Below are 49590 nucleotides of genomic sequence, written 5' to 3' on the forward strand. Positions count from 1 at the left end.
GAAGCACTCATCGCCCTGGCCATGCTCGCCCTCGGCGGCCAGCCCCCAACCCTCCCCGGACGCGCCTGAACACCCACGGACCAGTCACAAGAGCCCATTTTTGGGAGGATTTTGGGAGGATCGGTTTCGCGGGTGCGAAATGGGGTCGCGCAGTGGGAGGCGCCGCTGTTCACCCGCGCGGGTAGTTTCGGTGTGCCGTGCGCTTGGTGTTGATCGCGCCAGCCCAGGTCGTTGTCTGCTGCTAGCGCCACTCCGGCTGGGCAGGTGGTGAGGCTGACCGGTGCTCGCGGGCATCATCAACCCGTTGATGCAGAAACCCGTCGACTGGTTCCTCCGGACAGTTTTGGTGCGACGATCGGCAGCGTCGAGAGGCCGGGTAGAGATGGCGGACTCAAAACTGGACGGATGTTGAACATTGCTGCGGGGAGGCGTGCTGAACCGCACCTGACCAGGACGTTCTCTTCACCAGGGTTGGGTACGCGATGGTTGACCCGCAGGGGCTCGGGGTCATAAAGCATGGGTTTCGCATGGGCCCGACGCCCGGTTCGACGTCGGCTTCGAGGCTGACGAGCGTGGCGCTCTCTACGCAGACCTGGACCCTAATCGCGTATGGACCCAGAAGCTCCTTGACGAGCACCCAGGTCTTGCTCGTGGTCACGCTCTTACTGGGAGAAGTCGTAACTTTTGGGTGGCCCTGGATGTTCATCAGAATGGCTCGCGATGGCTCTTCTCGAACACCAGAGCTAGCCTCGCCCCGTTGGCCAGGCGTGTGCCAGAGCCTCACCCGGGCCTGCGTGTCATGACCGTAGGGATGCGACTTCGGTCCCCGGCGAACCAGGACTTGTTCTCCTTGATGGACGCGTAGGCCAGGCTTCATTACGTGCGTGCTCACCTGACTCGGTGGTTCGAGACCCGTGGGAGCCACCATCGGCAGTTGGTAGCCGGTGGAGTTCCGGCGGTCCGCCGCGGCAGACGCTGGCGGTGCTCAGCGTCATGCGCCACGTCGACTGCAACTTCGCGCGCTCGGCGGGCTCGGCCTGGACCCCAACGGCTACGTCGGCGGCATCGCCGCGATCAACGCTTTCGAGGTCGAAGCCGAGCAGGACACCGGGATCAGCGGCGCAGCAGCGGCTGGCGTGGGACCAGCCGCTGCTGCGCGAGGTCTTCGAGTCCGGCCGTCTCCTCGCCCTGATGGCTGCCCTGGGACGCGATGCGGGGCCGATCGATCTGGACGAGATGTCGAGTTCGGCCTGCAGCGCCACCTCGACGGCCTGGCCGCCCTGCTGCCTCCGTCCACTATGAACTAGAAGGGCCGATAGTCGGTGTCGTAACCGAAATACCTCGGACCGGCCAGCTCCAGGCCGGCAGGACTGGTCCACCTTGGGTCGCACGGCGTGGCCAGCACGCTGACGCGCAGTCCGTACCGCATGCCTTCGGTGGTGACCGGTTCACCGGTCTCGGTGTCCAGTACGCAGATCAGGTCGGGCGTGGTCGCCACGACAGCACCATCCATTGTGGCCATCAGGTGTTCGTTCTGGAAGTCCAGCTCTAGCACTTGGCCCGCCCCTTCCAGGACGGCTCTGCCCCGGGCGAAGCCGCCTTCGGTGCGGCGCTGGACGTCGACAACCTTGCCCGCCAGCAGGTGCCTGCCGCCGAGCAGTTCGCGCGCCGCGTCGACCGGGTCGGCGTGGCCCGCCCGAGCCCGGCGGACCTCCTCGCCGAGCCGCTGGGCCAGCGTCAGCGTGGCCGGCACCAGTCCAGCGGCGAGCTGGTCGCCGCGCATCACCGTGTCCGCGCAACTGATCTGGCAGCCCAGTTGCACGCAGACGGTGCGGGCGATGCGTTCGGCGGTGTGGTTGTCGACCGCGCGGACGACCATCGTGTTGCCCTTGTCGTCGGCGATGGCCATCGGCGTGTTGGCGACCCCGATCAGGCCCGGCAGCACCATCTGGGCCTCGGGGAACGCGCGGCCCATCGCGTCGCCGTCGACCACCGGCAGCCCGGCTTCGGCCGCGGCGGCCAGCGGGAGCATCGAGTTCACTCCGCCGATCTCGATCGGCACGATGTGGGTCGCGCGGCGGCCGAGCACCTCCTCCAGCGCCCGCAGCGCGATGATCTCCTCGCTGCCGTTGGGCAGCTTCTCCAGCAGCACCGTCGGTGCGCCGAGCCCGGATATCGGCACCACGGTGGCGTCGGCGGGGACCTCGTCGATGTCGACGACGGTCACCGGACCGTTGCGGCGGATCGCTTCCCGGGCCAGCAGCTTGCCGACGTAGGGATCACCGCCGCCACCGGTGCCGAGGATGCCCGCGCCGCGGGCGATGTCGTCGAGGTCGTCGATACCGATCTCACGCATTCGCGGTCTCCTTCGCGCCGATCCGGGACAGGTCCAGGTCGCCGACGGCTCTGACCCGGATGCGGGTGGCGCCGCCGGGCCGGTAGGCCAGCGGTACTTCCTCGATGTCGGCGACGCGGACCGTGCCGGCCCGGGCGCCCGCGTCCTCGGCGCGCGCCACGGCCTCCGCCCTGGCCTGGTCGAGCACCGCCGTCCGCTTCCCGTCCGGTATCCGGAAAACGCGGTCGACTTCGCCGCCGACCTGGGCGATGGCCGCGCCCACCGCGTTGGCCACGTCGAAGTGATCGGGGCGGTGCACGTCCGGGAATCCGGGCAGCTGTCCGGGGACCAGGACGCTGCCGCCGCCGACTGCCACCACCGGCAGCGGTGCCGCCGAGGTCCGGATGCGGTCGACCGCGTCGGCCAGCCGTTCGGCCACCCTCCGCAGTGCAGCGGTCGCGAACGGCCGGTCCAGGTGCGCGACCAGCGCCGGGTCGCCGATCTCGGCGAGGCCGCAGGCGACCGCCAGGTCGGTGGCAGTCAGCGTCGAGCCGCCGAACACCAGCGCCTCGTCGGTGAGCCGGTAGCCGACGCTGCGCGGACCGACCTCGCCGTCGTCGCCGACCAGCGATCCGCCGCCGATGCCCAGCGACAGCACGTCGGGGATCCGGAAGTTGGTGCGCACCCCGGCGGCCTCGCTCTCCCCCGCCGCCTCGCGGGGGAATCCGCCGGTGAGGATGCCGATGTCGGAGGTCGTGCCGCCGACGTCGACCACCGCGCAGTCGGCGAGCCCGGACAGGAATGCCGCGCCGCGCATGGAGTTCGTGGGCCCGGATGCGAAGGTCGCCACCGGGTAACGGCGGGCGAAGTCCAAGTCCATCAGCGTGCCGTCGTTCTGCGACAGCAGGAACGGCGCGGTGACGCCGACGTCGGCCAGCGCGGCGCCGAAGGAGTCCACGATGGTCACCGCGAGTTCGCGCAGGGCGGCGTTGATGATCGTGGCGTTCTCCCGCGCCAGCAGCCCGACCCGGCCGATCTCGTGCGACAGCGACAGGTGCACGTCGCCGAGTTCGGCGGCGAGGATCTCCGCGGCACGCTGCTCGTCCTCGGCCGCCGCGGGTGAGAACACCGACGACACCGCCACCGAGCGCACCCCGTGCGCGGCGATGTCGGCCGCCACCCGGCGGAGTTCGGCAGGGTCCAGCGCCGACAGCGGGCGGCCGTCGAACTCGCGGCCGCCGTGGCAGAGGTAGGTGTGCCCGCCGACGGCGGTGCGCAGCCGCTCCGGCCAGTCGACCATCGGCGGCAGCGCCGCGGTAGCGGGCAGGCCCAGCCGCACCGCCGCCACCGGCGCCAGCCGCGCTCCTTCGACCAGTGCGTTGAGGAAGTGCGTGGTGCCGATCATGACCGCGCTGATCTGGCCGGTGTCGCCGCCTCCCAGCATCCGGCGGACGGCGTCGGCGACACCCGTGGTGACGTCGGCGGTGGTGGGAGACTTGGCGGTGGCCAGCACCCGGTCGTCGTCGCCCAGCAGCGCCGCGTCGGTGTTGGTGCCGCCGACGTCGATTCCGATTCGCATTGAGAGACCTCTCAGTGGGTGGTTTCCAGTGCTGCGGCGGGTCGCGCCGGTTGCTCGACGGGGATCTCGCCGCGTCCCCGGACCAGGCCGAGCGCGCCTGCGGCGAGGTAGCCGAGCCCGGCCAGCAGCAGCGAGTTGAGGGCGGGGATGCCCCACCACTGGTAGTGGTCGGAGAGCCAGCCGACGACGGAGGCGGCCAGCCACAGCACGATCGTCGCGGGCACCCAGGCCGGTTCGGTCTCTGGCAGCCTGCCGAGCGCGCGGGAGGCGTCCAGCTGCGGGCGCCAGCGCCGGACCCCGAAGTACTCGGCGACCACGATCCCGGCGATCGGCGGGGTGAGCACGCCGAGGAGGGTCAGGAAACCCTCGAAGGCGTCGAGGATTCCGGCCGCCGCGGCGAGGCTGCCCAGCACGCCGACCACGATGGTCACCCGCACCCGGCTCAGCCGGATCCCGGTCAGCGACTCGACCGCGTTGATCAGGCCCAGCGTGGCCGAGTACAGGTTCCAGTTGTTGATCTTGACGGTGGCCGAGACCAGGATGATCACCCCGGCGACGCCGGAGGACGCGGTGATGATCGCGATCACGTCGGAGGTCTTCACCGCGTAGGCCAGCAGCACCCCGGCCAGCCCCAGCACGTACTCGCCGAGCGAGATGCCCACCACGGTCTGCTTGACCACGTCCGCGGCGTTGCGGTTGAACCGCGTCATGTCCGGGGTGGTCACCGCGCCGACGATGTAGGAACCGGCGACGATCGTCGCGCCGGTGGCGATCGACATCCCGGTGCCGAAGGGCGGCGAGGCGACCAGGTCGCCGATGCTGTGCCGGGAGATTTCCACCGACATCGCCCAGCCCGCAAGGCCCAGGAACGCCGGCACGGTGACGAACGCGGTCCAGCCCATCGCCCGGAATCCGCGCAGCACCAGGGCCGTTACCGCCAGCCCGGTGATCAGGCACCAGCCCCACAGCGGGATCGCGCCGACCAAGGAGTGCAGGCCACTGGCGAATACCGCGGTCTGCACGCCGAACCAGCCGAACAAGCTCACAGCGATCACCAGACCGATCAGCACCGAGCCGTAGCGGCCGAACCCGGCCCAGCGGGTCAGCACCGACGTCGACAGGCCCTCGCGCATCCCGGCGATGCCGACGAAGATGCAGACGATCTCCAGGATCACCGATCCCAGTGTGAACGCCCAGAACGCGCCCCAGAACGACAGTCCGGCGCCGAGCGTCGCGCCGAGCAGGAACTGGGTGAGGTCGGAGAGCTGGCCGAAGCGCTGCACGGCCACGTTGAACCAGGAGTAGCGGGCGGATCTGGGCACCCGCTCCAGCGGGTAGTCCGCATCGGACTGCGACATGGGAGATCCTCACGTCTCGGGGGTCATCGGTGGCCCGGCGGCGCGAGCGCGCAGCCGGATCACCGTGCCTTGCAGGTAGGGCACTGCCGTGCGCTCGACGCCGATGACGCGCACGTGGCGCGGATCGGCCCCGGCGCGCACTGCGCTGGCGCGGGCGCCCTCGCGGATGTCGTCGACGGCGGCGTCGATGTGCGGGTCGAGCCGGACGATCCGCTCGAACCGGCCGCCCACCGGGCTGGCGGCGGCGCCGATGGCCCCGGCGACGGCGCCGTGCTCGGGTCGCACGGTCTCCATGTCGCCGGGCAGCTCGGCCTCGGAGCCGACGACCACGATCGGCAGTCGTCCGGCGGCCGGTCGCATCCGGTCGATTGCCTCCGCCCACCGGCGCGGGGCGGTGCCGTCGACCTGGACCAGATCGGGCGTGCGGAAGCAGACCGGCACCCCGCCGATCCGCTCGCCGTGCCCGGATTCCTGCGGGTAGCCCGCGGTGAGCGCGCCGATGCGGCCGTTGCCGACGTCGGCGACGATCGCGTCGCTGAACCCGGTCAGCACGCCCGCGCCGCGCAGGGCGCTCGCCGGACCGCTGCCGAGGCTCAGCCCGGGGTGGGCGCGCAGGTACTCCAGGCTCATCAGGGTGCCGTCGCCCCTGGTCACCAGCACGGTGGTGGGGTGCAGCCCCAGTCCGGCGAGCGCGTGTTCGAGCCGGTCGGCCAGATCGGTGGTCAACCGGCTGAGTGCGGCGTCGAGCACGGCGGTGTTCTCCCGCTCGATGAGCCCGAACGGCCCGATCTCCCCGGACAGCGCGATGTGTGGCGTGTCGCCGACCTCGCGGCGCAGCAGCTCGGCGACCTCGAGCTCCTGCTCGCCGTGTGCGGGCGAGAACACGCCGCAGACCGCGAACGCCTCGGCTTCGCCCGCCATCCGGGCGGCGAACCGCGCCACTGCGTCGCGGTCCAGCGGCGTCTCGTCCTCCCGGACGAGCCCGGAGCCGCCACCGACGACCGCGACTCCCGCGCACACCGCGGCGTGCAGGTCGGACGGCCAGCCGAACAGCGGCCGCACCGCATCGGATCTCGCGCCGATGCGGACGACGCCCACGCGGGCGAGACCTTCGCGTCGCACCACGGCGCGTTCGGCGACGGGGAAACCGATCACGACCTGGTGCGCGTCGGTGCATGGGGACGGCAGTGCGCGCACCGCGGTCACGACGCTGACGACCGCGTCGTCGACCGACTGCACGCTGGTCGAGACGACCGTGCCTTCGGTGAGCAGCACTGCGTCGGTCCGGTCGGGGCCCACGTCCACGCCGATGATCACGACAGGCCCTCCAGTCCGAACGCGGCCGGTCCGCCCAACCGCAGCCCCTCCGGGGTGCGCCACACGGGTGCGCAGTCGAGCACCAGGACGCTGACCCGCAGCCCGTAGCGGAGACCGTCGACCGGGATCGACTCACCCGTGCGGGTATCGATCACGGCGATCAACTCGGGCACGACGGCCGCCGGCAGGCCGTCCTCGAACACCGCGAGGTACTCGGTGCGCGCCTCGATCCGCAACAGCCGCCCGTCGTCGTCGCCGAGCCCTTCCAGCAGCACCTCGGTGGCCGCGTCGCTCGGGTGCCGGACCTCCCGCACCTTCGTCCGCGCCAGCACCCGGGCCTGTTCCAGCCCGGAGCCGGGCACGCCATCGGCCAGCGCGGCGCCGAGGGCGAGGGCGCGGCCGACCGATCCGGCGACCGCATGCGCCGCTGCCTCTCCCGCGGTCAGCGGGTGGTCGCTGACCGTGACATGTCCGCCGAAGGCGTCGAGGACCGAGCGCACGAACCGTTCCAGCCACGGCGCGTCGACGTCGTCGATCACCACGGTCCGGCCGTGCTCGTCGGCCAGCACTGCGGGCACCGGCGGCAGACCGGCCAGGTGCAGCACGTTCTGGTCCAGCCGGGGGAAGGCGCGGCCCAGCGCGTCGGCGTCGAGCAGCGGGACGCCGAGCCGGGCGGCGTGGGTCAGCGCGACCAGGCCGTTCATGCCGCCGATCTCGGTGGCCAGCACCGCCGCCACCGGTCGGCCGTGGATTCGTTCGACCCGGTCGCGCAGGTGCGCGGGTTCGCGGGTGCTGCCGACGCGTTCGGCGCTGACCGCCGATGTCCCGAACGTGCTGACCGGCATGACCAGCGCGTCCGCGGCCAGCTCACCGGACGCGAGGACCGGCACCGGGCCGTGCTCCTCGATCGCCTGCGCCGCCGCGAGGCTGGGCACTTCGGTCTCACCACCGCCGCCGGAGCCCAGGACGGCGCAGCCGCGTGCGAAGTCCGGGATCAGACCGGCGTCGATTTCCATGCGCCCACCCTAGGGACCGAAGTCACCGCGGAAGGGTGCCCGAAGCACCTCGTTCGGCATCAGGCGGTGCTGGTGGCACACTTCCGGGATGACATCGGTCGAGGACGTGCTCGCCGCCCCAGGTCTGGACGACGTCCGGGTGCTCTGCGGCCCGGTCACCGCAGGCCCGGTCACTGGCGTGCGTCTGGAGCGCCGCCTCGACGGGTTGGCGGCGCTGCCTGCGGGCTGCGTGGCCGTGCTGCTCGCACCGGTGTCCGGCTACCGGCTGGACGTCGCGGTGCGGGACGCGGCGGCTGCAGGCGTCGCGGCGTTGGTGCTGACCGACGGCGTGGACGAGGCGCCACCGACCGTTGAGGCGTTGGCCCGCAAACGGCACCTCTGCGTCCTGCGGGCGACCGGCGATCTCGCCGCCCTCGTCGTCGCCGTGGCGCGCGCGATCGACGGCGACGCCGCTGACGCGCTCGCCCGGGTCGACTCCGCTGCACGGGAACTGCCGACCGCGGCCGGTGATCCGCGGCGGGCGGCGGCGCTGGCCGGGCAGGTGCTGGGCGTCGACGTGGAGGCGCGTGCGGCCGTCGCGGGCGAGGACGGCGCGGTGGCGGTCGGAACCGACGGTGAGGTCCGGCTGTCGGCCCCGCGGCGCGGCGGGCACTTGGGCGTGGCGGTGCGGTCGGTGCTGACTATGGCGGCGCTGGTCTCGGCGGGCGGGAACACGGCCGACATCCCGGGGCGCTCCCGCGGTCAGCTCCTGGCCGAGCTGCTGGTGGTGCCGGAGGACACCGCGTTGCAGCTCGCCCCGCGCGGGCGGGCGCTGGGCCTGCCCGTCGACGCCTGGCACGTGGTGCTGCGAGCCGAACCCACCGCGCTGACCGGGACCGAACGGTACCGCGTGCTGGAAGCCGCTACCTCGGAAGCTCTGCGCGTGCTGCGTGAAACCGTGACCGCGCGGTGGAACACCGCCCGGGTCGACGAATCCCTGATCCTGTTGCGGTCGCAGCCCACCGACCCGCGCCGCGACGGCATGCGAACCGTGCTCGCCGAAGCCGGGCAACTGCTCGAAGCGTTGCGCGCACGTTTTCCCGCAGCGGAAATGCGTTGCGGCGTGGGAACTCCGCACCGAGGCCCGCTGGGCGCGCGTATCTCGGCGCGCGAGGCGCGCAGCGCCCTGCTCCGCCGCCACGACCCGAAATCGCCCGCGGCCTTCGACGCCGCCGGGCTAGACCGGATGCTGCTGGAGTGGTACTCCTCCGACGCCGCACGCGAAGCAGTGGACGAACTGCTCCACCCGGTGCTGTCCCTGGGAAAGCGCCGCGCCGAGCCGCTGCTGCGCACTCTTCAGTCCTACTTGGACCACCAGGGCTCACCGGCCCGTGCGGCCGAGGAACTGCACGTGCACCGCAACGTCGTCGGACGACGGGTGCGCCGGGCGAGCGAGCTGATGGGCGTCGACCTCGACGACCCGCAGCAGCGGCTCAAAGTCCAGCTCGCCTGCCGCGCCCACCTGATCTGACGGCCGCGCTACCCGCGCACGCGTCGGAGAGCGAAGCATGGCCGAGGCCTGGGTGCGCAGGAACTGCCGCCAGGTCGTGTCGGTGTTTCGGCACGGCGCCGGCGGTATCTGCCGTCGCCTGAGGATCCTGCGGATCGTCGAAGCGCCAACGCGGTGGCCGAGTTTGAGGAGTTCGCCCTGGATTCGTTGATATCCCCAGGTCTCGTTCTCCGTGGCCATCCGCTCGATCAGCGCGGCGAGTGTCTCGTTGATGGGTGGACGTCCGGATCGGTGCGGGTAGGTCCACTTTTTAGCGACCAGGCGGCGTTGCCAGCGCATTACTGTGCCTGGCGTGATCAGCCGGTATCCGTGCAGGGGGCGCGGGCAGCAGCCGTATGAGCGCTGCAAGGATTGCCCGGTCCGCCCAGTCCAGGCGCGGTTTGGGGGTCGTTCTGCGCAGCACGGCGACCTCGTGGCGTAAGATCAGCAACTCCGCATTCTTGGCCGCCGACGAACGGCCGAGCAATACCAGCCAGCCCGCCAGCCGGATGAAGATCAGGTAGAGCATGCGCAACGACACGGCGCACGATCATTCCTGGATCGCCGCGGTGTGTCGATCAGTACAGGTCACGGCCGCAGCCGACTTTTGGAACCCGACAGGGTCAGCGGGTCTTTTTGCGTTGTGGTGTGGATCTTTTGATCGTCCATTGTGGTTGATGATCTGGCTATTGGGAGGGTTTTGGGAGTCGTGATGTTGTGCGGGGTGGGAGGGGGAATCAACACCTCCCGACCTGAGATCGCGGTGTCGGATAACCGCCGTTCGTATCGGCTGTGCACCCGATCGGACAGCGTTCCGCAGCCAAAACACGCCACGCATCCGCTGAGCGTGCTCGCCTCGACCCGCACCACCGATCCCGCAGCGTGCACGGCGTCAATCCGTAACTGGGCAAGATGCGGGAACAGGACGCCAAGCACTCCAAGATCAGCACACGCAGAACCTGATCAACTGTCCCCGCTGGCGGGGCCGCACCCGGGTCCATCACGGAAACAATGCCAGAACCACGATTCGGCCGGCGTTGACACGTCTGCGGGCTCGTTTGTCTTCGATGTCGCGGATGGCCAGCCACAACAGCTTGATCACCGCCGCAGCTGGGCACGGGTTGGACAGACCCGGGTGCTGGAGCAACCGGTTCAACTGGAAACGCGCGTCGATGGCCGCCGCGCTGTGCTACCCACCCGGCCCTGATGATGGTCGTAGACCGCAGGTGACCTTCCACGTCCAACCCGACGCCTACAACACCGAAACACTCATCGGCGTCCTCGCCGAGCTGCGTGCGTTCCTGGCGCGCCCGACTGAGCAATCGCGGGCAGGTGGTACTCACCGAACTGGGCGCCGGCCTGACCATCGCGGAGGTCGCGCGCAAGCTCGTCGTGTCCGTCAACACCGTGCGCACGCGGGTGAAAAGCGTCTACCGCAAGCTAGAGGCGTCCAGCCGCGAGGACGTGCTGATGCGTGCTTACGAGCTTGGCGTGATCTGACGTCCACTATGGATTCTTGTTCGCCACTGTCTACTGTGGTCGATCGTCAGTGGAACAGTGTGGCGCCAAGCGGGTGTTGTTGGTCGAAACCGGGGAGTATCAGGAAGGTCGCGCTGGCGGTAGTGGTGGTGAATTCCAGCAGCGCGTCGGAATGATCCATTCGGGTCAGGGTGTTGGTGAATGTTCGTAGGTCGTTCTGGAAGCTGATGAAAAGCAGGCCGGGGGCGGGTTCGTCGGTGCTGTAGGAACGACGGAGCATGAGGCCGACGCCGACGACGTTGGAGTGCGCTCTGCGGACGTGGGCGTCCGCCGGGATGAGGTAGCGTCCGTCCGGTGTTTTGGCGCCGAGGTTCGGGTCCGAGGTGATGGTGCCACCGGAGAGAGGCGCGCCGGTGGCTCGGGACCGACCGAAGACTGCTTCCTGGTCGGCAACGGACAGCGTGGCGAACCGCGGCAGATCGAGTTCCATGCGTCGCAGTACGGCAATGGTGCCGCCGGCGACTGGAGCCGGCGCGGCCAGCCACAGGTCTCGTTGTTCTTGGACGGTGGTGTGCGGGCCCACGATGCCGTCGATGAAACCGAACAGGTTTCGTGGCGCGGTAAGGCCCTGATCTACGGGAATGTTCGAGCCGCGGCGCCCGGACTGCCGCCAGCGTTCGTGCATCCGGTCGCCAGCCTGGTCCAAGAGCGCGGCGGCGACGACCGGTACTACCAACGCGTTGCTGGCGCAGATCTGCATCAGCAGGTCACCGCCGCGTGCCTGCGGGACGATCTGCTCGCGGGAGAACTGTGGGAGATCCACGGCGCCGGGTAGGGAAGGATCGACCATGCGTACCAGTCGGGGGCCCACTCCGATCGTCACGGTGAGATCGCCCGGCGGTAGGCCCAGCAGTCGTGCATCGGTCCCCGCGGTGAGCGTGAGGATGGCCTGGCCGAGGTCGGCCAGCAATGGGCCGACAGCCACGGCATCACCGAGGTCGGCCACCACGGCCAGCAGATTGAGCTGGGCAGGCTGCGGGAGCGTGATGCCCGCCTGGTGCTGGCCCGTCGGTGACACCGGCGTGGTTGACGCGGGGGCATCGAGTTGGCTCGACCGAGGGGAGCCCGATTCGCACCCGGCGGCGAGGCCGGCGGCCATTGCGGTACCGGTGACACCGAGGAACGCGCGGCGTGACGGGCGATGATCGGCTCGGCTCACGGTATGGAGAGTGCCATATCCGCCCTCTCACGGGTGAATCCGGCGTCCATGCCAAACTGCGATCATGCCTCGTTTCGGTCTTCGCGTGACAGTCGCGGTGCTGGGTACGCTGATGCTCGTATTGGCCGGCTGCGGCGCCGGCGATGACGGATCGGGCGAGGGCCGACGACCGACCGGTGCGCACGTGACGATCCGAGTGCCGGCTGACGCCCCGACGATCTCGGCTGCGGTGTCTCTCGCTCAGCCCGGTGACCTCGTGTTGGTCGCGCCGGGCGTGTACCAGGAGTCCGTGAAGATCGCCACGGCTCGAATTACTCTTCGTGGCGAGTCTCGGGACAAGGTCATCATCGACGGGCGGTTGCAGCAGCCGAACGGCATCGTCGTCGCCGCACCCGGGGTGGCCGTGGAGAACCTGACCGTGGAGAACAACACGCAGAACGGGGTTCTGGTCACCGGTTCGGCGAAAGCGGTTGCCGGATTGCCGGGGGCGAGCGGCGGCTACGACACCGGCGACGAGCCCGTCACGTTCCTGAAATCGTTCTTGGTTTCCCATGTGACCGCGACCCGCAACGGGCTGTACGGCATCTACGCGTTCTCCGCGCAGGACGGCGTCATTGAGCACTCGTACACGTCAGGTTCGGCTGACTCGGGGATCTATGTCGGGCAGTGCAAGCCGTGCAATATCGTGGTGCGGGACAACATCGCCGAACTCAACGCGGTCGGTTACGAAGGCACCAACGCCAGTGGCGAGATGTACGTGGTCGGTAACCGCTTTGTCGGTAACCGGGTCGGACTCACCATCAACTCCGACCACCAGGAGAAGCTGCTCCCGCAGCGAGGTTCCGTCGTCGCGGGCAACCTGGTCGCGGGCAACCAGCAGGCACCGACCCCCGAGCAGGCCGACGGCGGGTGGGGCATCGGCATCGGCATCGATGGCGGCAGCGAGAACCAGTTCAGCCGCAACCGGATCGCCGGCAATATCAACGCCGGGATGGTGATCACCGCAACCGCCGACCTTCCACCGGACGGGAACCAGATCGTGGAAAACACGTTCGCAGCCAACGGCATTGACGTCGGCTGGACGTTTCCCACCGCCACGCAGGGACGGGGTAACTGCCTGCGCGCCAATGATCTGCGCACGACGGTGCCCGCTCGGCTCGTGGCGACCGCGTCCTGCCCGGTTCCTGCCCAGTCGCCCACGCCGTCCGGCACATGGGTGATGCCGAAGGCGCCCGGCGGTATCCCGTTCACCGATGTGGCTGTGCCTGACGCACAGCCACAGTTCCCGAATGCCACCACCACCGGCGCCACGGCTGTTCCGGCCGTTCCGGCGCTACCGGACATCGCAAGCATCCCGCTGCCGTCAGCGTCACTGCTCGCCGGCAGTGCGCTGGTGCAGACATCGTGAGCGGCGGCTACGGCGGTGGGGTGACTCCGGGTACGGGCTGAACCGGAACATATTTCCCGGTGTCGAATTCGATGACCACTGGCTGCGGTTCGGAAGCCACCTTGACCTGGACCCGATACATGGTGCCGTCCGAGCCGATCCAGTAGCGCACGGTGCCCGCCGTACCGGGCTTGGCACCGGCGTCCGGCCCGGTCATGACGTCCACCTGGTGGCCTTCCAGCTGGTCCTGTCCAGTCCAGGTGGCGCCGTTCTGCGGCAGTAGTGCGGCGTTGTCGGGCCGGTCGCTGCCGAGACTGAGCGCGATGGCCAACGAGGTGTCCAGCGCGCTGCCGGTCGTGTGCAGCGGACGGCTGTACCAATCCGACCCGGGCGGCGATGCCGGTGCTTCCGCCGGGGCGTTCGCCATCGGGTGGACAAGCACGGTGGCGGCCGTCCATTCGATCAGCCCGTCGCTGGACGTATCGCGCCCGGTGCCGTGCACCACGCCGTAACCGAGTTTGGCGCGGTAGTCGATGGACCCCGTGATGACCAGCCCGCCGGCGGTGCTCGGCACGGTGATCGTCACCGCGCGGCCCCCCGCTTGGAAATTGCGAAACCGCGTGATCGCCAGCCGGTTCGCCTCATCCGAGGTCAATGCACGTGGACCGGTAGGACCTGAGCCGGTGCCGGCGACCAGAAACGCGACCACCGCGGCACCCGCAATGCCGATGACGGCTGCCACCCAGCGTGGCCGCAGCCATTGGCGTCGGCCGGCGCGCCGCGGGAGACCTTGCCGGATTCTCATGCTCCGCACGCGACGCGACGCTAACAGATCCGCCGATTCCCCCCTAAATCACCCATCTTGGCAGCCGCACGGTTTTCTGGTTATATATAGCGGTTCGGGATGATCTTTCGGGATCGGCTGTCACCTGGGCTATGAAGCGGTTGTTCAGCCCGAAGAGGGCTTGTTCATCATGACAAGGGGCAGCGATAGCTATGAGCCGAGCCGGTAGAGGATCGAGCCGGACAGCCGGGAAACGGCTGGTGCGGTTGGGTTTGAGCGTTCTGTTGCTGGTAGGCAGCGCCACGGGCCCGATTGTGGGGACTTCTTGGGCGGCTGGCGCTTCAGCAATTGACGGCACACTGACGGTTCAGGTTCTACGAGATTTCTTCGGCACAGGCGTGATCAACACGGCAATGGACGTGCCGCAGCAGGGTATGAAGGTTGATGTTGCCGATCCGGCCGGCCATCGCGTCTCCGGCACCACGGATTCCACCGGAAAAGTCGTGGTGTCGCCGTCGACCGTGCTGACCGGCGGCCAGTACCGCGTCGATGTCACCATCCCTGCGCCGTACAGCGACTATCTGCAGGCGGCACCGGCCTCGACGGCGCCAAACCACTTTGACAGCTTCACCACGTTCGTCGACGTGTCAGCCGGCAAGAACGCCTCGGTGATCACCGGGGTCTGGGACGCGGCCGACTATGCACTCCCCGATTCCCGGTATTTCGTGCCGATCCAGAATGCCGCTGGTGGGACGGACACCCGGTCATTGGTGGCGTTCGGGACGAACCGCCGGGGCACGTGTCCCAGCGACGTGGCGTGTCCGACCACGCTCACCACGCAATCCCAGGTGGGCACGACTTTCGGGCTGGCCTACGACAGGTACCGGCAGCGGCTGTTCCAGAGCGAGTTCGCCCGGCGGCACGCCCCATACGGGCCGGATGGTGGTGATGCGATCTACACCGTGCCGGCCGACGGTGGGGGCGCGCCGACCTTGTTCGCGAAGGTGCCGGGCGCCGTGGTGACGCCGCACGACACCGCCAACATGAACAAGGACGCTGGGTTCACCAACGCGCCGGGTAAAGAGAGCATCGGCAGCCTGGCCCTGTCGGCGGACGGTTCGACCCTGTACGCGGTGAACCTGCTGACCCGGACCCTGGTGAGCTTCGATGCGACCGGGGCCACCGCATCAGTACCCGAAGCGACGGTGCCGATTCCGGACCCGGGCTGCGCGGCGCCCACCGACTGGCGGCCGTTCGGGCTTGAAACGCACAACAACACGCTCTACGTCGGTGGCGTGTGTAACGCGGAGAGCACGCAGAAGCGCACAGACCTGAAGGCTGTCGTCTACGCCTATGACGGCAGGCAATTCACCACGGTGCTGACCCAGCCGCTTACTGCCGAGCGCGGCTACGTCTACCACGGTAGCCCTGGCGAGGCCCAGAACAACCACTGGAACCCGTGGAACACCAACTTGTCGACCTGGGACGAATTGCGCCTGGGCAACGTCGCCATCAATCCGCAGCCGGAGTTGGCCAGCCTCGCCTTCGCCCGTGACGGCTCGATGATTCTAGGTTTCCGCGACCGGTTCATGGACGTGATCAGTGCGGGTGGGATCGACCCTCGGCCGGGCAAAACCACTCAGGAAAACGGCATGTCCGGTGGTGACATCAACATGGCCTGCGCCAAGCCCACCGGGGGATACTCGTGGGAGGGCACAGGAAATTGCCCCAACCACGCGGACGACGCCACCGGCGGCAGCCAGAACAGCGGCGTCGTCGAATACTTCCCGGGCGACTACGTTCCGGCCAAGGGTGCCCCGAGCCAGACCCCCGGGGTGCACCAGGAAGCCGCACAAGGCTCGGTGGCCTACATCCCGCAGCAACAATGGGTCATCAGCACGGAGATGGACCCGTCCGGCAACTACAGCACTGACGGGACCGGTTACTACAACATCGAGACCGGTAAGGGGCCCGGTAACAACCCGCCCGCCAACGGGTACCAGTTCGTCGCTTCGGGCCAGAACGGATTCGGTAAGGCCGGTGGGCTCGGCGATATCGCGTATGCGGCGGCGAATGCGCCGATCCAGATCGGCAACCTGGTGTGGTTCGACGGCGACCACAACGGAATCCAGGACCCCGGACAGGTGCCGCTACCGAATGCGACGATCAACCTGTTGGACGCCAGCGGTAAGCAGGTCGCCACAACCAAGACCGACGCCGCCGGCGAGTACTACTTTGGTGGTGTCGGCGCGGCCTACGAGCTCACGCCGGGTGCGAAGTACACGGTGCAATTCGACGTGTGCACCGCGAACACCAGCAAGGTGCCAAGCCAGCCGCCGGCAACCGAGCTGCGGTTCACACTCCCATTGGCCGGTGAGGACCGGGCACATGACTCCAACGTGACCCCGCCGACCACCGGGCAGCTGTGCAACGGATACGCACCTGTCACGGCGCCCGCCAACCCAGGAGGGGTCGATCACACGATCGACGCCGCCGTGCACATCCCACAGGCACCGCCGCCGCCTGCGCCGCCGACGTCGACGCCGCCGGCCCCTGCACCTCCGACGACCCCGATGCCTGCCACGCCGCCCTCGTCCAACACGCGGACGGACTCGCTGGCCGACACCGGTGTTTCCGGCCTGCCAGAGATGATCTTCCTCGGTCTGGTGCTCCTCGGTGCGGGCGCGGCATTCGTGTTCGTGAGCCGGAAGCGTCGCGCCAAGCAACGCTGAAAAACCGGATGGTCTGCCCGCCTGCGATCCGCCACTGGCGCGGGCGGGCAGACCACGCCTGTCGGATGCCCTCGACGAGAGCAGCCGTGAGGCGTACCTCGTCGCGGCCAAACAGCCCGTACTTGGTTAGCCCGCGCCAGGGCGAACTGCTCTGTTTGGTGCGCGCCGGGTCGAAGTCAGTAGCTCACCGGGTGAGGGTGCGGTCTACGCGGTCGCGAAGCAGGGCGTGGCGATCGTGGTCACCACCGACCAGATGCAGACGGTCAAGGCGAGAACCGTTACGAAACAAGTAGTTTCAGCTCTCGACCTCTGACACAGACGGCCTGAAGCGGCCAATCGATCTAGAGGGGTCACACCCGGCAACCCGTCTTTGGTCGGGAGAATGCGGGCCATGCGACGAACCATGCTTGCCCTCGGGATCATCGCCGCCCTCACAACGGCCTGCTCGCAGACAAGCCAGCCCGCGCCCACCAGCACTTCGCCGATCACCACGACCACACCGGTCCAACTCCCGCCCGATCCGCAACCCACCGGCGCCGGGCCGTGCCCCTACCTGACCAACGCCTTCGTGGCCGACGCGAACGGGCAGCGCGTGTCGAAGGTCCAGATCTCGGCGGACAAGCCACACCCGGCATGCTTCTTCTATGCGCTCACCGGGGAGCTCCAACTCACCGTTCGGGCGTATTCCGGCGACCCGGCCGTGGCGAAGGCACTCGTCGACAAGGCTGCGCCGGTGGACACGAGCAACCCCGCGACCGACCAGGCAGGCTGGCAGGGCGGCTACCAGTCAACGGAAGACGGCGCGGTGTATGCCGTGGCCAAAGGCGGTGCGGCGATCATCGTGACGACCAACCAAAAGCTGACCGTGAAGGCGAGAACCGTTTCCGAGCAAGCGATTTCCGCTCTCGCGATCTAGGTAAGCAAGGAGGTCCAGCACCCGGGCACGGTGTGCAAGCGCCCCAGCAAAGCCGTGTACCTCGAAGTAAAGAAAACAACTATCCGTGGCTGACACCCCACACCTGACACGTTAACGTAAGCGAGTTCCGGAAAGGAGCACGCGTGGCGATTCTGGAAGCGCCGAAGTCATCGGGGGGACTCGGCGCGAAGATCGTGCGAACCTTCGGCGAGCTGCTGATCACCGCTGGTCTGGTCGTCCTGCTGTTCGTCGTCTACGAGCTGTACGTGACCGACTTCTTCTCGGCGAAGAAGCAGGCCAGCTCGACGACGACGCTCAACGGGGACTGGGCACAGGGCCGGCACCCGCATCCCGAACTGATCGACGGCAAAGCGTTCGCCAAGCTGTACATCCCGGGCTTCGGCGCCGACTACCACTTCACCATCCAGGAAGGCACCGAAGCGGCGGCACTGGAGGTCGGGCCGGGGCACTACAAGGGCACCGCGCTGCCCGGCGAACCAGGCAACTTCGCGGTCGCCGGGCACCGGGTCGGCAAGGGTGCGCCCTTCAACGACCTGGACCTGCTGAGCTCCTGCGACGCGATCGTAGTCGAGACGCAGACCGGCTTCTTCGTCTACCGCGTGCTGCCGCACTCGGACGAGATCGCGAACTGGTCGACCGGGAAGGGCGCGCAACCGCAGTGCTCGCCTGTCGGCACGCTGCGGACGAACGCGGGCGACGGCGGCCCATACGGCGAGACCTATGGCCGCGAGATCGTCAACCCGAACGAGGGCGATGTCGTGGCGCCGGTGCCACACAAACAGCCCGACATCCTGCCGCCGGCACAGCAGGTCGCACTGCTCACGCTGACCACGTGCCACCCGCAGTTCTCCGACCGGCAACGGCTGATCGTGCACGCGATGCTGACCAACCAGTTCCCAAAGACAGCCGACGCCACGTATGCCCAGTTGTTGCAGACGATCGGGGAGGCATAGATGTACGGCTGGATCTGGCGTCACCTCCCCGGGCCGCTGGGCGCGAAGCTGGTGCTCGCGCTGCTACTGGCCCTGGGAGTGATCGCGCTACTGCTGTTCGTGGTCTTCCCCTGGCTGGAACCGATGCTCCCGTTCAACCAGGTCTCGGTCCCGAACTAGGAGCGTTCCGGCTGTTACCACGCCTGCCACTCACGACTGCGCTCCAGGAACCAGAATTGAGCCCCGCCGCCACCGCCAGCGTTAGCCCTGGTCTTCGTGCGCGGCATGCTCCGCCATCTGCACAGATTACTTGCGCCACTCGGTGCCTTTTCCTGCCCCGTTCCGGTTATGCGCTGCATTTTCCGCACCAGATTCGGTGCCGAACCGCCCCACCGCACCCGGGGCCGCTGGCACGGGGTGGACCATGAAACGAGCTCGCTCGCCGGCGCCGGCACCGCGTCAGGCAGGTGCGCACGAAACTGGATCTGGACCCAGCTGCTCGCGCTGGGCGTGGTGCTGGTCGGCCTCGTTGCTGGTCAGCTGCGGCTATGGCCCAATGCCGCTTAGCTTAAGCGCCGAGTCGAGCTGATCTTGCGTCAGGGACCTCGCGCCCCGGAGCCCTGCGCCGCGCAGGTCCGCACCTTCGAACCGCGTGCCGCGCAGATCGGCGCTCGAGAGGTCTGCGTCGCGCAGATCCGCGACCGTGAGCTTTGCCCTTCGCAGCTGCGCAGACGCGAGCTCTGCGCCCCGCAGATGAAGCCCTTCAAAGGGGTCAGGTCGCCGAATCCGAGATGGGCTACCGCGGTAAGCGCCGCCTGGACATCAGCGCGGGGCTTGTCCGGGCGGTCCACCTCCACGTAAGGCACCGGGCGCTCGCTGGTGTCCTGCCGCGCGGCGCGTGGATGCGGATGAAGGCCACTAACACCTGATGAATGTCGTCGCGGTGGTCGCCGGATCGAGTCCCCTGACACCGGGGCAGCCATATGGGGAGCGAGCTGGGAGAACAAGTGCGGCAGTGGCTGCGCGAACTGCTCAACCGCTACCCACAGACCCGCCTCGTGGTCACCTCCCGTCCAGCCGCCGGAACACGATGGTATGAAGCGCTCACGGCCCCACGTGAACCACGTTGTCCTGTATGTCTGCGGTCACACTCGTTGGAAGCAACCACCCACGGGGGCGCACGTCTATGTCATCGAAAGAAGGTTGCAGACCGGATCCTTTAAGGACGATGAAATGAACCTGCGCACCATCGGGACCACCCTGACCGCCGCCGCGGCCCTCGCACTTTCTCTCAGCGCATGCGGCTCGGCCCAGCAGACGCCGCCGGCCCCGCAGCTGGGCAGTGCGCAGGGTGGCACCTACGCCGGCTCGAACTCGCAGGGCGACGAAAGCCCTGACGAACAGGGGCCCTGCGAAATCGACAACATGACACCGTCTTTCGAGCTCTCTTCGACCGGCCACGTGAACGCCCACCTGAAGGTCACGAACGCCGGCGAGGCTAGCTGCACCCTGACCGACGACTTCCCGGACATGACGTTCATGGACCGGGAAGGGAACCCGTCCGACGGTCTCCAGATCAAGCACGGCGAGCCGGGAACGGGCGGCCCGGTCATCCTCGAGCCCGGCCAGTCGGCCGCTGCGGACGTCGAGTGGCCGGCCGACCAGGGCGGTCCCGACGGGCCGGCCTGCAACCGGGTCTGGGCCGTGAGCCTGAAGATGAACGACGGTGAGCCGAAGACCATTGAGACGTCGGACGGAGTCTTCGACCTGTGCGGCGGCGAGGCCACGATCAGCAGCTGGCAGGAGGACTGACCCGCAAAGCCCCGCGGAGCAACGCATCCTCGGGGACCGTGGGCCGCGAGAAGCCCAGGAGCGGCGGCGAAGTCCTCATCGGCACCGGCATGCGCGAAGGTGAAGCCCCCGCCCTGCACTGGAACGACGTCCACCTCGACGACCGAGTGCTGTACGTCCGTCAGACACTGTCCAATGTGAACAACGCGATACCCGCAATGGCGCCTGGCGCGGCGGGTTCTGCCGTGCCAGGCGCCACGTGCCGCTAGCGTCCGTTGACGGGCCGCTTCTCATGCTCTGAGGCCAAAGCCTCATCGCGCTCCCAGAAGTCGGCGCCGCGGATGTTCAACGCCTTCGGGTCGAACACCGGATCGAGTCCCTGTTTGCGCTGGTTCTCATAGTCGCGCCAGATCTTGGAGACCATCGGGAACAGCAGGGCGAGGCAGGCGAGGTTGATCCACGCGAGCAGCCCCAGCCCGATGTCGCCCACGGCCCAGACCAGCTCGGCGTTCACGACCGAACCGGCGAAGACGATGGCGAGGGTGCCCAGCTTGAGCACCGGCTGTGCGCGGGGTCCCCGCTTGCCGTCGAGGAGGAAGAGCAGGTTGGAGTTGGCGACGTAGTAGTAGAGCAGCAGGCAGGTGAAGCCGAAGAGAAGCACTGCCACGGCGACGAATCCGGCGCCCCACCCGGGAATGAGGGTGTCGATCGCGGCCTGCACCCAGCTGGGTCCGGCCTCGACGTCGGGCATGTTGTTGACGAGGAAGCCGCCGGAGCCGTCCGAGACGTTGAACTTCCCGGAGACGACCATCATGAGCCCGGTGGCCATGCAGATGAGCAGCACGTCGATGTAGATGCTGAAGGTCTGGACGAGGCCCTGCTTGCCGGGGTGCGAGGTGCGGGCGGCGGCTGCCGCGAACGTGGCCTCGCCGAGACCGTTGGCTGAAGCGAAGACGGCTCGGCGCACACCCCAGGCGACGGCTGCACCGACCATGCCGCCCAGCATCGGTTCGACGCCGAAGGCGGATCGCACGATCAGCAGGATTGCGTCGGGCACGCGCTCGAGGTTCGCGAAGATGACGCCGAGCGCCAGGAGGAGGTACCCGATCGCGAGCACAGGTACCAGGGTCTGCGTGACCTTGACGATCCGAGTGGTGCCGCCGTAGATCACCGCCGCGATCAGCCCGGTCACGAGAACCGCGGGAACCCACTTCGGGAGGCCGAACGCCACCTGCGCGCTCGCGGCGATGGTGCTGACCTGGAAGCCGGGGAAGACGAATCCGTAGCCGACCATGCCGAGCACGGCAACGATGCCGGCGACGATGGGGAGGCGAAGGCCGTGCTTGATGTAGTACGGCATGCCGCCGATGTCCTCGTTGGCCTTCTTGCGGTCTTCGTCGTCCACCTGACGCTTGAACGTCTGCGCGAGGGTCGCCTCGGCGTAGCCGACGGTGCATCCGACGATACCTGTGGCGGCCATCCAGAAGAGCGCTCCCGGTCCGCCGGCGGCGATGGCGGTCGCGACACCGGCGATGCTGCCGACGCCGACACGGCTGGCCAGGGCGAGGACGAGCGCCTGGAAGGACGAGAGCCCGCCCTCCTCCTCGTTGGTCTCCCGCAACTGCCGGACCATGTCCGGAATCCGGCGGAACTGAACTCCTCTGGTCGCGATCGTGTACGCGACGCCGAGTCCGAGCACCACGTAGGCCATCGGCGCCCAGATCGCGTCCGAGACGGACGACAGGATCTCCGTCAGGTTCATCAAGCCACCTCCGGCACGAGTCGGGACAGCGAGTGCTTGATGCGATCGACCGCGTCAGCGGGCAGGGGGCTCATCGGACGACGAGGAACACCCACGGGCTCGCCCTGCAGCTCGAGTCCCGCCTTGACCGCGGCGATGAACGGCACCGAGATCATCGCGTCGATCACCGGGTACAGGACCTTCCAGCGGGACAGGGCTCCGGCCAGCTCGCCCTCGGCGACGAGTCGGCTGACCTCGACGATCTCGTGGGGAACGACGTTCGCCGCCCCGGCCATGACGCCCGCGGCGCCTTCGGCGAGCGCGCTGTAGATGTAGGCGTCCCACCCGATGAACGTCCCGATCACGTCGCTGTGGTGGTGGATCAGCTGCAGCGCCTGCTCCCAGTTCGCGCTGGAGTCCTTGATGTAGCGGATGTTGTCGACCTCCTCGGCGAGGGAGCGCACCGTCTCGGGGTCGAGGTTGACGCCGGTCGCGGCCGGGATGTTGTAGAGCATGACGGGAAGGTCGACGGCCTCGGCGACGTCCTTGATGTAGGCGACGGTCTCCGGGACGGACATCGGCTCGTAGTACGGCGTCACCAGCATGAGGACGTTCGCACCCGAGCGCTGTGCGGCGCGGGAGAGGCGGATGGCCTCGCGCGTCGAGGTCGCGCCGGTCTGGGCGATGACCGGGACACGGCCGTCGGTCTGGTCGATGACGTTGTCGACGAGGCGAAGCCGCTCGTCCGGGGACAGCGCGCCGACCTCAGCGGTGGAGCCGGCGGCGACGACGCCGTTCACCCCGGCGTTGATGGAGCGGTCGACCACGCGCCGCAGCACGGGCTCGTCGATCTCCTCGTTGCGGTCGAAGGGAGTGGTCAAGGCGGTGAGCACACCGTGGAGCTGGTCGGTCATGCGAAGGTCCTGTTCTGGGCGTTGCGGGTGGGGACGGGCTTGTGAGGCGCAAGTGGGGGAATCGCATCGGCGACGTCCCCTGCTGACTGCCGCTGGCTCGCGAGCAGGCTGGCTGCTTCTTGGGCGGCGGAAAACCCCGACGTGACCGCGGTTTCGGTGTAGAGGGTTCCGAGGTAGTCGCCGGCGAGGAACACTCGTCCGGCGCCTCGCTGGAGGACGGGCTGGAGTTTCGCCCGGCCGGGGAAGGCGTACGGCGAGGCGACTTCCCACCGCTCGGCCTTGGCCTCGACGACCGAGTCGGAGAACCCGGGGGAGCCGAGCACCTGCTCGAGGTCGGACAGGTGGGTGTGCACGACTTCCTCGTCGCTCTTGTCGAGCAGCGCGCGCCCGAGGCCGGCGGGCGAGAAGGTCATGAAGCTGCCGCCGGGCCGACGAACGGACTCGGCGCCGCGCACGATGCTCGCCTGGTTCAGCGCGATCGCGAAAGAGCGCTTGGGAGCGGCGATCGCGTAGATGTCGTCCCACGGTCGCGCCGACGTCTCGTCGGTCAGGAAGGCCGAGCTGACGTGCGGGCCGTACTTGATCTGGCCGAGCGCTTCGCGCAGCTCGGGTGGGAGATCCACGCCGACACGATGCGTGACGTCGGCGGTCGTCGCCAGGACCACGGTGCGCGCCTCGACCTCGTGGTCCACGCCGTCCTGCCGGTATCGCACGACGACGGAATCCTTCTTGCGCACCACCTCCAGCACTTGGGCACCGAGCTGCACGCGATCGCGGAGGGCGGCAGCGACCGACTCCGTCAGGGTCGACGGCCCACCGACGATCCCTCTGTTGAGGCCCTGGCCGAAGCCGAGGACGAGGCTGAAGTACCCGATGCCCGCCCCGGCTGAGATCTGGTCCATGTCACCGGCCGATCGCGTGACCGTGGTCTTGAACAGCGCGGCGGCGTCCTCGGGCAGGCCACCGAGGAACTCGGCGAACGACCGATCGTTGGCGAAGTCGTAGATGCGTTGCTGGCGCATGGCACCGGATTCGCCCGCGCGTTTGCGCACGACACCGGCGTACCTGGCCACGTCGGCCACGACCTTCATCCCGGCGCGCACGGTCGCAACCCGCGAGGCGAGCGACATCGGAATGCGCAGCGGGTAGGTCGTGATGTGCCCCTTGCGGAGGAACTTGCCGTTCATCGACATGGCCTGCAGCGACCCCGGGATCTCGACGGCGGTCACGCCGACTTCGTTGAGCAGCGAATCGGTCGACGAGCCCGCACCGGCGAAGACGTGCCCGCCCCAGTTGAGCCAGTAGTCGCCTCGGCGCTCGGAGCGGATCCGGCCGCCCACGCGGCCGGCGGACTCGAGGACGAGGGTGTCCCAGTGGCGCAGGCGCCAGGCGGCGGAGAGCCCGGCGAGCCCTGCGCCGACGACAACGGCGTCTTTCATGTGTGAATCCTTCAAGCGAAGTGAGTACTCGGTGCTGTGGTGCCGCCGGTGGGCACGCGTCGCGAAAGCGCGTGGACCAGGAGGCGCGGCCGCCATCACGTGGCGCTGTGCACGGGTGCGTGCTCGCGGTCGGGTGGACCGGGCTCCGTGCACCAGATCTGAGGTGGTGCCGGTCACCATAAGATGTGATCTGTGATCACACAAGACCTCGGATGAATCCGAGGTGAACTTTCAAGGCCCCGCGATCAGCGCGGGGAGATGGACTCGCTCAGGCCCTGTTCGATGCGCCGGGTGGCGGCGTCGAGCGATGCGGCGGTGACTTGCTCTGCCGCATCGGCATCGCCGGCCTTCACGGCGTGCAGGAGTTGTTCCTGGTGGACGAGCAGCGATGAGGAGTCTCCGGACTCGAACTCGCGTCGCACGCCGACGATCTTGTAGGAGTGGCACCGCTGCCACAGCGTCCGGATCATCTCAACGAGCACCGAGTTGCCGGACGCGGTGTAGATCGTCTCGAGGAACTCTTCGTCCTGCGCGAGGTAGTCATCGACGTCTTGCGCGGTGACGGCCGCGGCCATGGCGTCGTAGGCCGCCTCCATCCGCTCGATGTCGGAGGCGGACAGCCGGGTGGTGCCGAGGCCCGTTGCCTGGATCTCCAGGTTGCGGCGCACCGAGTACAGGTCGAGCAGTTCCTTGTAGGTGAACCCCTTGACCACGGCGCCGCGGTACGGCAGCGCCTCCGCGAGGCCGATCTCCTCGAGTCGCCTGATGGCTTCCCGGACGGGCATCACGCTCGTGCCCAGTTCTTCGGCCAGCTCCCGAATCCGCAGCCGGTGCCCGGCGGGCAACTCGCCGCTGATGATGGCGGTACGAATGGTTTCGAACGCCTGGTCACCCACGCGGCTGTTGGGCATCAGTTTCGGCAGGGCCATGCATGGCAGTGTATCGACCGTGCACGGAGGCCTTACCGCGCGAACTCGGGCACGGGTCTTCCCGCGATGGTGGCCCACAGGGTGTGGTCGAAGTGGTCCTGGGGGAGTTGGGCGACCATGTAGCGGACGCTGCGCTCGACCTTGATGCGCCACCGTCGGGCGGCTTCGTCGGCATCGCCGCTGCGGATCGCCTCGTGCAGACCGATGTTCTCGCGGGCGATGAGGTCCACCGCCTCGGCCCAGTCCAGTTGCAGGATCGCGTTGAACATGCGCAGGCGCATGGTGAGGTGCTCGAAGGTCCGGCCTGCTTGCGGTAGCTGCGCCGTTCGTGCGATCGCGTCCTGGAAGAGCAGGTCGGCCTCGCCGATGCGGGGGTGGTCGCCGTGGCCGGCGACGACCCGTACCTCGGCCAAGGCGGTGCTGATCGGGCGGAGGGCGGATCGGGGGAGGGTCGCGATGCGGCGCATCAGCAGCCCACCCAGATAGGCGCGCACGGCGTAGAGGTCGAGGATGTTGGTGGCGCTGATCTGGGGTACGGCGGCTCCGCGGTTGGGCAGCAGCTCGAGCATTCCCTCTTCGGCCAGCACGCGCAGGGCCTCGCGCACGGGGCCGCGGGAGACGCCCAGGCGGGTCGCCAGCGGTGCTTCCTTGACGCGTTCGCCGGGCTTGAACTGACCGGTGGCGAGCGCTTCGCGCACGAGTTGGGCGACCTTGTCGGCGATCCGGGGTGTGCCGGGCGTCGTCCCTCCGGAGGCCTCGTTCTGGCCCACACCCACGCGCCGTGCATCAGGTCTCTTTGCCCTGATCGAGTCTTTAGTATCTCCGTGTTCGCGTTGGTCGCCACTCCAGAGGACCCGACGGCTTTTGATCCACGAGAAGGGTTGTGCTGATGGCGTCCAGTCGCAGGACCAGCAACGCACGTCTTCGCGGAGGCTGTCGATGGACGTGGCGAAGCCGAGCACGTTGTCGTCGCTGAGCGGACTGCGGGACAGCAGAACGTCGATGTCGTCGATCCACGATCCAGTCGGAGCCACCGCGTGCCGGTGAAACCGCGGGTGTCCTTCCAGCCAGGTGTCGACGGCCCCGTGTGCCGAGGGATCCAAGCCGTCGACGATCAAGTGCACCGCCATGCCCGCAGGCACGCTGTGGTGGAGGCGGTCCAGGAAGTCGCGCAGCGATGAGGGAGCAAGCGGTGCGTCGTGCGCCTCGTCGCCCTTGACCGAGGCGAACGCGTTGGCCACGGCGAGCAGGTCGCGCGCTTCTGTCGACCGTGTGGACGGGGTCGATGTCGTGGGGGCGCGGTCGTTCAGCGGCGCCGCGTGGTCGTCGGCCGCGACGGCCAGCACCCGAAGCGGCGGCGCGAGGTGGAGTCCGACCAGGTCGCGCACCTGGAGCGGCAGCGGGTTGCCGGCGTCGTGGGGAACGCTCTTCGGGTTCGACTGGATCCGGTAGGTGCGCCAGATCCGGCTCACCTTCGTCTGGCTGAGGCCGACCGCCTCGGCCATGGTGCGGGTCGACCAGCGCCGACCGCTGGGCGGTGGGCTGAGCGTGCGCGCGATGACCTGCGTGATCGTGTCGTTCGTGACGACGCGCGGGCGGCCGGGGCGCGGTCGTTCGGCGAGCCCGTCCAGGCGTTCGGCGACGAACCGGGACCGCCACGTGCGGACCGTGTCCACCGTGGTGCCGAGACGTTCGGCCACGGCGGTGTTCGTGTCCTCCTGCTCGCAGGCAAGGACGATGCGTGCGCGCAGCACGAGGGCCTGAGGGCAGTTGCGGCTGCGAGTCCAGGTCATGAGCGTGGACCGCTCGCTGTCGGTGAGGACCACCGGATCGCGAGGACGTCGGGCCATGGGCGCTGATCGTAGGGGAATTTAGGACTCAACTCAATCCACCTGCCTGGTAGCGGTACATGGACGTTGTCGACAAACGGGCGTCTTCGCATACTTCGTCGCTACCGGAGATCGCATTCGGCGCCCACAAGGCGCACGAGCCGACGACGACAACTCCACCCCCCGACGATCCAGTGTCACGCCCATCCCGAAAGCGGCGATGCAGACGGGGCTTTCCGCTGCGGGCAGCCGCTCGCCGAACCACATCACGACCTGAGCAAGGGAGTTCCTGAACAATGTCGGCACAGCTGAGCGGTGTGCTCACCGCTCTCGCCACCCCGTTCACGGCGGAAGGCCGGATCGACGTGGACACCCTGCGTCGCCTGGTCGACCGCAGCATCGACGGCGGAGTCGACGGCGTCGTCGCCTGCGGATCCACCGGTGAGTTCGCCGCCATGTCCGGGGCTGAACGGCGCCTCGTGGTGGAAACCGTGGTTGACCAAGCGGCCGGTCGGGTTCCCGTCATCGCGCAGACCGGTGCGGTGAACACCGCCGAAGCGATCGCGCTGTCCTGCCACGCGCAGGACGCCGGCGCGTCGGTGCTGATGCTGGTCACACCGTATTACGAGCCGCTCACCGTCGAGGAGACCGTGCGCTACCTGCGTGCCGTCGCCGGCGCGGTCGACGTTCCGGTGATGCTCTACAACCTCCCGGGTGCCACCGGCGTCAACCTCACGCCTGAGGTCGTCGGGCGGCTCGCCGGCGAGATCGACAACATCCGCTACATCAAGGACACCAGCGGCGACATGTCGCAGGTGTGCAAGCTGGTCCACCACTACGGCGACGTCATCTCGACGTTCGTGGGCTGCGACGACCTGCTGCTGGCCTCGATCGCCGAGGGCGCGGCCGGTGTCATGGCCGGCACCGCCAACGTGATCCCGGCCGAGCTCGTCTCCATCCACCGGGCGCTGGTCGCCGGCGACCTGCCACGCGCGCGTGCCGAGTGGTCGCGGGTCTACCCGCTCGTGGACGCGATGATGTCGGCTCCCTTCATCCAGGCGGTCAAGGAGGCGTTGAACGCTGTCGGCTTCCCCGCAGGAAGCCCGCGACCACCGCTGTCCGATCTCGAATCCGGTATCGCCCAGTCGATTTCATCGCTGGCCTCCGGCCTGCAGCCCCAGGTTTCGGCTGCGCGCTGACCGGAGTCGCCGCTGCGCACACGAACTGTTCCCCGCGAAAACGCAACGGAGGTAGTGCTTCATGCCCGCTTCAGCCGACCTCGGCACGGCCGCGGTTCGCCGCGCACCGGACGTGCTGGTCAAAGTGGACGAGTTCCCGCCAGTCCAGCACTACATCGACGGCGAGTTCGTCGAGGCGACGTCCGGAAGCCGCATCGACGTGGTCGATCCGTGCACGGAGGAGATCCTGATCCAGGTCCCCGAAGGCACGACCGAGGACGTCGACCGCGCAGTCGCCGCTGCCGTCGCGGCCAAGGAGGACTGGGCGCGGGTGGTCCCCAAGGATCGTTCGGAGCTGTTGCACGCGATCGCGGACCGGCTGGCCGAGCACACCGAGCTGCTGGTTCACCTCGAGTCGGCGAACACGGGCAAACCGATCCCCGTCGCGCAGGACGACGTCGCCGGAACGATCGACACCTTCCGCTTCATGGCCGGGGCGTTGCGCGCGACCACTTCCATGGCCGCCGGTGACTACGTCGAGAACCACCTGTCGGTCATCCGCCGCGAGCCGATCGGCGTGGTCGGTGTGGTGACCCCGTGGAACTACCCGCTGATGATGGCCGCCTGGAAGATCGCGCCCATCCTCGCCGCGGGGAACACGCTGGTGATCAAGCCGTCCGAGCAGACCCCGCTGACCACGTTGAAGTTCGCCGAACTCGTCGGCGATCTGCTGCCCGCCGGTGTGCTGAACGTCGTCACCGGGCAGGGCTCTGTCGTCGGTGCGCGGCTCTCGGAACACCCCGATGTGGACATGGTCGCGCTCACCGGCTCGGTCAACAGCGGTCGCGCCGTGGCTCGATCCGCCGCCGAGACGCTCAAGCGGGTGCACCTGGAGCTCGGTGGAAAGGCCCCGGTGGTGATCTTCCCGGACGCCGACCTCGCCGCCGCCGCGTCGACGTTGCGCGTCGCGGGATACTGGAACTCCGGCCAGGAATGCGGCGCGGCCTGCCGCGTGCTCGTGCACGAATCGGTCGCCGAGGCGTTCGTCGAGCGTCTCGTCGACGAAGTGCGCGGCCTCGTGGTGGGAGAGCCGCTGGCAGGGGAAGAAGTCGAGATCGGCCCGTTGGTGTCGAAGGCGCATTTCGACCGCGTGCTCGGTTATTTGGAGCGCGCCAAGGACGAGGGCGTCCGTGCGGCTGTGGGTGGCGAAGCGCTGGATGGGGCCGGCTACTTCGTGGCGCCGACGGTGCTGGTGGACGTCCGCGAGGGCGCGGAGATCAGCCGCGAGGAGGTCTTCGGCCCCGTCGTCACGGTCGAAACGTTCCGGGACGAGGACGAAGCCGTCCGCCGCGCCAACGACGTGCCCTTCGGCCTGTCGGCATCGGTGTGGACCGAGAACGCACGCCGCTCCCACGACGTCGCGGCACGACTGGACGCGGGAACTGTGTGGGTGAACTCGCACCTGGTGCTCGCCAACGAGGTTCCGTGGGGCGGTTTCAAGGGGTCCGGATACGGCCGGGACCTGTCGATCTACGCCCTCGACGACTACTCCCGCACCAAGCACGTGATGCACAACCACGGGCGATGAGCCCGTCGGGAGCCTGAGGCAGGCGGGCGAGGGACGACGTTGCGTTGCTCCCTCGCCCATCAGCGTGCGTTCCGCGAGGTCGGGAACGCCGTGCAGCTGTCCGAGCCACGCGACGACGCTGATCTCCGCCAACGGAAGATGATCTTGTGGTGAGACCTCTTCCACCAGGGCCCCACGCCCACTCTCTTTGTTATTGATCATTCATTCCTCTAGTTCCTCGGAACGCGGTAGGCGCAGCCCGCGCCTACCGCGCCTTCGGCCCAGAGCTCCCGAGCGCAATGTCGCTTCGATCTCCTCCAGCGTCTGGCCCTTTGTCTCGGGGACGCGGAAGTAGATGAAGCCGACCGCCAACACTGTGATCGCCGCGTAGAGCCAGAACACGCCTGCCTGCCCGAGTGCATCGACGAGCGGCAAGAACGTCGCCGACACCAGGGCGTTCGAGCCGAAAATCGTCATGGTCGCCATGCCGGCCGCCTTGGCTCGCAGCCGCAGTGGATAGATCTCAGCGTTGATCAACCAGAAGACCGGCCCCAGCCCGATTGCGAAAGCGCCGACGAAGACCATCAATGTCAGCACGCTGAGCGAGCTCTGAGACGCCGCCGAGCCGCTGAAGGTGAACCCGAGTGCGACGAGGCCGATCGCCATGACCGCAGTACCGGCGAGCAGCGGTCCGCGGCGGCCGATCCGGTCCAGCAGCAGGATCGACACCACGGTCATTCCGACGTTGACCACACCGACCCCTACCGTGCTCAAGACCGAGCTCACCGCGTCGAACCCGGCGCTGTGCAGGATCGTCGGGGCGAAGTAGATCACCGTGTCGATCCCGGTGATGGTTTGGAACAGGGCGAGGATCAGGCCGATCGCGAGCGCCGGCCGTGCGACGCGGCCGAACAACGAGCGCCAGCGACCTGACTCGCCGGTCGCGGATTCACGAATATCGGCGAGTTCCCGCTCGATGTCGAGATGGCCGTTGCTCACCGCCGCCAGCGTCGACCGCGCCTCGGTCATGCGGCCGCGGGTAATCAGCCATCGCGGGCTTTCCGGCAGGAACCGAAGAGAGAGCAGCAAGATTACCGCGGGGGCCGCAGCAAGGCCGAACATCCAGCGCCAAGCACCGGCGGGCGCCAGCAGGTAGTTGACCACATAGGACAGCAGAATGCCGACCGTGATCAGAAACTGATTGAGCGAAACGAGCGCGCCGCGGATCCGGGGAGGCGCGATCTCGGCGATGTAGACCGGAACCGTAAGCGCTGCCGAACCGACACCGAGCCCCTGCGCGATCCGAGCCATCACGAGCCAGAAGTAGCTCGGCGCCACCGCGGCGAGCACCGCGCCGCAGACGAACGCTGCTGCTGAGCCGGCGAGCGCCCAGCGGCGGCCGTACCGGTCGGAGATGGGCCCGCAGCAAAGCGCGCCGATGACGGCACCGAGCTGCATCACGCTGACGACGAACCCTTGCTCGAACGAGGACAAACCGAACTCGTCCTTGAAGAACAGCAGTGCACCTGAAACGACCCCGGTGTCGTAGCCGAAGAGCAGGCCGCCCAGGGCGGCTACGAAGGCAATGAATGGCGAAGTGAATCTTGAAACTTTGGTCTTGCTCTTGGTCATGGTGGCGTTGTCCACGTCGACTCCATTTCATTGAGGTGATCTCAGTGGAGGTTGTGCGTAGCCGTGTTCGACCACCGGTCGATCTCGGTGCCTTTGCGCGCTGGTGGTCTTCTCGCCGAGCCGGTCGCAGGAAACAGGTTCCCGTCCCAATCGCATCGGCGACATCAAGAGTGGCACGACAAGTGATGGGCCCTGGCCTTACCAGGACCCCACGCCCACACCTCTCAAGAACCCCGGCCCCATCCCACTGAGATCAGCTCATTGTGCGGTGAGCGCTCATCGGGTGACTGCTCGCACATTGGGCAGCAGGTCCGGGCCGCCGACTTGGGGAAAGGTGTTGACACTCCGGAATGCCTCGCCATAGCGGACTCCGGCCAGTTCGCCGCGCGCCCGACTGTGCTCCCGCATGGATTCCTGGTAGTCCATTCCATAGGCGGTGTCCAGCCATTCCCGCTGGCTTGCATGCTCGCCGAGCACGGCTGACTTGCGCTCGATGACGTCAGTGATGTCGACGATGTGTTCAGGCGCGAAGTCCGAACCGTCCAATGTGTCCATGATGAAGGCATGGGGAATGGAGCACGGTGGAAACGCTCCTTCGATCAGCGGAACCGAGCACAGGATGCGCGCGTCGAGCGCGACTTCGCCGGCAATCCGGTGATCAGGATGATAGTCCGATGTGGCGTGCACGAGCATGACATCAGGTGAGGCTTGTCGGATCACGTCGATGAATCGCCGACGAGTGCCTTCGTCGTTGAACAGGAACTCGTCCGGGAAACCCATCCAGATCAGCTGCGCGCCGAGCCGGTCGGCAGCACTGCGTGCCTCCGCATGTCGCCGCTCGGCGATCTCCTCTCGTGTTCCGCGGCTGGATCCCACTTCCCCGTTCGTGGCAATCGCGATCGTGACCTGGGCGCCGGCGTCGACGTAGAGTGCGAGCGTGCCGCCGCACAGCAGCTCCACGTCGTCGGGATGAGCCCCGATGGCGAGTACTCGCATCGTTGTGGTCATGCTGGTTCTCCTCAGGCTCCGGCGGCGAACGCGATGGTGCTGAACAGGGCGTTGGCTGCCTGGCGCGAGTCCAGGCGGGTGTGCTGGACGACGACGGGATGGGACGAGGTCACGACCGCGGAGAAGTCGGTGGCGACTGGTACGGGTTCGGGTTCGACGAGGTCGTTGAGCGTGACGTGCCGCACGCGTTCGGCGGGAATCGTCACCTGGTAGGGACCGGCGGGCGGGCGGTCGGCGAAGTACAGGATGATTTCGACGTCGGCGTCCTCGCGTCCGTTGTTCAGGATGCACACGCTTTCGTGGCTCCGGAGCGTCGGGTCGTCACCGGTGCTGTACGGGGGGATCCACCCGTCGCCGATCGCCCAGCGCGTCGCGCCGAGCCTGAATTCGTGTGGGAGCTGGTGCATCACGGCTTCTTTCGCTAGACACTGATCGAGGACTTCGCCAGGACCCCGCCGTCGCAGCCGATCAGGGATCCTGTCGTGTATGAGGCGCGGTCTGACAGCAACCAGAGCACCGATTCGGCGATCTCCTCGGGTTGCGCCATCCGCCCGAGCGGGACTTCGCGTGCGACCTGCTCGCGCATGCGCTCGACGTCGGCTGACGGCACGTTGGCCCACATGAGGGGTGTCTCGGTCGGACCGGGAACGATGGCGTTGACGCGGATGCCGAAGCGCGCGTAGTCGACGGCGAGCGTGCGCGTCATCGAGCTGATCGCGCCCTTGGACGCGCCGTAGGCGGTGGCGCCTCCGGCGGCGAACCCGACCTGTGCGGCCGGGGAGCTGCACAGCACGACGCTGCCGCCGCCGTGCATCATCGCCTTCAACGCCTGCTGTGCGACGAGGAAGGTGCCCGTCGCGTTGACGTCGAGAACCCGCCGCCACACCGCAGGATCCAGCTCATGGGCCGCACCGCCGGAGTCGATCCCGGCCGCGGTGAAGAGGCCGCGCAGAGGGCCTGACGCCGCGTCCAGCGCGGAGAAGGTCTGCGCGACCGCGGCGGCATCTGTGACATCGAGGCCGTGGCTGGTGCCGTGGCCGCCGCGCTGTCGTATCCGGTCGAGCGTTTCGGCTGCGGCCGCGTGGTCGATGTCGGTGGCGTGGACGAGCCAGCCGTCGCGGGCGGCGGCGCAGGCGACGGCCCGTCCAATCCCCGACCCGGCCCCGGTGATGAGAAGCGCAGACCTGGTCATCGTGCCCTCCTGTCCGATGTGCGAACCGGCCGCGTCATGCTGCGCCCAGCAGGTGGGCGGCGTCGGTGTACTTGGCGAGCTTGTCGGGGTCGAGGTCGATGCCGAGGCCGGGTTCGTCAGGGATGGGGAGCATGCCGTCGTCGTCGAGTTGCCAGGGCCGGGCGGTGATGTCGTCGATGTACGGCGATCCGGTGACGTACTCGACGAGGTCCGTGTCGGGCAGCGCGGACGCGAGCTGGAGGTCGGTCGCGAGGCCGACGGCGGTGTTCCAGCCGTGCGGGATGAGCTTGACGCCGTGGTCATGGGCCGCCCAGCCGATGCGCCGCAGCTCGCTGGTGCCGCCGACCTTCGTGACGTCGGGCTGGACGATGTCGAGCGCGCCGGCCTCGATCCACGGGTGGAACGATTGCCGGCGGGTCAGCACCTCTCCGCCGGAGATCGCGACGGGGGCGAGGCGGCGCAGGTGGGTGTAGTCGTCGAGCGCGTCCGGAGGCAGGGGTTCCTCGAACCAGGCGACGTCGTGGTCGCGCAGCATGTGCGCGGTGCGCAGTGCCCACTTGTATCCCTGGGCCCAAGCGCTGTCGCTGCCGCCGGCGTCGACCATGAGCATCGCGTCGGGACCGATGGCCTCGCGGGCGGCCGCGACGATGCGCTCGTCGAGGCGCTCATCGGTGCGGCCGAACGGTCCCCAGCCGATCTTGAACGCCGTCCAGCCGGTCTCCCGCAGTTGGAGCAGGTGGTCGCGCAGTGGTTCGGGCTGGTCCATGAGCAGGGAGGCGTACGGGCGGACGCGCTGGCGATAGCGTCCGCCGAGGAGGCGGCCGACCGGTTGGCCGGTGACCTTGCCGAGGATGTCCCACAGCGCGGTATCGATGCCGCTGATGGCATGTGTGATCGATCCGCCACGCCCCATCCAGAACGTGGTGCGGTGCAGCCGCTCACTGGTGCGCTCGGGCTCCAGCGCGCTGGAACCGATGATCAGGGGACGCAGCACCTCAAGCGCACCTCGCACCAAGCTCTCGCTGGTGAATACGCTGCCGATGCCGACCAATCCGTCCTCTGCGTGGACGGTGACGAGCGTGTGCACCACGTCGTCCTGCGTCAGCTCCTCTTGCCAGCCTCCTTCAGGCGTCGCGCCGCGCAGTCCGGTGGCCCTGACGTCGATGATCTTCACTGTTTCCCTTTTCGCGGTGTAGTGGTGTTCTGATGCGTGGTCAGCTTCGCGGCAGGTACTGCCCTGCACGGGTGCCAAGGTGCTGTCCGTTGCGGACGACGAGCCGGCCGTTGACGATGACGTGGGGGACCCCGGCCGCGTAGCGCCCGGCGAACGCGAACGTGTCCTGGGCGGCGAGGGCCTTGAGATCGAGCACTGCGAGATCGGCGTGTGCTCCCACCTGGACGCGCCCACGCCCGTGAAGTGCGAAGCGGTCGGCGACCATCGAGGTCATCTTCCGCACTGCCTCCTCAAGAGCGAGGGTGCCGGCCTGCAGGACGTGGTGGGCGATGTAATGGGTGTGGCCGGTGAAGAAGAGCGGGTGGCGCGTGCGTTCGGCGAGAGGTCCGTCGGTGCGGCTGGTGAACCCGTCGACGCCGAGGCAGAACAGTGGATGGGCGATCGCCTCGGCGACGTGCTCGGGGGTGAACAACCGACCCATCAGCTGCACGGCGTGCATGTCCGCCCCGGCTGCCTGGAGGACATCGAAGAACGCGTCCCAGCAGTCCTGTCCCCGGCGCCCGGCGATCGCTGGGAAGGACAGGCCCTCCAGTTCCGGTGTCGCCGGACTGGTCGCGAGGACGACGCGGTCCCACTGTCCCTTGTGGACGAACCGCCAGTACCGGTCGCAGTCGCCGCGCAGCCGGGCGCGGACCTCGGCGTCGTCCAGCAGTCGTGCGGCGTGGGCAGGACCGTCGGCGAGCAGCCATCCCGGCAGCAGGCCGGCGGCGAGGCCGATGCCGTGCGGGTAGGGGGTCATGTCGGCGAGCACGTCCATCCCTGCCTCGCGCTCGGCGTCGAGTCGGCCGACGGCCTCGTGCCAGGCATCTGGCGGCGCGCCGGTGTCGTGGCGAACGTTGAGATGCGACAGCTGCGCACGAAGGTTGTTGCGCCGCGCGATGGCGAGGAACTCATCCACGGCGTCGAGGAGGTGGGCGTCGCGGTTGCGGATGTGGCTGGCGTAGATGCCGTCGTACCGGGAGAGCGCGGCGGCGACGCGGGTGAGCTCATCGGTGCTCGCATCACGCCCGGAGCCGTACTCCAGTCCGCTCGACATCCCGAGCGCCCCAGCGTCCATCGCCTCCTCGAGGTGTCGGACCATCCGCGTGATGCCGTCGGCGTCGGCGCCGGTGCCGCGTACCGCGGCTGCATCGCGCAGAGCCGTGTGCCCGACGAACCACGCCAGGTTCTGAGACGTTCCCCCTCCGTGGCGATGCACGACGTCGAGCAGCTCTGCGAAGGAGCGCCACGTGACCTCTCCGTCGTACCCGTACGCCCTCAGCGCGTTGCGGGCTGCGTCGACGCCGGCCGGAGGGACGGGTGCGTACGTGACGCCGCAGTTGCCAACGACCTCGGTCGTCACGCCCTGACGGATGGTGCTCTGGGCGTCGCGGTTGCCGAGGACCGACCAGTCGCTGTGGCTGTGCGGGTCGATGAAACCGGGGGTAATGGTCAGCCCCGTGACATCGACGCGTTGTCCCGCCTCGGCGCGTAGGCCGCTCTCGACGGCGACTACTCGCCCGTCCTTGACCGCGACGTCGGCCACCCGGGCGGGGGCGCCCGTGCCGTCGACGAGCTTTCCGCCGAGCAGGACGAGGTCGACGGCGGGGGCGGTGGCCGCGGGCATCAGCGGAGCTCCTGGTCGTGACGGTCGCGCACGCGGCTGAGGAAGGCGAGCGAGATCAGCGCTCCGAAGGTGAGGTAGAACGCCGGGGCGACGCCGACACCGGTCGATGTCGCGAGGAACGTGTTCACGAAGGGTGCGGTGCCGCCGAAGACCGCCACGCCGATGTTGTACGAGCTGGAGAACGCGGTCGAACGGACCCGAGTGGGGAACAACTCGACGAACATCGCTGCCATCGGGCCCGAGACCGTGGCGAACAAGACGACGAAGACGACCTGGCCGAGGAGGGCGCCGGCGATGGTGCCGCTGGTGACGAGCGCGAAGACCGGGTACGTGCTGAGCGCGAAGAGCGCCATAGCGCCCATCATCAGCTTCTTGCGTCCGACACGGTCGGACAGGGCACCCACGACGATGATCAGGGGCACTTCGATCAGCAGAGCTACGACGTTGGTCGTCAGGGCGTCCGCCAGGGGTAGGGCGCCGACGCCGGCCAGGAGCGCCGGGAAACTGGTCGCCGTGTATCCGTAGAGGGTCACGCCGAAGACGATGCCGAGGACGAGCAGCCAGTTGCGGCGCGTTGTGGTCCGCCGCTCGTCGTCGCCGGCGGGGACATCGTTCGCGCTCTGCTGATGCGAGCGCAGGTCTTCGCCAAGCTCTCGGTAGGCCGGGGACTCGTCGAGCTTGAGACGAACGAACAGCCCGATCGCCGCGACCCCGCCGCCGACGAGGAACGGGACGCGCCACCCCCATGCGTCGACCGTCTGCTCAGGTACGACTCGGACGATGACGGTGGCAATGCCCGTCCCGAGCAGGAACCCGGCAACCGTCGATGCCTGCGCGATGCCCGAGAACAACCCACGCCGGCCGGTGCGTGCGTGCTCGATGAGATACGTCGCCCCGCCGGTCCACTCGGCGCCCACCGCCAGACCCTGGATCATCCGCAACGCCACCAGCAGCGCCGGGGCGAGCAAGCCGACCGAGGCGTACGTCGGGAGCAGGCCGATGAGCAGGCTCGAGACGCCGACGATCACCATCGTCAGGGCGAGCATGCTCCGCCGGCCGGCACGGTCGCCGAGGCGACCCAGGAAGATCGCGCCGAGGGGCCGGCACACGAACCCCACCGCATAGGACGCGAGGGCCACCAGCAGCGAGACCGTCGGATCGTCCGTCGGGAAGAACAGGCGTCCGATGACCCCGGCCATCGCCCCGTAGATCGCGAAGTCGTACCACTCCAGCACCGTTCCCAGCACCGCCGCGGTCGTGACCTTGCCCGGCACTCGAGGTCCGGTGTCCGTGCGTCTCTGCCGTGCTGATGTCCCTGGTTCCATTGCCAAGCCTCTCCACGGAACTTCCCTGATGGGACGGTGACAGTAGAACGCAAATGGCAGATGGTCAACCATCGGCCATTTGCTAGGGTAGTGAGGGCGCCCAACGAAGGAGTTCTGCACGATGTCGGCACTGCCTGCTTCGCCGCCCGAGTCAAGACGCGACTGGATCCTGCGCAACTTGCGTGAACGCATCGCCTCGGGTGACCTTGCCGCCGGCGAAAGGCTCGTCGAGCGCGACATCTCTGCGAACTACAGCATCAGCCGCGGACCGGTCCGCGAAGCGATCATGGTCCTCGAACGGGAGGGCCTCGTCGTCTCGCACCCCTATCGCGGTGCCGTCGTCGCGGAGATCCCCCAGAAGGAGATCTCCGAGGTTCTCGTGCCGATCCGTCTCGTCATCGAGAAGGTCGCGTTCCGTGACGCGGCGAAGGCAGGCAACGAGGAGCTTCTCGCCGCGCTCGAGGTGATCGTTCAGCAAATGGAAGCAGCGGCCCAGCCGCTCGACGCGCGGCGTCTCGCGGACCTCGACGTCGCGTTCCACGAGACCGTGATCGCGGCCGCGCGGCACACCCAGTCGCTGCAGATCTGGCGCACGATCCAGCCCCGGGTGCGGGCATACTTCGTCCGCGACGCCCCGCATCATGACAGCCCGCACGCCGTGGTCGAACAGCATCGCGCACTCCTCGACGCCCTCGGTTCCGGCGACTCGGAGCGCGCCGAGGCCGAGATCACCGAGCACATCGGCATCTACCTCGACTGACGGTACGACGTCGGTTGGCGTACCGCCGCGACGGCCATGTAGCGCGCTAGCCGGGGCGGAGTGCTCTGCCATGCGTGCCGCGCAGCTTGTACGACCAATGGGGAATCGTCCCCGTAGACGTCCAGATCCGTCGATCACCCGAGACTCGGGGAGCGGCACGTCAAGCGAAACCTGAAGGCTTGCGCGGTTTCGACGCGGCAGCTCTCCTCGCACGCCGCACCGGACGAGGGGCTGCATCCGGGACTGGCCACGGCTGGTGCGCGTTCTCGGCAGTCGAAAAAACCGACCTGCTCGGCGATGTCGGCCACCGGCAGGAAGCGGTCGTTGATGTAGCGGTCGGCCAGGATCGCCGACATGGATCGGCTGGAAGCGGCGCTCCAGGGCCGGGTTCTTCTCCAGGTGCTTGCGGGAGTCGGAAAGCGGTGTCGCGCCGGTGGTTCGCAGGTCGCCGCGGGCCAGCTCCATGATCGAGTTCATCCGCAGGCGTAGGAGCGTGAAGGTGTTGGTCGCGGCGAGATGGGCCAGGTGCAGCAGCAGGACAGAGCATGATGCTGCCGGGGTCTTGCGCACGTGACGACACTGGAGGGAATGGCGGGTGCGGCCGGAGAATGAGAGTGACGATCAGGGCTCCGCGACCTGGTCGGATTCTTTATCGGCACCCGCACGGCTACCATGCTGGCGGAGTAGTCCGCTGTGGAGGAGGTCTCGCGTGGCCGAGGACAGTGCCACGGAAGGCGGCCCCACTGCCCGGCGTCTTGTGCTTGGGGGCCAGCTGCGCCGGTTGCGTGAGGCAAAAGGGATCTCCCGTGAGGACGCCGGATATGCCATCCGCGGGTCCGGATCGAAGATCAGCCGCCTGGAGCTCGGCCGCGTCGGCTTCAAGGAACGCGACGTCGCCGACCTGCTGACCCTCTACGGCGTGACGGACCCGTCCGAGCACGAGTCCTTCCTGGACCTCGTCCGCCGGTCCAACGAACCCGGCTGGTGGCACCGGTTCAACGACCTGATGCCTTCGTGGTTCCAGGACTACGTCGGGCTGGAGGAGTCGGCCTCCCGCATCCAGACCTACGAGATCCAGTTCGTGCCCGGCCTGCTGCAGACCGAGAAGTACGCCCGCGCGGTCGCCACCCAGGGCCGTCCGGAATTCCCGGACGACGAGGTGGCCCGGCGGGTCCGGCTGCGCATGCAGCGCCAGAAGCTGTTCACGCGACCGAAGCCGCCGCGGTTGTGGGCGGTGATCGACGAATCGGTGCTGTACCGGCCGATCGGCGGCCAGGAAGTGCTCCGAGAACAGATCGAGCATCTGCTCGAGGCGACCACCATGTCCGCGGTCTCGCTGCAGGTCCTGCCGTTCGACGTCGGTCGTTCCGGGGCGGAGGGGCCCTTCACGCTATTGCGTTTCGCCCAGCCGGAAATCCCCGACATCGTCTACCTGGAACATCTCTGCGGCGCCCTCTACCTCGACAAACCCGAGGACATCGAGGTCCACAGCGCCGCTCTGCACCGTCTCACCTCCGACGCCCTCACGCCGGAAGACACCCGCAAGACCCTGAATGCCGCGCTGAACCGCTCCTCTTGACGGCGCGTGTCGCGCACTGCAGGTCCGCAGGAGATGATGTGCGGCCTGGTGACTTGCGCATCCAGACACCGCACATGCCTCGTATGCCGCTCGCCGGCATTCCAAACCCGGCACGGGATGCCCTCAGGCTCAGTCCGGATTCTGCGCACCTCATGCACCGAGCGCCACCCTCCGTACACCACAACGGGCGACACGACATCAACGCATGCACGTGCATTTGCTCGTGCGCCTGCTAGGGTGGGCGCGCGGTCAACTGCACGTGCAGATGACCGTGCAGGGTTTCATTCAGTCGGGGAGGGTGAGGTTCGGATGACGAACATCCAGAACGGTATGCCCGCGCAGCAGCTGCCCAACGTGGTGTGGCGAAAGAGCCGCCACAGCGGAGCGCAAGGCAACTGCGTTGAATTGGCACCGTTGGTCGACGGCGGCATCGCCGTCAGAAACTCGCGCTACCCCGAGGGTCCAGCACTGGTCTACAGCCGGGATGAGATCGCCGCATTCCTGCACGGGGCCAAGGACGGCGAGTTCGACGACCTCGTCTGACGAGCCGTCCCGACGCTCCGCGCGGAGCCATGGTTGAAGCCCTTGACGACGAAACTCGGTGGCACCATGAACGAGATTACCAACGGCCTGCAAGCCCTGGTAGCCCGCGATTTCCAGTTCGCGCACCCGCGCGACGCCGACGGCGGCCTGGTCGCCGTGGTGGGAATCCGGGTCCACCGCGGGGTTTTCGACATCGTGCAGCTGTTCAGCGAGCACGAAGCCGATGCCGCGCGGATCCCCGGTGACGAGCCGGACGTCCTCTTCCCGAGCAAGGTCCTGTGGCGAACCACCGGTCCCGCGCGCGAAGTGATCGCCGAGCTGCTCGCACTGTCCGAACCGGCCCCGGACCTCGGCGCCCAGCCCACGGGCTGCTGGCTGCCGACCCACGCCGGCCGCTCGACCTGGCTGGCCGCCACCGCTTGACCGCGCTGCAGCAGGCCAGTTCGACACGCCCTCTCAGGGCACGGCTCCAGGCCGTCAACCCGCGGCCCGCAATGCTCTCGGCTCGCATGCCGCGATCTTCCCCGCATCAGGCATCGAGAGAAAGCGCCCTGCCGTCAGGAAACGATCAGCTCAGCGGCAGGCGATGCCACGCCGCTACGGCTTACGGCCTATCGCACCGTAGGCGTCCAACGGCTCTCCTGCGCCGGTCTGGTCAGCGCCAGGTCGCCACTGGTCGATCGGGGTCAGACCAGGCTCGACCAGCTCCAGCCCGTCGAAGAACTTCGCCACCTGCTCCACCGAGCACAGCCGGTACGGGATCGCGCCGCTCTTCGCGTACTCCTCAGCGGCTTTGCGCGCCGTCTCACTGAGGTTGGTGTTCTCCCACAACAGCAAGTAGCTGCCGGACGGAACCGCTGCCATCACCCGGCGCGTAATCGACAACGCCTCCTCGAACTCGGGGACATGCCCGAGCACGCCCATGAACATCACCGCGACCGGCTGCGTGAAGTTCAGCGTGGACCGGGCATCCGCAATGATCACCTCGGGCTCGTGATAGTCAGCGTCGACGTAGGCGGTCACGCCCTCGTCGGTCGTGTTCGTCATCAACGCCCGGGCGTGCGTCAGCACCAGCGGGTCATTGTCGACGTAGACGATCCTCGACTCCGGAGCGGCCGCCTGGGCCACCTCGTGGGTGTTCTGCAGAGTCGGCAGGCCGGTGCCGATATCGAGGAACTGGCGGACACCGGCCTCGGCTGCCAGGTAGTGCACCGCCCTCATCAACAACTGGCGAGATTCCTTGGCGATCTGCATGATCTCCGGCTGGAGAGCAACCCACTCGTCCCCCGCAGCCCGGTCGACGGCGTAGTAGTCCTTGCCGCCCTGCCAGTAGTTCCAGATCCGCGGCGATGACGGTGCGGTGTAGTCGATGTCAGCGCTATTAGCCACCAGGTACTCCGTTTCTCGTCACGGGGGCCTCCGCCCGTACCTTAGCGTGACGGTCCCACCCGAAACGACTCTCCGCGCCCATCAGCGTTTGGACGGATCCGGCGTCGACCGGTCTTGGGAGGTCTGATCAACGAATACGAACCGGCAGCATGAAACCGCAGATCAGCCTCGGTGGCCGAGTGGCCGGGTTTTGGACCAGGACAGGCATATCGTCCGCGTATCGAAAATCGCATACGTGCTGACAACACGGCGCTGTCTTGACTTGAGACATGGCCTCCCGCGAATTGGGTTTGATCTGCAGCGAAGCGACCACGGACCGTCGCGCCCGAACGATGGCCGAGCGATCTCCCTCGTCCATCCCGGCGACAGGACTCGCGGTCTTCGGCTGCGGCCAGGACGAAGCCGCCTTGTTCCAGGAGATAGGGGCTCGCTTCGGATTGTCGCCCACCATCACCGAGGCCGCCGTCTGCGAGACCAACGCTGAACTGGCACGTGGCAACCGATGCATCAGCGTGAACCACAAGACTCAGATCACCAATCCCACGCTTCTGGCGCTCAGCAAGGCCGGTGTGGAATACATCTCCACCAGAAGCATCGGCTACAACCACATCGACCTGGAGTACGCCGAGCGCGTCGGCATCTCGGTGGGCAACGTCGCCTACTCGCCGGACAGCGTGGCCGACTACACGTTGATGTTGATGCTGATGGCCGTGCGCCACGCGAAATCCACCATCCGCCGCACCGACGCTCATGACTATCGGCTGAGCGACACCCGCGGCAAGGAGCTGCGGGACCTGACCGTCGGGGTGATCGGAACAGGCCGCATCGGCACAGCGGTCATCGACCGGCTGCGAGGCTTCGGCTGCCGCGTGCCGGCCCACGACAGCCGGCATCAAGCCCCGGTCGACTACGTACCGCTCGATGAACTGATCGAGCAGAGCGACATCGTCACGCTCCACACCCCGCTCACCGCGGACACCCATCATCTCCTCGATCGTCATCGCATCGAGCGGATGAAGCCCGGCGCGTACGTCGTCAACACAGGGCGCGGACCGCTGCTCGATACCGAGGCTCTCCTGTCGGCGCTGGAGAGCGGCAGGTTGGGCGGTGCGGCGCTGGATGTCCTCGAAGGCGAGGAAGGCATCTTCTACGCCGACTGCCGGAACAGGCATATCGAGAACGAGGCCTTGGTGCGGCTGCAGCGCCTGCCGAATGTGCTGATCAGTCCGCACTCCGCCTATTACACGGACCACGCCCTGAAAGACACCGTCGAGAACAGTCTCATCAACTGCCTGAACTTTGAGAGTGGGAGAACAACATGAGCAGATTGAAGGTCGGAATCATCTTTGGTGGCGCGTCCGAAGAGCATCCCGTCTCCGTCAAATCGGCGCAAGAGATCGCCAGGAACCTCGACACCGAGAAGTACGAACCGTTCTGGATCGGCATCACCACGGGCGGCGATTGGAAGCTCTGCGACGGCCCTGGCGCGGATTGGGAGAACGGCAGCGCTCGGCCAGCCATGCTGTCACCCGCCCGAAGTGTGCACGGCCTGCTGGTCATGGGGCAGGAGGGCTATGAGGCGAGACGCCTCGACGTCGTCTTTCCCGTGCTTCACGGCAAGCTCGGCGAGGACGGCGCGATCCAGGGCTTGCTGGACCTCTCCGGCATCCCCTACGTCGGCTGCGACGTCCAGGGCTCGGCCGTGTGCATGGACAAGTCCCTGGCTTACACCGTCGCCAAGAGCGCAGGAATCGCCACGCCGAACTTCTGGGTCGTCGCGGAGAACGAGAAGGTCGACCCCGACCGTCTGCCTTATCCCGTCTTCGTGAAGCCGGCTCGATCAGGTTCATCGTTCGGCGTCGGCAAAGTCACCGGCAAAGACGAGTTGCCGAGCGCGCTGAGCGCAGCGCGACAGTACGACTCGAGGGTTCTGATCGAGGAGGCGGTGGCCGGCGGCGAGATCGGCTGCGCGGTCCTCGGGGAACTGTCCGGCCTGATCGTGGGCGAGGTGGACCGCGTTGACCTCTCGCACGGATTCTTCAGAATCCACCAGGAGGACTCACCCGAGACCGGATCGGAGAACTCGACCTTCATCGTTCCCGCCGACATCTCCGACGAATCGCGCCAGCTCGTCCAAGAGACCGCCAAGACCATCTACCGCACCCTGGGCTGCAAGGGACTTGCCCGCGTCGACATGTTCCTCACCGACGACGGGCGGGTGGTCCTCAACGAGGTCAACACCATGCCCGGCATGACGTCTTACAGCCGCTACCCGCGGATGATGGCCGCCGCAGGGGTGCCGCTGTCCGATCTGATCGACCGGCTCGTCTCGATGGCACTGCACGGGAAGAAGCGATGAACGACGACTTCGTCTACGTTGACGATCGGGTGCCGGGCGTCCGCTGGGATGCCAAGTACGCCACCTGGGACAACTTCACCGGCAAACCGGTAGACGGCTATCTCGCGAATCGCATCGTCGGCACCCGGTCCCTGTGCGCGGCCCTGGAGCAAGCACGCGAGAAGGCAGCCTCCCTTGGCTTCGGGCTGCTTCTCTGGGACGGGTATCGCCCCCAACGCGCCGTCGACTGCTTCCTGCGCTGGTCGGAACAGCCCGAGGATGGCCGGACCAAACTGCGGCACTACCCGAACATCGACCGGCCCCAGATGTTCGAGAACGGATATGTGGCCGCGAAGTCGGGCCACAGCAGGGGCAGCGCCGTCGACCTGACCCTCTATCACCTTGCCACCGGTGAGCTTGCTCCCATGGGTGGCGGCCACGACCTCATGGACCCGATCTCACGTCATCGAGCCCGAGGAATCACGCCGACCGAGGCCCAAAACCGTGAGCATCTCCGTTCCATCATGGAGGACTGCGGATTCGATCGGTACGACTGCGAATGGTGGCACTACACGCTGAGAAACGAGCCCCATCCTGATGTCTACTTCGACTTTCCCATCACGTGATCGGAGTCTCCATTGCATCTCGCAGTGGGGACATCTGGAACGCAACGACGAGGTCGTCATGCGGCGCACCGACCTATCGGGGCTGGAGGTCTTCCTGGGTGGCACCGATCCATCGCGACAGCACGACTGGGCCTCCGACGGATACCGCTCAAGCGAGGAATACCTGTTCTGGTCCCGCAAGGTCTGCGGTCTAGCATGTCTGCAGTCGCTGCTCCAGGGATGGACCGACATCCGGCTGCCGATGGGCGAACTCCTCGCGCTGGCCCTCGACCGGGGCTGCTACGTGGTGGAGCCCTCCGGCAAGGTCCGAGGACTCATCTACCGGCCGTTCATGGCCTGGGTCAGCTCGCAGTTCGGATTTCACTGCGAACTGGTCGAGCACACGCCCATTCACGCATCCAGCCGAGAGGTGCGACCCGGGCAGGTCATGATCGCGTCCGTATCACCTGAGATTCGCGACCCGAACATCCACGAGCCCCAACGTGGAGGCCACCTCGTGCTGGTCTATGCGGTCGATGACGGTGTGGTGCGGTTCCACAATCCGTCGGGCTACTCCCACAACTCAGACTCCGCATCGCTACCCATGCATGTATTCGAGCGGTTTCACGCGAACCGGGGAATCTTGATCAGAGGGACATCGTGATGCCAGGCGAGCCGACCAGGCTCCGCGACTCGGTCCGGGTAGCCAGTGCAGTGCTCGACCGTGTGCGAGCCGAGGTCGTGGTGGGCTTCGGCGGTTACAGCGGCCTACATCTCGCGGGTAGTCGTACCGTGACGCGGAGCCCGCCGTCGGCGCGCGGGCTGAGCGAGAGCGTTCCGTCGTGCGCTTGGGTGATGCTCTTGGCGATCGCCAGACCGAGGCCGGCACCTACATGGTCGCTGCGGACGCGTTCGCCGCCGCGCTGGAACGGCTCGGTGAGGGTGGAGACCACGTGCGGGCTGAGCTTGTCGCCGGTGTTCTCGACCGTGAGCACGGCGTCCTCGGGACCGACAGCGGTGCCGACCTGAACGGTGCCGTATTCGGGCAGGTTGTGGACGATCGCGTTGTGCAGGAGGTTCGTGGTCAACTGCAGCAGGAGCGCATGGGACCCGATGGTCGGGGTGATGTCCCCGGAGGTTTCAATGACGACGCCATGCTTCTCGGCAAGCGGGAGGAGTGTTTCGGTGGCTTCTTCCGCGATGAGCGACAAATCAACGTCCTCTCGGGCGAAGGAGCGCTGGTCAGTGCGGCTGAGCAGCAGCAGTGCTTCGGTGAGGTCGATCGCTCGGGCGTTGACGACGCGGAGGCGTTCATCGAGCTCGCTGCTTTCCCGGTTCGGATCGTTGCGAGCGACGTCGAGCAGGGTCTGCGTGATCGCAAGTGGAGTACGCAGCTCGTGGGAAGCGTTGGCTGCGAAGCGCTGCTGTCCGGCGACATGCGCTTCGAGCCGCGCGAGCATGCCGTCGAAGGCGTCAGCGAGCTCTCGGAACTCGTCCTGGCGCCCCTCCAATTCGATCCGGTGAGAGAGCGAACCCCTCGCAGCCGTGCGCGTAGCATCGGTGAGGCGGGTCAGCGGGGCCAGCATCCGCCCAGCGAGAATCCACCCTCCGGCGAGACCGAACACCAGGAGGAACACGATCGCGCCGGCGGCCGCCGGCGCGAAGTCACGCAGCAGCTCGGTGCCCGAAGGTGCGATCACAACCTCGCCGGCGTCCTGTGCCCTCTCCCGGTAGTCGCCCAGGAACCCCGCAAACGCCCCGAGCAGCACGGCGCCGGCCAGCATGAGGAAGCCGGCATAGCTGAAGGTGAGCTTGAGACGAACGCTCAACCCAGGCGCCCTATCCACATTCGCCTCCTTCGCTCCCGGCGTCCGGTCCCGTGTCGATGCGGTAGCCGACGCCAGGCACCGTGGCGATCAGCCAGGGTTCGCCGAGCCGCTTGCGCAGTGCGGATACCGTGATGCGCACGGCGTTGGTGAACGGGTCGGCATTCTCGTCCCAAGCCCGTTCCAGGAGCTCTTCGGCGCTGATGACACCGCCTTCGGCGGCCATGAGGACTTCGAGCACCGCGAACTGCTTCCGGGTGAGCGCGACGTACCGGCCGTCCCGGTAGACCTCGCGGCGGAACGGGTCCAGCCGCAGGCCGGCGAGCTCCCGCACTGGCGGCCTGCTGTGGGCACGCCTGCGGTCGAGGGCTCTGAGACGGAGCACGAGTTCTTGCAGCTCGAACGGCTTGGTGAGGTAGTCATCGGCGCCGAGCTCGAACCCGGAAACCTTGTCGTCCAGCCGGTCCGCAGCGGTGAGCATCAGGATCGGCATGCCGTTGCCTGAAGCGACGATGCGTTCGGCAACCTCGTCGCCGGAGGGCCCGGGGATGTCGCGGTCGAGGACGGCGATGTCGTAGGCGTTGATACTCAGCATCTGCAGAGCGGTGTCGCCGTCTCCGGCGATGTCGGCCGCGATCGCTTCCAGGCGCAGTCCATCGCGGATGGCCTCGGCCATGTAGGGCTCATCCTCGACAACCAGCACACGCATGCTCTCAATCGTAGGAGCGGGCGGATATCGCCGACGTATCGAAAACCGCGTGCAGGCTAGGCCGGCAGCACGGTGCCGCCTTGGCCGGCGACATGAGTCATACCGCAGCAGGACGACCACCGACCCCGCAAGGCCGGCTGTCCTCGCTGGCTCGCCATCCTCTCCCGACTGGGGCCCACGTGAGCGTTGGCGCCAGGTCTTCGCGGTCACCCCCACCGCTCTGCTGGCCCGGCACCGGCAGCTCATCGCGCGGAAGTGGATGTTCCCTCAGCATCGCCGCCCCGGCAGGCCGTCCACCGCATCCACCGTCAAGCGCCCACAACGAGTCTCTCAACGGCAAACGAGCCGTCGAGAGCGTCGCGGATGTACGCGCAATGCCCCGTGAGTCTGTTGAGAGTGCCATAAGGCACCAACAGACTCACGGGGCTTCAGTTCAGCTGCGGAGGTCGAACACCAGCCGGGCCTTGACCTGGCCCTTCTCGACCTCCTCGAAGCAGGTGTTGACCTCGTCGAGGCGGCGGGCCTCCCGGATTACCTTGGTGCGGCCCTGCTGGTGGAGGCGGAACACCTCGTCCAGGTCACCGCGGGTGCCCACGATCGAGCCGATGATGGTGATGCCGTTGAGCACGGTTTCGAAGATCGGCAGCTGCACGTGGTTGTCCGCTGGCAGCGCGACGAAAACCAGCTTGCCGCCCCGGCGCAGCGAGCTGTACGCCTGCTCGAATGCCGTCGGCGCCACTGCGACCGAGATCGCGGCGTCGGCGCCGCCGAGGTCCTTGATCGCCTGCACCGGGTCCTCGGTGAGCGCGTTGACGGTGTGGTCTGCCCCGAGTTCCCGGGCGAGTTCGAGCTTCTCGTCGACCACGTCCACCGCCACTACCCGCGCGCCGAAGATCTTGGCGTACTGCACGGCCAGGTGCCCGAGTCCGCCGATGCCGAACACGGCGACCGTGGACGCGGGACGGGCTCCGGAGAGCTTCACCGCCTTGTAGGTCGTGACCCCGGCGCAGGTCAGCGGCGCGGCGTCCAGCGGGTCCACCCCGTCCGGGACCTTGGCGACGTACTTCGCCGAAGCCTTGGCGTACTCGGCGTACCCGCCGTCGATGAAGTAGCCGGTGTTGAGCTGCTTCTCGCACAGGGTTTCCCAGCCGCTGGTGCAGTAGTCGCAGACACCGCAGGCGATCCCCAGCCAGGGAATCGCCACCCGGTCGCCTTCGGCCACGTCGGTGACCTCCGGACCGACGCACTCGACGATGCCGACGCCCTCGTGCCCGGGGATGAGCGGGAGCTTGGGCTTGACCGGCCAGTCCCCGTGCGCCGCGTGGATGTCGGTGTGGCACAGGCCGGAGGTTTCGATCTTCACGACGATCTCTCCCGGCCCCGGCTCAGGCTTGGGAACCTCGTCGATGGTCAGCTCGTTCGCGAAGTTGTGGACAACTGCGGCTTTCATGACAACTCCTAGGGCGGTGCATGTTGATTTCTTGCCGGGAATCGGCTCGCGATCTGGTGGCCGTTCTCGCTACGACGAGGTTCGGCGCTGCGCAACCAGGAGTCCTTTGTAACCGCCGTCAACGTCGGGGGGAGCTCTCCGAACGGTCAGTTCTGGGTGCGACCACAGTTGCTGGGGGGAACCTTTGGAGGCAGCAGCAATTCACTGTTGCATCAACCAAACCCGAAGCACAGCGCGGCACATGGGTACCACCCGGCAGGCCGGGGACAGGGATGGAGCATCGGCCTGCCGGGCGGCGGTCTGGGGCATCAGTCGTCGCTGGACTTGTTCAGGCCTTTGGAGATCAGTGACATGACGGACGAGTCGGCGAGTGTGGTGACGTCGCCGACCTCGCGGTTCTCCG

46 protein-coding genes and 1 pseudogene are annotated in these 49590 nt (G+C 67.8%); 20 read left to right on the plus strand and 27 right to left on the minus strand.

The features are described 5' to 3' along the window. The first annotated feature begins 900 nt into the window (after nt 1-900). Nucleotides 901-1302, plus strand: a complete 402-nt coding sequence (locus AC07EQ_RS40500; RefSeq protein WP_478393099.1) for a hypothetical protein — start codon at nt 901-903, stop codon at nt 1300-1302. Nucleotide 1303: 1 nt separating this feature from the next. Here AC07EQ_RS40500 and AC07EQ_RS40505 read toward each other — a convergent pair whose 3' ends face one another. Genes AC07EQ_RS40505 through AC07EQ_RS40525 form a run of 5 tightly spaced genes read right to left on the minus strand, consistent with a single transcriptional unit; the run spans nt 1304 to nt 7605 of the window. Beyond that, a complete protein-coding gene (locus AC07EQ_RS40505; protein WP_478393100.1) occupies nt 1304-2356 on the minus strand; it encodes a DUF917 domain-containing protein in 1053 nt (350 codons plus the stop codon). Further along, nucleotides 2349-3914, minus strand: a complete 1566-nt coding sequence (locus AC07EQ_RS40510) for a hydantoinase/oxoprolinase N-terminal domain-containing protein (RefSeq protein WP_478393101.1) — start codon at nt 3912-3914, stop codon at nt 2349-2351. Before AC07EQ_RS40510 ends, AC07EQ_RS40505 begins: the two co-directional genes overlap by 8 nt. 11 nt (nt 3915-3925) lie before the next feature. After that, nucleotides 3926-5272: a purine-cytosine permease family protein gene (locus tag AC07EQ_RS40515; RefSeq protein WP_478393102.1), complete on the minus strand. Its 1347-nt coding sequence runs from the start codon at nt 5270-5272 to the stop codon at nt 3926-3928. A gap of 9 nt (nt 5273-5281) precedes the next feature. Continuing rightward, on the minus strand, nt 5282-6589 hold the full coding sequence (locus AC07EQ_RS40520; protein ID WP_478393103.1) for a hydantoinase/oxoprolinase N-terminal domain-containing protein: 1308 nt from the start codon (nt 6587-6589) through the stop codon (nt 5282-5284). Further along, nucleotides 6586-7605: a DUF917 domain-containing protein gene (locus tag AC07EQ_RS40525; protein WP_478393104.1), complete on the minus strand. Its 1020-nt coding sequence runs from the start codon at nt 7603-7605 to the stop codon at nt 6586-6588. The genes AC07EQ_RS40520 and AC07EQ_RS40525 overlap by 4 nt, the downstream gene beginning before the upstream one ends. Before the next feature lie 88 nt (nt 7606-7693). Between AC07EQ_RS40525 and AC07EQ_RS40530 the strand changes: the two genes are divergently transcribed. After that, entirely contained in the window at nt 7694-9115 is a 1422-nt protein-coding gene (locus AC07EQ_RS40530; protein ID WP_478393105.1) for a PucR family transcriptional regulator, read from the plus strand. Between the two features lie 165 nt (nt 9116-9280). On the opposite strand, the pseudogene AC07EQ_RS40535 reads toward AC07EQ_RS40530, so the two are convergent. Then, nucleotides 9281-9433 (minus strand): annotated as a pseudogene (locus AC07EQ_RS40535) (integrase core domain-containing protein); the annotation flags it as partial. Beyond that, a complete protein-coding gene (locus tag AC07EQ_RS40540) occupies nt 9405-9674 on the minus strand; it encodes a hypothetical protein (protein ID WP_478393106.1) in 270 nt (89 codons plus the stop codon). The pseudogene AC07EQ_RS40535 and the gene AC07EQ_RS40540, both read right to left, overlap by 29 nt. A 752-nt stretch (nt 9675-10426) precedes the next feature. Here AC07EQ_RS40540 and AC07EQ_RS40545 point away from each other — a divergent pair. Continuing rightward, nucleotides 10427-10633 carry a response regulator transcription factor gene (locus AC07EQ_RS40545; protein WP_478393107.1) on the plus strand — a complete coding sequence of 69 codons (207 nt, stop codon included), beginning with the start codon at nt 10427-10429 and terminating at the stop codon, nt 10631-10633. A gap of 46 nt (nt 10634-10679) precedes the next feature. On the opposite strand, the gene AC07EQ_RS40550 is transcribed toward AC07EQ_RS40545, so the two are convergent. Continuing rightward, entirely contained in the window at nt 10680-11831 is a 1152-nt protein-coding gene (locus AC07EQ_RS40550) for a Dyp-type peroxidase (protein WP_478393108.1), read from the minus strand. A gap of 85 nt (nt 11832-11916) precedes the next feature. Here AC07EQ_RS40550 and AC07EQ_RS40555 point away from each other — a divergent pair, with 85 nt between their 5' ends. Next, nucleotides 11917-13239 (plus strand): right-handed parallel beta-helix repeat-containing protein, encoded by a 1323-nt coding sequence (locus AC07EQ_RS40555; RefSeq protein ID WP_478393109.1) that lies wholly within the window; start codon nt 11917-11919, stop codon nt 13237-13239. Between the two features lie 7 nt (nt 13240-13246). On the opposite strand, the gene AC07EQ_RS40560 is transcribed toward AC07EQ_RS40555, so the two are convergent. Then, nucleotides 13247-13960 (minus strand): hypothetical protein, encoded by a 714-nt coding sequence (locus AC07EQ_RS40560; RefSeq protein ID WP_478393110.1) that lies wholly within the window; start codon nt 13958-13960, stop codon nt 13247-13249. A 302-nt stretch (nt 13961-14262) separates the two neighbouring features. Between AC07EQ_RS40560 and AC07EQ_RS40565 the strand changes: the two genes are divergently transcribed. From AC07EQ_RS40565 to AC07EQ_RS40585, 5 genes are all read left to right on the plus strand, one after another. Next, nucleotides 14263-16734, plus strand: a complete 2472-nt coding sequence (locus AC07EQ_RS40565) for an SdrD B-like domain-containing protein (RefSeq protein ID WP_478393111.1) — start codon at nt 14263-14265, stop codon at nt 16732-16734. 151 nt (nt 16735-16885) lie between these two features. Next, nucleotides 16886-17047, plus strand: a complete 162-nt coding sequence (locus AC07EQ_RS40570; RefSeq protein WP_478393140.1) for a DUF2020 domain-containing protein — start codon at nt 16886-16888, stop codon at nt 17045-17047. A 78-nt stretch (nt 17048-17125) separates the two neighbouring features. Continuing rightward, a complete protein-coding gene (locus tag AC07EQ_RS40575) occupies nt 17126-17650 on the plus strand; it encodes a DUF2020 domain-containing protein (protein ID WP_478393112.1) in 525 nt (174 codons plus the stop codon). A gap of 143 nt (nt 17651-17793) precedes the next feature. Next, a complete protein-coding gene (locus tag AC07EQ_RS40580) occupies nt 17794-18624 on the plus strand; it encodes a class E sortase (protein WP_478393113.1) in 831 nt (276 codons plus the stop codon). Beyond that, on the plus strand, nt 18625-18783 hold the full coding sequence (locus AC07EQ_RS40585; RefSeq protein ID WP_010694616.1) for a hypothetical protein: 159 nt from the start codon (nt 18625-18627) through the stop codon (nt 18781-18783). A 366-nt stretch (nt 18784-19149) separates the two neighbouring features. Here the strand turns inward: AC07EQ_RS40585 and AC07EQ_RS40590 are convergent, their stop codons facing one another. After that, on the minus strand, nt 19150-19389 hold the full coding sequence (locus AC07EQ_RS40590; RefSeq protein ID WP_478393141.1) for a pentapeptide repeat-containing protein: 240 nt from the start codon (nt 19387-19389) through the stop codon (nt 19150-19152). 447 nt (nt 19390-19836) lie between these two features. Between AC07EQ_RS40590 and AC07EQ_RS40595 the strand changes: the two genes are divergently transcribed. Further along, a complete protein-coding gene (locus tag AC07EQ_RS40595) occupies nt 19837-20415 on the plus strand; it encodes a DUF4232 domain-containing protein (protein WP_478393114.1) in 579 nt (192 codons plus the stop codon). A 244-nt stretch (nt 20416-20659) separates the two neighbouring features. Here the strand turns inward: AC07EQ_RS40595 and AC07EQ_RS40600 are convergent, their stop codons facing one another. From AC07EQ_RS40600 to AC07EQ_RS40620, 5 genes are all read right to left on the minus strand, one after another. After that, nucleotides 20660-22156, minus strand: coding sequence for an alanine/glycine:cation symporter family protein (locus AC07EQ_RS40600; RefSeq protein ID WP_478393115.1), 1497 nt, complete (start codon nt 22154-22156; stop codon nt 20660-20662). Next, nucleotides 22156-23049: a 4-hydroxy-tetrahydrodipicolinate synthase gene (dapA, locus tag AC07EQ_RS40605; protein ID WP_478393116.1), complete on the minus strand. Its 894-nt coding sequence runs from the start codon at nt 23047-23049 to the stop codon at nt 22156-22158. Before dapA (AC07EQ_RS40605) ends, AC07EQ_RS40600 begins: the two co-directional genes overlap by 1 nt. Further along, the gene (locus tag AC07EQ_RS40610; RefSeq protein WP_478393117.1) at nt 23046-24488 is read right to left on the minus strand and encodes a protoporphyrinogen/coproporphyrinogen oxidase; all 1443 of its coding nucleotides are present in this window, start codon (nt 24486-24488) and stop codon (nt 23046-23048) included. Before AC07EQ_RS40610 ends, dapA (AC07EQ_RS40605) begins: the two co-directional genes overlap by 4 nt. 245 nt (nt 24489-24733) lie before the next feature. Beyond that, on the minus strand, nt 24734-25417 hold the full coding sequence (locus tag AC07EQ_RS40615; protein WP_478393118.1) for a GntR family transcriptional regulator: 684 nt from the start codon (nt 25415-25417) through the stop codon (nt 24734-24736). A 32-nt stretch (nt 25418-25449) separates the two neighbouring features. Further along, a complete protein-coding gene (locus AC07EQ_RS40620) occupies nt 25450-27267 on the minus strand; it encodes a GntR family transcriptional regulator (protein WP_478393119.1) in 1818 nt (605 codons plus the stop codon). A gap of 275 nt (nt 27268-27542) precedes the next feature. Here AC07EQ_RS40620 and dapA (AC07EQ_RS40625) point away from each other — a divergent pair, with 275 nt between their 5' ends. Together dapA (AC07EQ_RS40625) and AC07EQ_RS40630 are read left to right on the plus strand one after the other, a co-directional pair. Further along, nucleotides 27543-28445, plus strand: coding sequence for a 4-hydroxy-tetrahydrodipicolinate synthase (dapA, locus tag AC07EQ_RS40625; protein WP_478393120.1), 903 nt, complete (start codon nt 27543-27545; stop codon nt 28443-28445). A gap of 61 nt (nt 28446-28506) precedes the next feature. Further along, nucleotides 28507-30012 carry an aminobutyraldehyde dehydrogenase gene (locus tag AC07EQ_RS40630; protein WP_478393121.1) on the plus strand — a complete coding sequence of 502 codons (1506 nt, stop codon included), beginning with the start codon at nt 28507-28509 and terminating at the stop codon, nt 30010-30012. Nucleotides 30013-30213: 201 nt separating this feature from the next. On the opposite strand, the gene AC07EQ_RS40635 is transcribed toward AC07EQ_RS40630, so the two are convergent. The 7 genes from AC07EQ_RS40635 to AC07EQ_RS40665 form a co-directional block, all read right to left on the minus strand. Next, complete coding sequence (locus AC07EQ_RS40635; RefSeq protein ID WP_478393122.1) at nt 30214-31638, minus strand: sugar porter family MFS transporter; 1425 nt, start codon at nt 31636-31638, stop codon at nt 30214-30216. 261 nt (nt 31639-31899) lie between these two features. Further along, nucleotides 31900-32631 carry a PIG-L deacetylase family protein gene (locus AC07EQ_RS40640; protein WP_478393123.1) on the minus strand — a complete coding sequence of 244 codons (732 nt, stop codon included), beginning with the start codon at nt 32629-32631 and terminating at the stop codon, nt 31900-31902. Nucleotides 32632-32642: 11 nt separating this feature from the next. After that, the gene (locus AC07EQ_RS40645; protein ID WP_478393124.1) at nt 32643-33038 is read right to left on the minus strand and encodes a sensory rhodopsin transducer; all 396 of its coding nucleotides are present in this window, start codon (nt 33036-33038) and stop codon (nt 32643-32645) included. Between the two features lie 14 nt (nt 33039-33052). Beyond that, nucleotides 33053-33823 carry an SDR family NAD(P)-dependent oxidoreductase gene (locus AC07EQ_RS40650; RefSeq protein ID WP_478393125.1) on the minus strand — a complete coding sequence of 257 codons (771 nt, stop codon included), beginning with the start codon at nt 33821-33823 and terminating at the stop codon, nt 33053-33055. 34 nt (nt 33824-33857) lie between these two features. Then, on the minus strand, nt 33858-34997 hold the full coding sequence (locus AC07EQ_RS40655; RefSeq protein WP_478393126.1) for a mandelate racemase/muconate lactonizing enzyme family protein: 1140 nt from the start codon (nt 34995-34997) through the stop codon (nt 33858-33860). A gap of 40 nt (nt 34998-35037) precedes the next feature. Beyond that, complete coding sequence (locus tag AC07EQ_RS40660; RefSeq protein ID WP_478393127.1) at nt 35038-36663, minus strand: N-acyl-D-amino-acid deacylase family protein; 1626 nt, start codon at nt 36661-36663, stop codon at nt 35038-35040. After that, nucleotides 36663-37937 (minus strand): MFS transporter, encoded by a 1275-nt coding sequence (locus tag AC07EQ_RS40665; protein ID WP_478393128.1) that lies wholly within the window; start codon nt 37935-37937, stop codon nt 36663-36665. The genes AC07EQ_RS40660 and AC07EQ_RS40665 overlap by 1 nt, the downstream gene beginning before the upstream one ends. A gap of 172 nt (nt 37938-38109) precedes the next feature. Here AC07EQ_RS40665 and AC07EQ_RS40670 point away from each other — a divergent pair, with 172 nt between their 5' ends. Beyond that, nucleotides 38110-38748, plus strand: a complete 639-nt coding sequence (locus tag AC07EQ_RS40670) for a GntR family transcriptional regulator (protein ID WP_478393129.1) — start codon at nt 38110-38112, stop codon at nt 38746-38748. 134 nt (nt 38749-38882) lie between these two features. On the opposite strand, the gene AC07EQ_RS40675 is transcribed toward AC07EQ_RS40670, so the two are convergent. Further along, nucleotides 38883-39104, minus strand: a complete 222-nt coding sequence (locus AC07EQ_RS40675) for a hypothetical protein (protein WP_478393143.1) — start codon at nt 39102-39104, stop codon at nt 38883-38885. A 353-nt stretch (nt 39105-39457) separates the two neighbouring features. Here AC07EQ_RS40675 and AC07EQ_RS40680 point away from each other — a divergent pair, with 353 nt between their 5' ends. The 3 genes from AC07EQ_RS40680 (at nt 39458) to AC07EQ_RS40690 (ending at nt 41293) form a co-directional block, all read left to right on the plus strand. Continuing rightward, nucleotides 39458-40327: a helix-turn-helix domain-containing protein gene (locus tag AC07EQ_RS40680; protein ID WP_478393130.1), complete on the plus strand. Its 870-nt coding sequence runs from the start codon at nt 39458-39460 to the stop codon at nt 40325-40327. A gap of 309 nt (nt 40328-40636) precedes the next feature. Then, entirely contained in the window at nt 40637-40870 is a 234-nt protein-coding gene (locus AC07EQ_RS40685; protein WP_478393131.1) for a DUF397 domain-containing protein, read from the plus strand. A gap of 66 nt (nt 40871-40936) precedes the next feature. After that, on the plus strand, nt 40937-41293 hold the full coding sequence (locus AC07EQ_RS40690; RefSeq protein ID WP_478393132.1) for a hypothetical protein: 357 nt from the start codon (nt 40937-40939) through the stop codon (nt 41291-41293). A 174-nt stretch (nt 41294-41467) separates the two neighbouring features. Here the strand turns inward: AC07EQ_RS40690 and AC07EQ_RS40695 are convergent, their stop codons facing one another. Then, a complete protein-coding gene (locus tag AC07EQ_RS40695; protein WP_478393133.1) occupies nt 41468-42259 on the minus strand; it encodes an SAM-dependent methyltransferase in 792 nt (263 codons plus the stop codon). 332 nt (nt 42260-42591) lie between these two features. Between AC07EQ_RS40695 and vanH the strand changes: the two genes are divergently transcribed. From vanH to AC07EQ_RS40715, 4 genes are read left to right on the plus strand one after another with little or no spacing between them, the layout of a single operon-like run. Continuing rightward, nucleotides 42592-43581, plus strand: coding sequence for a D-lactate dehydrogenase VanH (vanH, locus tag AC07EQ_RS40700; protein WP_478393142.1), 990 nt, complete (start codon nt 42592-42594; stop codon nt 43579-43581). After that, the gene (vanA, locus tag AC07EQ_RS40705; RefSeq protein ID WP_478393134.1) at nt 43578-44618 is read left to right on the plus strand and encodes a D-alanine--(R)-lactate ligase; all 1041 of its coding nucleotides are present in this window, start codon (nt 43578-43580) and stop codon (nt 44616-44618) included. Before vanH ends, vanA begins: the two co-directional genes overlap by 4 nt. Further along, the gene (gene vanX / locus AC07EQ_RS40710; RefSeq protein WP_478393135.1) at nt 44615-45223 is read left to right on the plus strand and encodes a D-Ala-D-Ala dipeptidase VanX; all 609 of its coding nucleotides are present in this window, start codon (nt 44615-44617) and stop codon (nt 45221-45223) included. The genes vanA and vanX overlap by 4 nt, the downstream gene beginning before the upstream one ends. A 58-nt stretch (nt 45224-45281) precedes the next feature. Next, nucleotides 45282-45866 carry a hypothetical protein gene (locus AC07EQ_RS40715; protein ID WP_478393136.1) on the plus strand — a complete coding sequence of 195 codons (585 nt, stop codon included), beginning with the start codon at nt 45282-45284 and terminating at the stop codon, nt 45864-45866. A gap of 94 nt (nt 45867-45960) precedes the next feature. Here the strand turns inward: AC07EQ_RS40715 and AC07EQ_RS40720 are convergent, their stop codons facing one another. From AC07EQ_RS40720 to adhP, 3 genes are all read right to left on the minus strand, one after another. Beyond that, entirely contained in the window at nt 45961-47049 is a 1089-nt protein-coding gene (locus AC07EQ_RS40720) for a sensor histidine kinase (protein WP_478393137.1), read from the minus strand. Then, nucleotides 47042-47737 (minus strand): response regulator transcription factor, encoded by a 696-nt coding sequence (locus AC07EQ_RS40725; RefSeq protein ID WP_478393138.1) that lies wholly within the window; start codon nt 47735-47737, stop codon nt 47042-47044. Before AC07EQ_RS40725 ends, AC07EQ_RS40720 begins: the two co-directional genes overlap by 8 nt. Nucleotides 47738-48170: 433 nt before the next feature. Continuing rightward, complete coding sequence (gene adhP / locus AC07EQ_RS40730; RefSeq protein ID WP_478393139.1) at nt 48171-49187, minus strand: alcohol dehydrogenase AdhP; 1017 nt, start codon at nt 49185-49187, stop codon at nt 48171-48173. Between the last annotated feature and the right edge of the window lie 403 nt (nt 49188-49590).

The sequence above is a fragment of the Saccharopolyspora sp. NPDC045839 genome (genome assembly GCF_056431645.1).

Bases quoted from the DNA above. Each gene is read 5' to 3' on its own strand.
- AC07EQ_RS40585 (WP_010694616.1), top strand. From the start codon at position 18,625: ATGTACGGCTGGATCTGGCGTCACCTCCCCGGGCCGCTGGGCGCGAAG.
- AC07EQ_RS40600 (WP_478393115.1), bottom strand. From the start codon at position 22,156: ATGAACCTGACGGAGATCCTGTCGTCCGTCTCGGACGCGATCTGGGCG.
- AC07EQ_RS40510 (WP_478393101.1), bottom strand. From the start codon at position 3,914: ATGCGAATCGGAATCGACGTCGGCGGCACCAACACCGACGCGGCGCTG.
- AC07EQ_RS40525 (WP_478393104.1), bottom strand. From the start codon at position 7,605: ATGGAAATCGACGCCGGTCTGATCCCGGACTTCGCACGCGGCTGCGCC.
- AC07EQ_RS40660 (WP_478393127.1), bottom strand. From the start codon at position 36,663: ATGCCCGCGGCCACCGCCCCCGCCGTCGACCTCGTCCTGCTCGGCGGA.
- vanA (WP_478393134.1), top strand. From the start codon at position 43,578: ATGAGCAGATTGAAGGTCGGAATCATCTTTGGTGGCGCGTCCGAAGAG.
- dapA (WP_478393116.1), bottom strand. From the start codon at position 23,049: ATGACCGACCAGCTCCACGGTGTGCTCACCGCCTTGACCACTCCCTTC.
- AC07EQ_RS40675 (WP_478393143.1), bottom strand. From the start codon at position 39,104: ATGTCGGCGATCCTGGCCGACCGCTACATCAACGACCGCTTCCTGCCG.
- AC07EQ_RS40530 (WP_478393105.1), top strand. From the start codon at position 7,694: ATGACATCGGTCGAGGACGTGCTCGCCGCCCCAGGTCTGGACGACGTC.
- AC07EQ_RS40610 (WP_478393117.1), bottom strand. From the start codon at position 24,488: ATGAAAGACGCCGTTGTCGTCGGCGCAGGGCTCGCCGGGCTCTCCGCC.
- dapA (WP_478393120.1), top strand. From the start codon at position 27,543: ATGTCGGCACAGCTGAGCGGTGTGCTCACCGCTCTCGCCACCCCGTTC.
- AC07EQ_RS40690 (WP_478393132.1), top strand. From the start codon at position 40,937: ATGAACGAGATTACCAACGGCCTGCAAGCCCTGGTAGCCCGCGATTTC.
- adhP (WP_478393139.1), bottom strand. From the start codon at position 49,187: ATGAAAGCCGCAGTTGTCCACAACTTCGCGAACGAGCTGACCATCGAC.
- vanX (WP_478393135.1), top strand. From the start codon at position 44,615: ATGAACGACGACTTCGTCTACGTTGACGATCGGGTGCCGGGCGTCCGC.
- AC07EQ_RS40630 (WP_478393121.1), top strand. From the start codon at position 28,507: ATGCCCGCTTCAGCCGACCTCGGCACGGCCGCGGTTCGCCGCGCACCG.
- AC07EQ_RS40670 (WP_478393129.1), top strand. From the start codon at position 38,110: ATGTCGGCACTGCCTGCTTCGCCGCCCGAGTCAAGACGCGACTGGATC.
- AC07EQ_RS40725 (WP_478393138.1), bottom strand. From the start codon at position 47,737: ATGCGTGTGCTGGTTGTCGAGGATGAGCCCTACATGGCCGAGGCCATC.
- AC07EQ_RS40620 (WP_478393119.1), bottom strand. From the start codon at position 27,267: ATGGCCCGACGTCCTCGCGATCCGGTGGTCCTCACCGACAGCGAGCGG.
- AC07EQ_RS40715 (WP_478393136.1), top strand. From the start codon at position 45,282: ATGCGGCGCACCGACCTATCGGGGCTGGAGGTCTTCCTGGGTGGCACC.
- AC07EQ_RS40640 (WP_478393123.1), bottom strand. From the start codon at position 32,631: ATGACCACAACGATGCGAGTACTCGCCATCGGGGCTCATCCCGACGAC.
- AC07EQ_RS40685 (WP_478393131.1), top strand. From the start codon at position 40,637: ATGACGAACATCCAGAACGGTATGCCCGCGCAGCAGCTGCCCAACGTG.
- AC07EQ_RS40595 (WP_478393114.1), top strand. From the start codon at position 19,837: ATGAACCTGCGCACCATCGGGACCACCCTGACCGCCGCCGCGGCCCTC.
- AC07EQ_RS40615 (WP_478393118.1), bottom strand. From the start codon at position 25,417: ATGGCCCTGCCGAAACTGATGCCCAACAGCCGCGTGGGTGACCAGGCG.
- AC07EQ_RS40515 (WP_478393102.1), bottom strand. From the start codon at position 5,272: ATGTCGCAGTCCGATGCGGACTACCCGCTGGAGCGGGTGCCCAGATCC.
- AC07EQ_RS40505 (WP_478393100.1), bottom strand. From the start codon at position 2,356: ATGCGTGAGATCGGTATCGACGACCTCGACGACATCGCCCGCGGCGCG.
- AC07EQ_RS40645 (WP_478393124.1), bottom strand. From the start codon at position 33,038: ATGCACCAGCTCCCACACGAATTCAGGCTCGGCGCGACGCGCTGGGCG.
- AC07EQ_RS40575 (WP_478393112.1), top strand. From the start codon at position 17,126: ATGCGACGAACCATGCTTGCCCTCGGGATCATCGCCGCCCTCACAACG.
- AC07EQ_RS40650 (WP_478393125.1), bottom strand. From the start codon at position 33,823: ATGACCAGGTCTGCGCTTCTCATCACCGGGGCCGGGTCGGGGATTGGA.
- vanH (WP_478393142.1), top strand. From the start codon at position 42,592: ATGGCCGAGCGATCTCCCTCGTCCATCCCGGCGACAGGACTCGCGGTC.